At 41.0% G+C, this 57,671-nt stretch carries 55 protein-coding genes and 1 pseudogene (2 of these 56 cut by a window edge); 51 read left to right on the top strand and 5 right to left on the bottom strand.

Annotated elements, in window-relative coordinates:
* The 17 genes from CYK18_RS00295 to CYK18_RS00395 form a co-directional block, all read left to right on the top strand.
* Window positions 1-1,538, top strand: the 3' portion of a protein-coding gene (locus tag CYK18_RS00295) for a S8 family peptidase (protein ID WP_001004235.1). It extends 688 nt beyond the left edge of the window; only the last 1,538 of its 2,226 coding nucleotides appear in the window; its start codon lies beyond the left edge, outside the window; its stop codon occupies window positions 1,536-1,538.
* Between the two features lie 38 nt (window positions 1,539-1,576).
* On the top strand, window positions 1,577-2,665 hold the full coding sequence (locus CYK18_RS00300; RefSeq protein ID WP_049524647.1) for a restriction endonuclease subunit S: 1,089 nt from the start codon (window positions 1,577-1,579) through the stop codon (window positions 2,663-2,665).
* A 30-nt stretch (window positions 2,666-2,695) separates the two neighbouring features.
* On the top strand, window positions 2,696-3,892 hold the full coding sequence (locus CYK18_RS00305; RefSeq protein WP_049524648.1) for an HAD family hydrolase: 1,197 nt from the start codon (window positions 2,696-2,698) through the stop codon (window positions 3,890-3,892).
* A 28-nt stretch (window positions 3,893-3,920) separates the two neighbouring features.
* Window positions 3,921-5,702, top strand: coding sequence for a P-loop NTPase fold protein (locus tag CYK18_RS00310; RefSeq protein WP_049524649.1), 1,782 nt, complete (start codon window positions 3,921-3,923; stop codon window positions 5,700-5,702).
* A gap of 18 nt (window positions 5,703-5,720) precedes the next feature.
* Window positions 5,721-6,476: a hypothetical protein gene (locus tag CYK18_RS00315; protein WP_049524650.1), complete on the top strand. Its 756-nt coding sequence runs from the start codon at window positions 5,721-5,723 to the stop codon at window positions 6,474-6,476.
* A 44-nt stretch (window positions 6,477-6,520) separates the two neighbouring features.
* Window positions 6,521-8,122, top strand: coding sequence for a type I restriction-modification system subunit M (locus CYK18_RS00320; RefSeq protein WP_101784432.1), 1,602 nt, complete (start codon window positions 6,521-6,523; stop codon window positions 8,120-8,122).
* Between the two features lie 193 nt (window positions 8,123-8,315).
* Entirely contained in the window at window positions 8,316-9,086 is a 771-nt protein-coding gene (locus tag CYK18_RS00325; RefSeq protein WP_101784434.1) for a Fic family protein, read from the top strand.
* 309 nt (window positions 9,087-9,395) lie between these two features.
* Window positions 9,396-9,689 carry a helix-turn-helix domain-containing protein gene (locus tag CYK18_RS00335; RefSeq protein WP_101784437.1) on the top strand — a complete coding sequence of 98 codons (294 nt, stop codon included), beginning with the start codon at window positions 9,396-9,398 and terminating at the stop codon, window positions 9,687-9,689.
* Between the two features lie 352 nt (window positions 9,690-10,041).
* On the top strand, window positions 10,042-12,291 hold the full coding sequence (gene metE, locus CYK18_RS00340) for a 5-methyltetrahydropteroyltriglutamate--homocysteine S-methyltransferase (protein ID WP_101784439.1): 2,250 nt from the start codon (window positions 10,042-10,044) through the stop codon (window positions 12,289-12,291).
* Window positions 12,292-12,392: 101 nt separating this feature from the next.
* Complete coding sequence (metF, locus tag CYK18_RS00345; protein ID WP_101784442.1) at window positions 12,393-13,259, top strand: methylenetetrahydrofolate reductase [NAD(P)H]; 867 nt, start codon at window positions 12,393-12,395, stop codon at window positions 13,257-13,259.
* A 633-nt stretch (window positions 13,260-13,892) separates the two neighbouring features.
* Window positions 13,893-16,106 carry a polyribonucleotide nucleotidyltransferase gene (gene pnp, locus CYK18_RS00360; protein WP_101784445.1) on the top strand — a complete coding sequence of 738 codons (2,214 nt, stop codon included), beginning with the start codon at window positions 13,893-13,895 and terminating at the stop codon, window positions 16,104-16,106.
* Window positions 16,107-16,120: 14 nt separating this feature from the next.
* The gene (gene cysE / locus CYK18_RS00365; protein WP_101784448.1) at window positions 16,121-16,738 is read left to right on the top strand and encodes a serine O-acetyltransferase; all 618 of its coding nucleotides are present in this window, start codon (window positions 16,121-16,123) and stop codon (window positions 16,736-16,738) included.
* 11 nt (window positions 16,739-16,749) lie between these two features.
* Entirely contained in the window at window positions 16,750-17,634 is an 885-nt protein-coding gene (locus CYK18_RS00370; RefSeq protein WP_101784450.1) for a GNAT family N-acetyltransferase, read from the top strand.
* Between the two features lie 82 nt (window positions 17,635-17,716).
* On the top strand, window positions 17,717-19,060 hold the full coding sequence (gene cysS / locus CYK18_RS00380) for a cysteine--tRNA ligase (RefSeq protein ID WP_101784454.1): 1,344 nt from the start codon (window positions 17,717-17,719) through the stop codon (window positions 19,058-19,060).
* Window positions 19,053-19,439: a Mini-ribonuclease 3 gene (locus CYK18_RS00385; RefSeq protein WP_000567913.1), complete on the top strand. Its 387-nt coding sequence runs from the start codon at window positions 19,053-19,055 to the stop codon at window positions 19,437-19,439. The genes cysS and CYK18_RS00385 overlap by 8 nt, the downstream gene beginning before the upstream one ends.
* A 3-nt stretch (window positions 19,440-19,442) precedes the next feature.
* Window positions 19,443-20,312 carry a helix-turn-helix domain-containing protein gene (locus CYK18_RS00390; protein WP_101784456.1) on the top strand — a complete coding sequence of 290 codons (870 nt, stop codon included), beginning with the start codon at window positions 19,443-19,445 and terminating at the stop codon, window positions 20,310-20,312.
* 112 nt (window positions 20,313-20,424) lie between these two features.
* Window positions 20,425-21,555 carry an ABC transporter ATP-binding protein gene (locus CYK18_RS00395; protein WP_000229952.1) on the top strand — a complete coding sequence of 377 codons (1,131 nt, stop codon included), beginning with the start codon at window positions 20,425-20,427 and terminating at the stop codon, window positions 21,553-21,555.
* Window positions 21,556-21,647: 92 nt separating this feature from the next.
* Here the strand turns inward: CYK18_RS00395 and CYK18_RS00400 are convergent, their stop codons facing one another.
* Genes CYK18_RS00400 through CYK18_RS00415 form a run of 4 tightly spaced genes read right to left on the bottom strand, consistent with a single transcriptional unit; the run spans window position 21,648 to window position 24,570 of the window.
* Entirely contained in the window at window positions 21,648-22,307 is a 660-nt protein-coding gene (locus CYK18_RS00400) for an amino acid ABC transporter permease (RefSeq protein WP_000443883.1), read from the bottom strand.
* A 9-nt stretch (window positions 22,308-22,316) separates the two neighbouring features.
* A complete protein-coding gene (locus tag CYK18_RS00405; protein WP_101781489.1) occupies window positions 22,317-22,994 on the bottom strand; it encodes an amino acid ABC transporter permease in 678 nt (225 codons plus the stop codon).
* A gap of 12 nt (window positions 22,995-23,006) precedes the next feature.
* Window positions 23,007-23,801 carry a transporter substrate-binding domain-containing protein gene (locus CYK18_RS00410; protein WP_101781488.1) on the bottom strand — a complete coding sequence of 265 codons (795 nt, stop codon included), beginning with the start codon at window positions 23,799-23,801 and terminating at the stop codon, window positions 23,007-23,009.
* 10 nt (window positions 23,802-23,811) lie between these two features.
* The gene (locus CYK18_RS00415; protein ID WP_001229569.1) at window positions 23,812-24,570 is read right to left on the bottom strand and encodes an amino acid ABC transporter ATP-binding protein; all 759 of its coding nucleotides are present in this window, start codon (window positions 24,568-24,570) and stop codon (window positions 23,812-23,814) included.
* A 176-nt stretch (window positions 24,571-24,746) separates the two neighbouring features.
* Between CYK18_RS00415 and recJ the strand changes: the two genes are divergently transcribed.
* The 8 genes from recJ (at window position 24,747) to CYK18_RS00455 (ending at window position 35,708) form a co-directional block, all read left to right on the top strand.
* Window positions 24,747-26,969, top strand: a complete 2,223-nt coding sequence (recJ, locus tag CYK18_RS00420) for a single-stranded-DNA-specific exonuclease RecJ (RefSeq protein WP_180947917.1) — start codon at window positions 24,747-24,749, stop codon at window positions 26,967-26,969.
* Window positions 26,970-27,139: 170 nt separating this feature from the next.
* Window positions 27,140-28,801, top strand: coding sequence for a ribonuclease J (locus CYK18_RS00425; protein ID WP_101784458.1), 1,662 nt, complete (start codon window positions 27,140-27,142; stop codon window positions 28,799-28,801).
* A 68-nt stretch (window positions 28,802-28,869) separates the two neighbouring features.
* Window positions 28,870-29,649, top strand: a complete 780-nt coding sequence (locus tag CYK18_RS00430) for an alpha/beta hydrolase (protein WP_101784460.1) — start codon at window positions 28,870-28,872, stop codon at window positions 29,647-29,649.
* A gap of 111 nt (window positions 29,650-29,760) precedes the next feature.
* Window positions 29,761-30,981 (top strand): peptidoglycan bridge formation alanyltransferase MurM, encoded by a 1,221-nt coding sequence (locus CYK18_RS00435; RefSeq protein ID WP_101784462.1) that lies wholly within the window; start codon window positions 29,761-29,763, stop codon window positions 30,979-30,981.
* 4 nt (window positions 30,982-30,985) lie between these two features.
* The gene (murN, locus tag CYK18_RS00440; RefSeq protein WP_101784464.1) at window positions 30,986-32,218 is read left to right on the top strand and encodes a peptidoglycan bridge formation alanyltransferase MurN; all 1,233 of its coding nucleotides are present in this window, start codon (window positions 30,986-30,988) and stop codon (window positions 32,216-32,218) included.
* A 78-nt stretch (window positions 32,219-32,296) separates the two neighbouring features.
* The gene (locus CYK18_RS00445) at window positions 32,297-32,998 is read left to right on the top strand and encodes a M57 family metalloprotease (RefSeq protein WP_101784466.1); all 702 of its coding nucleotides are present in this window, start codon (window positions 32,297-32,299) and stop codon (window positions 32,996-32,998) included.
* 39 nt (window positions 32,999-33,037) lie between these two features.
* Window positions 33,038-34,885 (top strand): excinuclease ABC subunit UvrC, encoded by a 1,848-nt coding sequence (gene uvrC, locus CYK18_RS00450; protein ID WP_101784468.1) that lies wholly within the window; start codon window positions 33,038-33,040, stop codon window positions 34,883-34,885.
* Window positions 34,875-35,708 (top strand): metallophosphoesterase family protein, encoded by an 834-nt coding sequence (locus CYK18_RS00455; protein WP_101784470.1) that lies wholly within the window; start codon window positions 34,875-34,877, stop codon window positions 35,706-35,708. Before uvrC ends, CYK18_RS00455 begins: the two co-directional genes overlap by 11 nt.
* Window positions 35,709-35,889: 181 nt before the next feature.
* Here CYK18_RS00455 and CYK18_RS00460 read toward each other — a convergent pair whose 3' ends face one another.
* Window positions 35,890-36,690, bottom strand: coding sequence for an amino acid ABC transporter substrate-binding protein (locus tag CYK18_RS00460; RefSeq protein WP_042750461.1), 801 nt, complete (start codon window positions 36,688-36,690; stop codon window positions 35,890-35,892).
* 171 nt (window positions 36,691-36,861) lie between these two features.
* Between CYK18_RS00460 and CYK18_RS00465 the strand changes: the two genes are divergently transcribed.
* From CYK18_RS00465 to CYK18_RS00590, 26 genes and pseudogenes are all read left to right on the top strand, one after another.
* Complete coding sequence (locus tag CYK18_RS00465) at window positions 36,862-37,467, top strand: nitroreductase family protein (protein WP_000670164.1); 606 nt, start codon at window positions 36,862-36,864, stop codon at window positions 37,465-37,467.
* Between the two features lie 12 nt (window positions 37,468-37,479).
* Window positions 37,480-38,880, top strand: coding sequence for a dipeptidase PepV (pepV, locus tag CYK18_RS00470; protein WP_101784472.1), 1,401 nt, complete (start codon window positions 37,480-37,482; stop codon window positions 38,878-38,880).
* A 53-nt stretch (window positions 38,881-38,933) separates the two neighbouring features.
* Window positions 38,934-39,512, top strand: a complete 579-nt coding sequence (locus CYK18_RS00475) for a uracil-DNA glycosylase family protein (RefSeq protein ID WP_101784474.1) — start codon at window positions 38,934-38,936, stop codon at window positions 39,510-39,512.
* Between the two features lie 3 nt (window positions 39,513-39,515).
* On the top strand, window positions 39,516-39,707 hold the full coding sequence (locus tag CYK18_RS10965; protein ID WP_101784476.1) for a hypothetical protein: 192 nt from the start codon (window positions 39,516-39,518) through the stop codon (window positions 39,705-39,707).
* A 10-nt stretch (window positions 39,708-39,717) separates the two neighbouring features.
* Window positions 39,718-40,005 carry a rhodanese-like domain-containing protein gene (locus tag CYK18_RS00485; RefSeq protein ID WP_101784478.1) on the top strand — a complete coding sequence of 96 codons (288 nt, stop codon included), beginning with the start codon at window positions 39,718-39,720 and terminating at the stop codon, window positions 40,003-40,005.
* Window positions 40,006-40,176: 171 nt separating this feature from the next.
* The gene (gene brnQ, locus CYK18_RS00490) at window positions 40,177-41,502 is read left to right on the top strand and encodes a branched-chain amino acid transport system II carrier protein (RefSeq protein WP_180947986.1); all 1,326 of its coding nucleotides are present in this window, start codon (window positions 40,177-40,179) and stop codon (window positions 41,500-41,502) included.
* A gap of 203 nt (window positions 41,503-41,705) precedes the next feature.
* The gene (locus CYK18_RS00495; protein WP_101784482.1) at window positions 41,706-42,743 is read left to right on the top strand and encodes a M42 family metallopeptidase; all 1,038 of its coding nucleotides are present in this window, start codon (window positions 41,706-41,708) and stop codon (window positions 42,741-42,743) included.
* A 1-nt stretch (window position 42,744) separates the two neighbouring features.
* Window positions 42,745-43,215: an HIT family protein gene (locus tag CYK18_RS00500; protein WP_101784484.1), complete on the top strand. Its 471-nt coding sequence runs from the start codon at window positions 42,745-42,747 to the stop codon at window positions 43,213-43,215.
* 2 nt (window positions 43,216-43,217) lie between these two features.
* Window positions 43,218-43,934: an LD-carboxypeptidase LdcB/DacB gene (gene ldcB, locus CYK18_RS00505; protein WP_101784486.1), complete on the top strand. Its 717-nt coding sequence runs from the start codon at window positions 43,218-43,220 to the stop codon at window positions 43,932-43,934.
* Window positions 43,935-44,210: 276 nt separating this feature from the next.
* Window positions 44,211-44,636, top strand: coding sequence for a 50S ribosomal protein L11 (rplK, locus tag CYK18_RS00510; RefSeq protein ID WP_001085807.1), 426 nt, complete (start codon window positions 44,211-44,213; stop codon window positions 44,634-44,636).
* 207 nt (window positions 44,637-44,843) lie between these two features.
* Window positions 44,844-45,533: a 50S ribosomal protein L1 gene (gene rplA, locus CYK18_RS00515; RefSeq protein ID WP_001085675.1), complete on the top strand. Its 690-nt coding sequence runs from the start codon at window positions 44,844-44,846 to the stop codon at window positions 45,531-45,533.
* A gap of 426 nt (window positions 45,534-45,959) precedes the next feature.
* Complete coding sequence (locus CYK18_RS00520) at window positions 45,960-46,718, top strand: class I SAM-dependent methyltransferase (protein ID WP_101784488.1); 759 nt, start codon at window positions 45,960-45,962, stop codon at window positions 46,716-46,718.
* 86 nt (window positions 46,719-46,804) lie between these two features.
* Complete coding sequence (locus CYK18_RS00525; protein ID WP_001049318.1) at window positions 46,805-47,317, top strand: adenine phosphoribosyltransferase; 513 nt, start codon at window positions 46,805-46,807, stop codon at window positions 47,315-47,317.
* 144 nt (window positions 47,318-47,461) lie between these two features.
* Window positions 47,462-47,620 (top strand): hypothetical protein, encoded by a 159-nt coding sequence (locus CYK18_RS10970; RefSeq protein WP_235202160.1) that lies wholly within the window; start codon window positions 47,462-47,464, stop codon window positions 47,618-47,620.
* A 75-nt stretch (window positions 47,621-47,695) separates the two neighbouring features.
* Window positions 47,696-48,640, top strand: a complete 945-nt coding sequence (gene metA / locus CYK18_RS00530; protein ID WP_084930455.1) for a homoserine O-acetyltransferase MetA — start codon at window positions 47,696-47,698, stop codon at window positions 48,638-48,640.
* A gap of 8 nt (window positions 48,641-48,648) precedes the next feature.
* A complete protein-coding gene (locus CYK18_RS00535; protein ID WP_060805865.1) occupies window positions 48,649-49,326 on the top strand; it encodes a DnaD domain-containing protein in 678 nt (225 codons plus the stop codon).
* 97 nt (window positions 49,327-49,423) lie between these two features.
* Window positions 49,424-50,182, top strand: coding sequence for a triose-phosphate isomerase (tpiA, locus tag CYK18_RS00540; RefSeq protein ID WP_000087891.1), 759 nt, complete (start codon window positions 49,424-49,426; stop codon window positions 50,180-50,182).
* A gap of 33 nt (window positions 50,183-50,215) precedes the next feature.
* Window positions 50,216-51,883: pseudogene (gene lytC / locus CYK18_RS00545) on the top strand (choline binding-anchored murein hydrolase LytC).
* 341 nt (window positions 51,884-52,224) lie between these two features.
* Complete coding sequence (locus tag CYK18_RS00555; RefSeq protein ID WP_180947987.1) at window positions 52,225-52,743, top strand: Dps family protein; 519 nt, start codon at window positions 52,225-52,227, stop codon at window positions 52,741-52,743.
* A 131-nt stretch (window positions 52,744-52,874) separates the two neighbouring features.
* Window positions 52,875-53,381 carry a dihydrofolate reductase gene (locus CYK18_RS00560; RefSeq protein WP_101784492.1) on the top strand — a complete coding sequence of 169 codons (507 nt, stop codon included), beginning with the start codon at window positions 52,875-52,877 and terminating at the stop codon, window positions 53,379-53,381.
* Window positions 53,381-53,551 (top strand): hypothetical protein, encoded by a 171-nt coding sequence (locus CYK18_RS00565; protein WP_000442260.1) that lies wholly within the window; start codon window positions 53,381-53,383, stop codon window positions 53,549-53,551. Before CYK18_RS00560 ends, CYK18_RS00565 begins: the two co-directional genes overlap by 1 nt.
* A gap of 36 nt (window positions 53,552-53,587) precedes the next feature.
* Complete coding sequence (gene clpX / locus CYK18_RS00570; RefSeq protein ID WP_025169664.1) at window positions 53,588-54,820, top strand: ATP-dependent Clp protease ATP-binding subunit ClpX; 1,233 nt, start codon at window positions 53,588-53,590, stop codon at window positions 54,818-54,820.
* 8 nt (window positions 54,821-54,828) lie between these two features.
* Window positions 54,829-55,416, top strand: a complete 588-nt coding sequence (gene yihA, locus CYK18_RS00575) for a ribosome biogenesis GTP-binding protein YihA/YsxC (protein WP_000422605.1) — start codon at window positions 54,829-54,831, stop codon at window positions 55,414-55,416.
* A gap of 10 nt (window positions 55,417-55,426) precedes the next feature.
* Window positions 55,427-55,807, top strand: coding sequence for a RidA family protein (locus CYK18_RS00580; RefSeq protein WP_001140420.1), 381 nt, complete (start codon window positions 55,427-55,429; stop codon window positions 55,805-55,807).
* Between the two features lie 51 nt (window positions 55,808-55,858).
* Window positions 55,859-56,749, top strand: coding sequence for an RNase adapter RapZ (rapZ, locus tag CYK18_RS00585; RefSeq protein WP_101781448.1), 891 nt, complete (start codon window positions 55,859-55,861; stop codon window positions 56,747-56,749).
* Window positions 56,746-57,671: the 5' portion of a YvcK family protein gene (locus CYK18_RS00590; protein ID WP_101781447.1), read on the top strand. Its footprint extends 52 nt past the window's final position; only the first 926 of its 978 coding nucleotides appear in the window; its start codon is at window positions 56,746-56,748; its stop codon lies off the right edge, out of view. The genes rapZ and CYK18_RS00590 overlap by 4 nt, the downstream gene beginning before the upstream one ends.

The following is a 57,671-nucleotide window of genomic DNA, read 5'->3' on the forward strand; positions in this document are numbered from 1 at the left end:
TAGAAATCTTAAATGAAAAGGCTCCTTATCTGATTTCTATGGCTACTACAGATTTATCGAAATTGGATACTCAGAATTTTGAAATTTTTGATAGCGGGCATAGAATGACAATTCCTTCACCTGCAGATGAACCGGTAGTCGGAGTTATTGATACTATGTTTGATAGTAGTGTTTATTTTTCTGAATGGGTGACATTTCAAGATAAGGTAAATGCCGATATTCCAATTAATCCAACTGATTATGAACACGGTACAGCTGTATCTTCGTTAATTGTTGACGGTGCTTCAATTAATCCAGAATTAGATGATGGTTGTGGTCGTTTTAGAGTTAAACATTTTGGAGTTGCAAGGGGTAGCAAGTTTAGTTCATTTTCTATACTTAAGTCAATTAAAGAAATAGTAGCAGAGAATAGAGATATTAAGGTATGGAATTTATCATTAGGGTCAGCATTAGAAATTCAAAAAAATTTCATTTCTCCAGAAGCTGCTTTGTTAGATAAAATACAATATGAATTTGATGTTATATTTGTGATAGCAGGAACAAATAAAAGAGTGAGTGATAAAGCTAGAATGAAAATAGGGGCACCAGCAGATTCGATAAATTCTCTAGTTGTGAATGCCGTTGATAAGGATAATAAACCAGCGACATACTCTAGAGAAGGTAAAGTGTTGTCCTTCTTTAATAAACCTGATATTTCTTATTTTGGAGGGGATGGGAAAAACAAAATAAGAGTTTGTATGCCTACAGGAGAATATTTTGTAGCAGGAACATCTTTTGCAGCACCTTGGATTACTAGAAAAATAGCATATTTAATCCATAAGATAGGGTTAAGTAGGGAGGTAGCGAAAGCTTTAATTATTGATTCTGCAATATCATGGTCAAAAGCAAATAGTTCTATGAATTTAATCGGGTATGGTGTAGTACCTCAAAAAATCGAAAATGTGCTTAACTCCCAAGATGATGAGATTAAGTTTGTTATATCTGGAGAATCAATCATGTTTGATACATACAATTATAATCTTCCAGTGCCTGTTGTTGATGATAAGCACCCTTACATTGCTAAAGCAACGTTGTGTTATTTTCCCAAGTGTTCTAGGAATCAAGGAGTTGATTATACAAATACAGAATTAGATATTTATTTTGGTAGACTTAATGGACAGAAAATAATTACTGTGAATGATAATAAACAAAATGATAATGTGTCTCTTTCTGAAACAGATGCTAGAGGATTGTATAGAAAATGGGATAATATCAAATCAATTATAGAGTACGTTAAACCAAATGGGCGAGCTAAGAAGGCATATGGTGATGGTTTGTGGGGGTTTAGTCTTAAAACTAAGGAACGACTTAACAATGGTGATGGTAGAGAACTTAGGTTTGGAATAGTTGTAACACTTAAAGAAATGAAAGGGATAAATAGGATTTCTGATTTCATTAGTCAATGTTCTATGCGTGGTTGGCTTGTGAATAGAATTGACGTTCAGGAAATGATTGATATTTATAATGTTGCTGAGGGAGAAATTCATTTTGAAGATTAATTTTATTAAAAAAAGCTTGATGAAGGTTAGATAAAAATATGATAAAGCAAGATATTCCTAAAATAAGATTCTATTCCTATCAAGGTTCTTGGACAGAAAATAGAATTGCAGATATAGTCAAAATATCTGCTGGTGGTGATGTAGATAAAGTAAAATTGAAGGAAAGTGGAAAATATCCTGTTATTGCAAATGCTTTGACAAACAAAGGAATCGTTGGATTTTATGAAGATTATAAAGTGAAAGCTCCTGCAGTGACTGTTACGGGTCGTGGAGATGTTGGATATGCAGTAGCAAGACATGAAAATTTTACTCCAATTGTTAGACTCTTGACTCTTCAATCGGAAAAAATTGATGTTGATTATCTTGAAAATCAGATTAATTCTATGAGAATTTTAAATGAATCTACGGGTGTTCCTCAATTGACAGCTCCACAACTTGGGAACTATAAAGTGTATTATCCTGAAATTGAAGAACAATCCGCCATCGGCTCCCTATTCCGCACCCTCGACGACCTTCTGGCTAGCTACAAGGACAATCTCGCCAACTACCAATCTCTCAAGGCGACCATGCTCTCTAAGATGTTTCCAAAAGATGGACAGACAGTTCCTGAGATTCGTTTGGATGGATTTGAAGGTGAGTGGAAAAGGAAGAATTTGTCAGAGGTTTGTAATATTAATTCTGGTAGAGATTATAAACATTTAAAGGATGGGGACATTCCTGTATATGGCACGGGTGGTTACATGCTTTCTGTAAATGATAAATTATCTGATGAGGATGCTATAGGTATTGGAAGAAAAGGAACTATAGATAAACCATATTTATTATCAGCACCTTTTTGGACTGTAGATACTTTATTTTATGTGACATGTAAAGTAGGCTATGATTTATATTATCTTTTCTTAATTTTTCAAAAAGTTCGTTGGAAAAAGTTTGATGAATCTACTGGTGTACCAAGTTTATCAAAGAAAACCATTGAAAAAGTTGTTTCAAAATTTCCATCACTTCCTGAACAGCAAGCCATCGGTGCCTATTTCTATAATCTCGATAACCTCATCAATTCTTACCAAGAAAAACTTTCTCAATTGGAAACACTCAAAAAGAAACTCTTGCAGGATATGTTTATTTAATATTTTTTATTTAACTGAAAGGAGCGAATTATGCCAGATACAACTTTTAACCGTGAAAAGAAAACAGATAGACCTGTTATTGCGCTATGCTATGATTTTGATAAGACACTTTCTCCAGATGATATGCAGGCTCAAGGATATATCCAAACAGTACAACCAGAAGGTAGCGATATGATTGGTGATTTCTGGAAGGAATCAAATAGTCGTGCCGCAGCAAACAATATGGATAAAAACCTTGCTTATATGTATACAATGAAGAAAAAAGCACGTGGGCAAATTGTTTTTACAAAAGAGAAGTTAGCTGAGTATGGATCTCAGGTTGCACTTTTTCCAGGAGTAGAGGATTGGTTTAAACGCATAAGAGACTACGGAGCTGATAAAGGAATCATTGTCGAGCATTATATTATATCTTCAGGTTTAAAAGAGATGATAGAAGGAACTTCAATTGCAAAAGAGTTTAAAGAATTGTACGCAACTTCTTTCTATTTTGATGATGATGGAGTTGCTGTCTGGCCTGCTCAAGTAGTGAATTATACTAATAAAACACAGTTTCTTTTTCGTATCTCAAAGGGTGTCCTTGATGTTAATGATGAAGCGGTTAATGATTCTTTCGCACCTGACGAAATCAGAGTTCCATTTCGGAATATGGTTTATCTAGGGGACAGCGATACGGATATTCCTTGTATGAAATTGGTAAATTCTCAAGGCGGATATTCTATAGGTGTTTTTAATCCAGATGAAAAAGATAAAGTGAAGGCGAAAAATAAAGTCTATAAAATGATGAGGGATAATCGTATTTCTTATTTTGCCCCTGCAGATTATTCGGAAGGTAGCGAGCTTGATGAACTTGTGAAATTGATCATTGATAAAACTGTGTACAACGAAAAATTGTACAAGAAAAAATATATTAATCAGAAGGAAGCTATCGAACAAGAAAAACCAAGAGAAGAACAGGAGAAAATAGACTTGATTAACTCTTTGGAAAGTAGTGCTAGTTTCAAAAGTACTCATGCTATTATCGAGAAATTATCAAAATATACTAGTTGGAAACCAGAAGAAATAGAAGATCTCTTAGAAATTGCAGTGGAAAATACACAGGTATTACATATTTTGAATGACCAAGATATTAAAAAGTTTTACCAGTATATAATTGAACAACTCGGTAGCAATACTGATGAGTTAATTAGAGACAAAGTTGAAAATATTCAACAAAAATTTGAATCATAAATTGTAGATGAGAAGATTTAGGTGAGATATGGCGGAGAAAAATTTTATAGAACTAGATAAAATTGAAATTTTAACTGCTGCGCAAAATTTTGCAAATTTGTTAAACGAGAATAAGACTTATTTTCTAAATGGTACTTGGGGGTCAGGTAAGTCTACTTTTCTTAAAGAAGTTGACGATACGAAACAAGTTAAATTAGTAACCATTGATTTTTGGAGATTAAATGATAGTCGGTCAACTCTAGAGACAGTTTTTGCTAAGTTACATCCATATGTTTATTGGGGACTTAGATTAGTTGTGATTCTATGCATTGCATTATCAATCCTAATGACTAATGTAGTTGATTTGGGTCTAAGTGTTCTTGTACCTAATTGGGTTGTTTTGTTTGCAGGAGTAATTGCTTTAATAGTTGCAATCCATCAGTTTTTGAAAATAAAATCAGATGGAATTTATAGTTGGTTGTTGACTAAAAATTATCTTTCATGTAGGAAGAAAGTCTTAGTTGTTGATGATTTTGATAGAATGACTGAAGAACAGCAGGAAGCTAGTTATAAACTTTTCAGCTTACTTAATGGAAAACTTCCGATTATTTTCGTTGGAGATATCGATATAATTCATCGAAATAATAGTAATTATCTCTCAAAAATTATAGATCGACGAATTGAACTTCCATTTGTTCTCCATCCCACAAAAATATGGAGTGATTATTTCGAGCAATTGGAAAATAGATTAGAAATAAAGCTTTCTGATGTGTTTAAAGATGTGTTCATAAAAGATGGAAAAAATTTACGAGACAGAGAACGCTTTAATGATTATGTTAATCTGGAATTGATTGGACGTAATAAAGTGAAATATGTTCAAATTGAGCAACAACTAGTTGTTTTGTATCTTTTTCTATATTATCCAAAATTTTATGAAAGTCTAAAGACAGGTAAAGGTTCTATTGAAATAGATTCGAATAAACAATTATTAATTGAAGAACTTCATAATATTTTATTTAAAAAAAATGATTTATATCCTAGTTGTTATGTTTCAAATAGGGAAGGATACCTTATAAATGAAGTACCATCAAATAGACGCACTGATGAATTGATTAAGATTATTAATGATGGACAACAACTTTCTAATGAAATTTTACTTTCACAGAATGATTTCCTAGATTTTATCAATGGAGAATACGAAAAACTAACTAATCAACAACAAGATTTATTGTTTTCAAATGCTTTAAAATTATCTACTCACAGTGAAGATAACTTGTTAATAAATCTTATTTTACAGAAGAAGGTTAAGACTAAAATTCCTGAGTATAGGATAGGGACTCAAGATGTTAATACAGAATTAGTTGAAAATACTTATTTATTTTTAATGAAAGTTTTAGGTAAAACAGATGTAAGCGAGATATTCTATTTTATTTTCAAACATAAAATTTTTAGGTATCAAGATATGGTAGGTCTTGATATAGGATTAAGTCCTTACAATAAAGAATTCTCGTCATACAGGTGGAAATATATAATAATAATGATGCACTTGTATGAACTAGATAAAGTACTTCAATTTTTGGATTGGAGCAATACTATCTGGGAAGCTATAAATAAACTAAGTACAGAAGAGTTCCTCCGTTTTTGGCTAGAATTTGGATTTATAAGTAATAAAGATCCGAATAAACCTGGGTATGATTCTAAAAATAAAGAATATATTTTTGTAAAAGATTTTGACACTTATGCTGACGAAGCAGATATGATTTTCTTAAAAGAAAGTAATAAGAACAGATTAAACAAACTTAAAGAAGAAGGGTTCAAATTCGAAGATTAAAAGCTAAAAGGAGTTGCCATGGTATCTGTAACACAACGTATAAAAGAAATTAATCAACCTCGAGGTGGCTACTTGCCCATCAAGTTATTTTCAGCAGAGCGGTTCGAAGATCACAGAGTTCTGAATCCTGTAGAGTCTGTATCTCCTAGTTTAGTGGGGATTTGTGTGGACTACTTGACCCGTTTTATGAAAGGGGCAGAAGCCAGTGATGCTTTCAGAATATCTCTCTTGGGAGCTCAGATGGTGGGCATGGGAGACCTAGCAGAAGCACTGCTCGATTTGGTGACAGGATTGGACGATTTATCAATAGAAAGTGCGTGTCGTTTGGTTTCTTTTGATGTCGTTTTTCGTGCGGGGATTAAGTATTATAAGCCATTTGAGGAAATTTCAGTGGACGCCGAAACGATAGAGAATATTTGTATCATGGTGGAGCGAAGTCTTTGTTTCTTTAATCTCTATGGTCCTTTGGTAAAAGATGGCTTTCATTTTCTTGGAGGATATACAGATACGATTGATAAGGGTGATGGAGATTTTCTGACCAAGGATACACTGTGGGATTTTAAGGTGACTAAAACAGCTCCTAATAAAGACCATACACTACAAGTCCTTGTATACTATATCATGGGCTTACATTCCTTTGATCCTGACTTCCTTTCTATCGAAAATCTTGGATTTTATAACCCTCGAAAAAATATTGTTTATCAACTTCCAGTCTCTTCTATTCCTTTAGATTTGATTCGAACGATTGAAAATGAAGTGATTTGTTATAAATGATTGCTTGTTTAAAAAAATAATTGTAAAACTTAGAAAGAAACATTATGGAAACAACACAAACTTCCCAGTCGCTCTACCAAGCCCTGTGGAACTCAGCGGATGTTCTCCGCTCTAAGATGGATGCTAATGACTACAAGTCCTATCTCTTGGGTATGGTCTTTTACAAGTATCTGTCAGATAAGATGCTCTTTTTCGTGGCGGAGACTATGGAGGAGGGGAGTGAGAGTCTAGAGGCTGCCCTTGAGGTCTATCGTGACTACTATGAGGATGCGGACACCCACGAGGATCTTCTTGCAGTGATGAAGGACGAACTCAACTATAGTATCAAGCCTGAGTTGACATTTACGGCTCTTGTAGCACGTGTCAATGAGGGGACTTTCCAGTTGGAAGATTTGGCTCAAGGTTTTCGTGATATTGAGCAGAGTGATGAACTCTATGAAAATCTCTTTGAAGATATTGACCTCTATTCTAAAAAGTTAGGGGCGACTCCGCAAAAGCAAAACCAAACGGTGGCGGCAGTCATGAAGGAGTTGGCTGTGCTAGATGTGGCTGGTCATGCTGGTGATATGCTGGGGGATGCTTATGAGTATCTAATCGGTCAGTTTGCGACTGACTCGGGTAAGAAGGCTGGTGAGTTCTATACACCTCAGCCTGTTGCCAAACTCATGACTCAGATTGCCTTTTTGGGTCGTGAGGATCAGCTAGGTTTTACCATCTATGATGCGACTATGGGGTCTGGCTCTCTCTTGCTCAATGCCAAGAAATACTCTCATAAACCGCAGACAGTGGTCTACTTTGGTCAGGAACTCAATACCTCAACCTATAATTTGGCTCGGATGAACATGATTCTACACGGTGTTCCTGTTGAGAATCAATTCCTCCATAATGCTGATACACTAGATGAAGACTGGCCGACTCAAGAACCGACTAACTTTGACGGTGTTCTCATGAACCCACCTTACTCTGCCAAGTGGTCAGCAAGCTCTGGCTTCCTGAATGATCCTCGTTTCTCTCCTTTTGGAAAACTTGCTCCTCAGTCCAAGGCTGACTTTGCCTTTCTCTTGCATGGTTACTACCACCTCAAGCAGGATAATGGGGTTATGGCTATCGTCCTTCCTCACGGTGTTCTTTTCCGTGGAAATGCGGAAGGAACCATTCGCAAGGCCTTGTTAGAAGAAGGTGCCATTGATACGGTTATCGGTCTACCTGCTAATATCTTCTTTAACACCAGCATTCCGACTACGGTCATCATTCTCAAAAAGAACCGCACCAACCGTGATGTCTACTTTATCGATGCCTCTAAGGAGTTTGATAAGGGGAAAAACCAGAATATCATGACGGATGCTCATATCGAGAAGATTTTGGAAGCCTACAAGTCACATGAGGAGATTGACAAGTTTGCCCATCTGGCAAGCTATGAAGAAATCGTCGAAAATGACTATAACCTCAATATCCCTCGCTATGTAGATACCTTTGAGGAAGAAGAAGTCGAGCCACTGACAGACATCGTTAGCAAGATTAACACGACAAATGAGGCAATCCAAAACCAAACAGCTTCCCTACTCGAAATGCTCGGTCAACTACACGGAACCACACCAGAAGCCGATGCTGAACTCAAAAAGTTTTTGAAAGAGTTTAAAGGGTGATGTAAAAGTAGCAGAGATTGTAAAGAAAAAATGAGCTTGTCTAAGACTCCGAGTAATAAATTCCTGATACAGTCTTTTATTTAAAAACCAAGAGCTAGTTTTGTAAGAAACGACAAATTACAGGAAAATCTAACTAGTCTAATGTGGTAGAATATAAAGAGTCTACTTGAAGCTTTGTTTAGAAAGGAAAACCATGACACCGACTTATGAAATTGATAATCCCAGACTCTCTTATCAGACCAAATTAGACCTATGGGAAACGGGATTTGGTTTACAAAAGGTAGATAATCTAGAGCCATCGTCGTATATGAGAGAGCTCGCACAGCAAAATTCTCAAGGAAAGTTGACTTATCAAGAAGTTTATGATCAAGTAACGGCTTATCACCAAGAGACGGATGATAGCACAAGAGAAGCAGACCTTGTTGCCATGAGAATTGTGGAACTCTTGTCCTCTAATGCCTTTAAATTTGCTCCAACAACATTGAAATTGATTCATAGAGAGCTTTTCTTTAGTCTCTTACCACATGGCATTCCCTTGGGAGAATACCGCTCTTACAACATTACAAAAAGTGAGGCTGTTTTAAATGGAGACAGTGTCATTTATGATGATTTTCGCACGATAGCAGATAGTTTGATCTATGATTTTCAGCAGGAAAGTCAATTTGACTATCGAGGAAAATCCGATATCGAAGTAGTAAAACATATCAAGACTTTCATTTCAGGTATTTGGCAAATTCATCCTTTTGGAGAAGGAAATACTCGAACCATAACAGTATTTTTAATTAAGTATCTTAGAACTATGGGATTTCAAGTAGACAATAAACCCTTCCAAGAAAATGCAAAGTATTTTCGAGATGCTCTTGTTCTAGATAATGCGAAGCTACTCCAGAAAAAAACAGAATATTTGGAGCGATTTTTTGAAAATCTCTTATTAGCTGGGCAACATGATTTAGAAATAGACTAAAGAGATGAACGGTTTATTGTACATTTTGAGTTAGAAATTATTCCCCCTTTTGGGGATGGAAATGTTCGTGTGGGGCGGATGGGTTAGAGTCTTATCTTGTAGAGAATTATCAGATAACAACTGCAGTTGCACAAGAACTAACAGGTTTGAGTGCGGCAACCATGCGTCGTTATCTCCAAATATTCGTAAATCAAGGTTTATTAGAAAAATCAGGAACTGCAAAAAACACTATTTATTCGCTCATATTCCGCTCATAATTCGCTCATTTTTTCAAAAAATATATAGCTCTAAAAGAAAGAGGGGTAAGTGATGAAGAATAGTGCTATTGGGAGTAATTGGAAAGATATCAGAACTGAGCTCTTTAGCAAGGAGGAAATCCTTGAAAGTGATATGCGAGTGGCTATTATGAGTGAGCTGATTGAGGCTATGCATGAGCAAGGCATCAGTCAGAAAAAGCTGGAAGAACTTAGTGGAGTAAGACAGCCTGTCATAGCTAGGATGGAAACAGGCAAGACAAGCCCTCAGTTGGACACAGTCTTAAAAGTCTTAGAAAGTCTAGGAAAGACACTAGCAGTTGTCCCACTTGAACAGAGAAAGAGTTGATAGGGATGAAATTACTTGGTTGGCTAAAATCATCCACTGGATAATTTTACCTCCCATCCGCACTTTTCAGGGAAATATCAGAATTACAAAAGAAAAATCAACCTATAGTCTTTTCTAATAACAAGCCATAGTCACTTATAAGAATTACTAATAACGCGTTTGAGTATTCTAACTGAAATTGAGCTATAAAACAAGCTACACAAAGGATTTGAGGCATTTGTCTCAGGTCTTTTTCCTTTGTTTAAAACAGAGATATAGTTTCAAACTATATCAAAGCCTAATTTTTTACAATTATACAGATGATTTCTTTTCTGTTAAGATAGTTTCAACAACAAATTTTGGAGGACACATCATGTCAACTACAATCATCGGTTTCCCTCGTTTGGGCGAATTCCGCGAATTAAAATTTACAACTGAAAAATACTTTAGAAAAGAAATCTCAGAAGAAGAACTCCTTGCAGCCGCAAAAGACTTGCGTGCTAAACACTGGAACATTGTCAAAGAAAAAGGCATCACTGAAATCCCATCAAATGACTTTTCTCACTATGACAACTTCCTAGATGCAGCTTTCCTTTTCAACGTGGTACCTGCTTCAGTTCAAAACTTGGACTTGTCTGACCTTGAGCGCTACTTCGCTTTGGGTCGTGGTTACCAAGGAGAAAAAGGAGACGTTCGCGCCCTTCCAATGAAGAAATGGTTCAACACCAACTACCACTACATCGTTCCTAAATTTGAAAAAGACACTCAAGTCAAACTTGCAGGTCACAAAATCTTTGATGAGTTCCAAGAAGCCAAAGAACTTGGATTGAACACTCGTCCAGTTCTTGTAGGTCCATTCACTTTCCTTCAATTGTCAGACTTTGAAGAAGGCGTGAAAGCAGAAGACTTCGTAGACAGCTTAGTGGCTGCTTACCAAGACGTTTTTGCTAAATTGGCTGAACTTGGTGCGACTCGTATCCAACTCGACGAAGCTGCTCTTGTAAAAGATTTGACATCTGAAGAAAAAGCTCTCTTCTTGAACCTCTACAACAAGCTTTTGGCTGACAAAAAAGGTCTTGAAGTCTTGCTTCAAACTTACTTCGGAGATGTTCGTGACGTTTACGCTGACCTTGTAAACTTGCCAGTAGATGCTATCGGTCTTGACTTCGTTGAAGGTAAGAAAACTCTTGAATTGGTTAAAGGTGGTTTCCCAGCTGACAAGACTCTTTATGCAGGTATTGTCAATGGTAAAAACATCTGGCGCAACAACTACGAAAAGAGCTTGGCCGTTCTTGAGCAAATCCCAGCTGAAAACATTGTTTTGACAAGCTCATGCTCACTTCTTCATGTGCCATTTACAACTGCTAATGAAGAATTTGAACCAGCTATCTTGAACCACTTTGCCTTTGCAGTTGAAAAATTGGATGAGATTCGTGATTTGGATGCTATCCGCAATGGTCAAGGTGAAGAAGCACTTGCAGCTAACAAAGAACTCTTTGCGACTGAGCGTGTGGGTGAAAATGGGGAACTTCGTGCGCGTATCGCTGGCTTGACAGACGCAGACTACACTCGTTTGCCAGCCTTTGCAGAACGTGAAGCTATCCAAGAAGAAGCTTTCAAACTTCCAGCTCTTCCAACAACAACTATCGGTTCATTCCCTCAAACAAAAGAAGTTCGTGCGAAACGTTTGGCTTACCGTAAAGGTGAATTGTCTCAAGAAGAGTACGATGCTTTCCTTGCTGAAACAATTGACGAATGGATCAAATGGCAAGAAGATATCGACTTTGATGTCCTTGTTCACGGTGAATTTGAGCGTAATGACATGGTTGAGTACTTCGGACAAAACTTGTCAGGATACCTCTTCTCTAAAAATGGTTGGGTACAATCATACGGTATGCGTGGGGTGAAACCACCAATCATCTGGGGTGATGTAACTCGTCTTAACCCTATCACTGTTAAATGGTCTAGCTATGCACAAAGCCGTACAAACAAACCTGTTAAAGGTATGTTGACTGGACCTGTTACCATCCTCAACTGGTCATTCCCACGTGAAGACATCTCTATCAAGGATTCTACTCTTCAAATCGCCCTTGCCATCAAGGATGAAGTGCTTGACCTTGAAGCTGCTGGTGTGAAAATCATCCAAATCGACGAGGCTGCTCTTCGTGAGAAATTGCCACTCCGTCGTAGCGACTGGTACGAAGACTACCTTGACTGGGCAATTCCTGCCTTCCGCTTGGTACACTCAACAGTAGCGCCAGACACACAAATCCACACTCACATGTGTTACTCAGAATTTACAGATATCATCCCAGCTATCGATAACTTGGATGCGGACGTTATCTCATTTGAGGCTAGCCGTTCAAACCTTGAAATCTTGGACGAACTCAAAGCGAAAAACTTCCAAACAGAAGTGGGACCTGGGGTTTACGATATCCACTCACCTCGTGTGCCAAATGAAGGCGAAATCGACCACACAATCGAAGCCATCCTTGCTAAAGTGCCAAGCAAGAAAGTTTGGATCAACCCTGACTGTGGTTTGAAAACACGTGGTATCCCAGAAACAAAAGAAAGCTTGATCCGCCTTGTTGAAGCAGCGAAAGCTGCGCGTGAGAAATTGTAAGATAGGATTTCTCTAGAAGCGCTGTTTGGTCAATCTGCCTGTTTCACTCGGATTCTAGGAGTCCAGCTAACGAAAAAATCAACTAGAAAAGGATAAAGACTATGTCACGCCAAACACCGTCACTCTCATTTGAAGTGTTCCCTCCCAACCCAGCCGTGGGTAATGATAAAATTATTTCTGCTCTTCAAGATATGCAGGAGTTGGCTCCCCACTTTATCAGTGTGACTGCCAGCAATAATAAATTTAATATCAAGGAAACAACGGTCCGTTTGGCCGACTTTATCCAAAATGACTTGGCGATTCCGACTATTGCCCACTTGCCAGCTATCTATTTGACTAAGGATAAGGTTGCTGAAACGATTGCTGACTTGGACAAGGTTGGGGTGCAGAAAATCTTGGCTCTTCGTGGGGATATTATTCCAGATGTGGAGCCGCAAAAGGATTTCCGCTACGCAACTGACTTGATCGAGTTCATCAAGGAACAAGCCCCTCACTTTGATATTGTTGGTGCTTGTTATCCAGAAGGCCATCCAGATTCACCAAATCAGATTACAGATATTCAAAATCTTAAGAAGAAAGTAGATGCAGGTTGTTCGAGCCTTGTAACTCAGCTTTTCTTTGACAATGAGCGCTTCTATGATTTCCAAGACAAGTGCATCTTGGCTGGGATTGATGTTCCCATTCATGCAGGGATTATGCCAATTCTGAATCGGAATCAGGCTCTCCGCCTCTTGAAGACTTGTGAGAATATCCATCTTCCACGCAAATTTAAAGCCATCTTAGACAAGTATGAGCATGACCCTGAGTCGCTCAGAGCAGCAGGACTTGCCTATGCAGTGGACCAAATCGTGGACTTGGTAACTCAGGATGTTGCCGGTGTGCATCTCTACACTATGAACAATGCAGAAACAGCAAAATACATCCACCAAGCAACACATGCCTTGTTTAATCACCAGTTTCTAGGATAATAAAAAGCAAACCATTCTTCTCAGGTGAGGGGAATGGTTCCTTTTTAATGGTAAAGGCCGCACTTTTTAAGAAAAATATGATAAAATAGACTCTGTACGTACTTGATACAAAGATGAGGGTATTAAAGTTTTAAAGGCTTTGTCGATTCTCAATTTTATGATAGAAATTTTTTCATAATTTGTTCTTTTCAGTATTTAGTTTGAGCGATACGAACGAGTCAAATCGATGTTATTTGACGAGAGAGTTAGTAAAGCATTTAGCTAATTGCCTGATAGCGATTAGCGTGAAAGGATTAGATGCTTTAGTATCAAATCTTTCTAATAACTAACGGTAGGAAAGAGCGACACGAACGAGTCAAATCGATATTATTTGACGAGAGAGTTAGTAAAGCATTTAGCTAATCGCCTGATAGCGATTAGCGTGAAAGGATTAGATGCTTTAGTATCAAACCTTTCTAATGATTTGTATCTTGAGAATTGAACACGCCTACAACTCTGTGGAAAAAGATAAATCTGCCTAGGAGCAGTCGCTCCGTCGTTCGATTTCCTATTTTCCTTTGAGTTGCTTGACGGCTTAGTATCTTGATTTTTGTAGGCAAGGCGTATAATTTCATCAATCCAAAGGGGATTAAAATGACAAAACAAGTGTTTCAAACGACTTTTGCGGGTCGTGAGTTAATTGTAGAGACTGGTCAGGTTGCTAAGCAAGCAAATGGCGCAGTTGTCGTGCGTTATGGTGAGTCAACTGTCTTGACTGCTGCCGTGATGTCTAAGAAAATGGCAACTGGGGATTTCTTCCCTCTTCAAGTCAACTACGAAGAAAAAATGTATGCAGCTGGGAAATTTCCTGGTGGCTTTATGAAACGTGAAGGACGTCCTTCAACAGATGCGACCTTGACAGCACGTTTGATTGACCGTCCAATCCGCCCTATGTTTGCGGAAGGTTTCCGTAATGAAGTCCAAGTTATCAACACCGTGCTTTCTTATGATGAAAATGCATCTGCTCCAATGGCAGCAATGTTTGGTTCATCCTTGGCGCTTTCTATTTCAGATATTCCATTTGACGGACCAATCGCTGGGGTACACGTGGGCTATGTAGATGGCCAAATCATCATTAACCCTAGTCAAGAACAAGCAGAGCAATCGCTCCTTGAATTGACAGTAGCTGGTACCAAACACGCCATCAACATGGTAGAGTCTGGTGCTAAAGAATTGTCAGAAGAAATCATGTTGGAGGCTCTCCTTAAAGGGCATGAAGCAGTCAAAGAATTGATTGCCTTCCAAGAAGAAATCGTTGCTGCTGTCGGGAAAGAAAAAGCAGAAGTAGAATTGCTTCATGTGGACGCTGAATTGCAGGCTGAAATCATTGCAGCCTACAACAGCGACCTCCAAAAAGCGGTTCAAGTAGAAGAGAAATTGGCTCGTGAAGCTGCAACTCAAGCAGTTAAGGACCAAGTTACTGCCGTTTACGAAGAAAAATATGCAGACTACGAAGAATTTGACCGTATCATGCGTGATGTGGCTGAAATCCTGGAACAAATGGAACATGCTGAAGTGCGCCGCTTGATCACAGAAGATAAGGTACGTCCTGATGGTCGTAAGGTCGATGAAATCCGTCCTTTGGATGCGGTTGTTGACTTCCTTCCTCGTGTTCACGGTTCAGGCCTCTTCACTCGTGGACAAACTCAGGCTCTTTCAGTCTTGACCTTGGCTCCGATGGGGGAAACTCAAATCATCGATGGTTTGGATCCAGAGTACAAGAAACGCTTTATGCACCACTATAACTTCCCACAATACTCTGTAGGGGAAACTGGTCGTTATGGTGCACCAGGTCGTCGTGAAATCGGTCACGGTGCTCTTGGTGAACGTGCCCTTGCTCAAGTCTTGCCAAGTTTGGAAGAATTCCCATATGCTATCCGCTTGGTGGCTGAGGTCTTGGAATCAAATGGTTCTTCATCTCAAGCTTCTATCTGTGCGGGAACGCTTGCCCTTATGGCTGGTGGGGTGCCAATCAAGGCGCCAGTAGCAGGGATTGCCATGGGTCTCATCTCAGATGGAAACAACTATACAGTCTTGACAGATATTCAAGGTTTGGAAGACCACTTTGGAGACATGGACTTTAAGGTTGCTGGTACTCGTGACGGGATTACAGCCCTTCAAATGGATATCAAGATCCAAGGGATTACTGCAGAAATCTTGACTGAGGCTCTTGCTCAAGCCAAGAAAGCGCGTTTTGAAATCCTTGATGTGATTGAAGCAACCATTCCAGAAGTTCGTCCAGAATTGGCTCCAACTGCACCGAAAATTGATACCATCAAGATTGATGTCGACAAGATCAAGATTGTCATCGGTAAGGGTGGAGAAACCATCGACAAGATTATCGCCGAAACAGGCGTTAAGATTGATATCGACGAAGAAGGAAATGTGTCTATCTACTCTAGCGACCAAGATGCCATCAACCGTGCCAAAGAAATCATTGCTGGTTTGGTTCGTGAGGCTAAGGTGGATGAAGTTTACCGTGCTAAAGTCGTTCGTATCGAGAAATTTGGTGCCTTTGTTAACCTCTTTGATAAGACAGATGCCCTTGTTCATATCTCTGAGATGGCTTGGACTCGTACCAATAATGTCGAAGACTTGGTAGCAATCGGGGATGAAGTTGATGTTAAGGTTATCAAGATTGATGAAAAAGGACGTGTGGATGCTTCTATGAAGGCTCTTCTACCTCGTCCGCCAAAACCTGAACGTGATGAAAAAGGTGAAAAATCAGAGCGTCTTCATCGCCCACGTCATCACAAGGACCACAAACCTAAGAAAGAATTTACAGAAACACCAAAAGATTCAGAATAAGAGAGGAGAAATGTATGGGATGGTGGCGCGAAACCATTGATATCGTAAAAGAAAATGATCCAGCGGCCCGCACCACTTTGGAGGTTTTGCTGACTTATCCAGGTGTCAAGGCCTTGGCGGCCCACCGTCTCTCACATTTTCTATGGAAGCATGACTTTAAGCTCTTAGCTCGTATGCACAGTCAGTTTTGGCGCTTTTGGACTCAGATTGAGATTCATCCAGGTGCTCAGATAGACTCAGGTGTTTTTATCGACCACGGTTCAGGCTTGGTGATTGGAGAAACGGCGATTGTTGAAAAAGGCGTTCTTCTCTATCACGGAGTGACTCTCGGTGGGACTGGAAAGGATGTTGGCAAACGTCATCCAACCGTGCGTAAAGGTGCTCTCATATCAGCCCATGCCCAAGTTATCGGGCCTGTGGAAATTGGTGAAAATGCCAAGGTCGGTGCAGCAGCAGTTGTCGTTGCAGACGTACCTAGTGATGTGACGGTTGTTGGTATTCCTGCCAAGATTGTTCGTGTTCATGGAAAGAAAGATGAACCTGTCATTCACGAAGTCGAAGAAAAACGAGAGTATTACGTCAATAAACTCGAGCAGGCTAAAGAAGCCAGTCACAGATCGTCTGGGCTGTAGAGGATACTTATATGATTCAAGCAAGAAACAAGTTAAGCCAAGAGGAGTTATCTGAGGCGAAAAACCTAATTAACTGTTGCCAAGGCTATGATGGAACTTATCGTGATCCCTATCTCTCTAACATGCTTAATTTTGACCCAAACATGCCCGCCTTTTTCCTTTATTATGAAAAAGGCGAACTTGTTGGTTTCTTAACTGTCTATGCTGATGACCAAGATGTGGAAGTGACGATACTGGTTCATCCAGATTATCGTCGTCAGGGAATTGCGCGTGCTTTGTTTACTAGTTTTGAGAAAGAAACGGATGCTTTTCCTATTCATTCAGTCACTTTTCAGACAGAACGTATTTTTCTAGAGCGTCATCCTGATTTTGTCAGTAACTGGGGATTGGTCGAGGATGAAGAGACAGAAACTTGGTTGGGTAAGGATAGAAGACCATATCCGTTAGTAAAGCTTTCCAATCTTGAAGTTTTGTTAGCAGATAGTTCGTATCAGGATCAAATTAGCCAATTAAAATTTCAGGCATTCTCAGAAGAGCATGAATCGAGACAAGTTGTGGATAGATATGTCGCTGAAGCTCTGAAGGATCCAGAAAGTCGCTTATATATTTTATTAAAAGACGGTCAGGTTATTGGGACTTGCACGGTAGATTTATCGACTAATACGAATTACTTCTATGGTTTAGCAATATCGGAACCTGAACGTGGAAAAGGCTATGGAAGCTATTTAGCAAAATATCTAGTCAACCAACTGATTGAGCAAAATGATAAGGAATTTCAGATTGCAGTAGAGGATAGCAACGTAGGTGCCAAACATTTGTATGAAAAAATCGGCTTTGTCAAACAGACGCAGGTGGTTTATCTGAATGAGAAAGGAGCAAGGGATTCCGAAGTCTAGAGATATTCGGACTGAAATTTAATTGAACTCTTAGTAATGAAACTAACTGTTCTTGGATTTTAGCTTTCCTGACTATTATTTTATGATTAAAATCTATGACACCATGTCTCGTGATTTGCGAGAATTTGTTCCAATCGAGGACGGTAAGGTGAAGATGTATGTCTGTGGGCCAACTGTGTACAACTATATCCACGTGGGGAATGCCCGTTCGACGGTAGCTTTTGATACCATTCGTCGTTATTTCGAATACCGTGGCTACGAGGTTGCCTATATTTCCAATTTTACGGATGTGGATGATAAGATTATCAACCGTGCCAAGGAAGAAGGGATCACGCCTCAGGAGGTTGCGGACAAGTACATCGCTGCCTTTCGTGAGGATGTGACGGCCTTGGGTGTCAAACCTGCGACTCGCCATCCGCGTGTGGTGGAGTTTATGACTGACATTATCCGCTTTGTGGAAGACTTGATTGGAAAAGGCTTTGCCTACGAGAGTCAAGGAGATGTCTATTTCCGTGTGGAAAAATCTCACAACTATGCCAAGTTGGCCAATAAAACCTTGGAAGACTTGGAGCTAGGTGCTTCAGGTCGTACCGATGAAGAAACGGCTCGCAAGGAAAATCCGGTAGACTTTGCCCTATGGAAAACTGCCAAATCAGGCGAGATTTCTTGGGACAGTCCTTGGGGACCTGGTCGTCCAGGCTGGCATATCGAGTGTTCAGTCATGTCGACAGAAATTTTAGGCGATACTATTGATATCCACGGTGGTGGAGCCGACCTTGAGTTTCCGCACCATACCAATGAAATTGCCCAGTCAGAAGCCAAAACAGGCAAGACTTTTGCCAATTACTGGATGCATAATGGTTTTGTCAATATCGACAATGTCAAAATGTCTAAGTCTTTGGGGAATTTTATCACCGTACACGATGCCCTTAAAACTCTTGATGGGCAAGTACTTCGTTTCTTCTTTGCCACTCAACATTATCGTAAGCCTATCAACTTTACGGAAAAGGCAGTGCGAGACGCTGAGACAAATCTCAAGTATCTGAAAAACACCTATGAGCAACCATTTACTGAAACTGTAGATGTTCAAGAGTTACAGGACTTTAAAGACAAGTTTGTAGCAGCTATGGATGAGGATTTTAACTCAGCTAACGGTATCACAGTAGTCTTTCAAATGGCCAAGTGGATCAACTCTGGCAACTATGATGCAAGTGCTAAGGAAGCTCTTGCGGATATGTTAGAAGTCTTTGGAATTGTCTTTGTTGAGGAAGTTTTGGATGCAGAAATCGAAGCCTTGATTCAAAAACGACAAGAGGCGCGTGCCAATCGTGACTTCGCGACAGCAGACCAAATCCGTGGCCAATTGGCGGCTCAAGGAATTAAGCTCCTTGACACCAAAGATGGAGTGAGGTGGACACGTGATTGATGTCAATCTCATTAACGGGATTGCGCTAGCCTTTGAAGGAGATGCGGTGTATTCTATGTATATTCGTCGTCACCTCATTCTTAAAGGCATGACCAAACCCAATAAACTCCACCAAGAAGCGACCAAGTATGTGTCTGCCAAGGCTCAGGCTCGCCTGATTGCCCTCATGTTGGAGGAGCAAGTTCTGACGGAAAAAGAAGAGGAAATCTACAAACGTGGTCGCAATACCAATAGCCACACAAAGGCTAAAAATGCTGATGTGGTGACTTACCGTATGTCCACAGGTTTTGAAGCCGTGATGGGCTATCTCCATATGACTGAAAATCTGGAACGTCTTGAGAGCTTGATTTCTTGGTGCATCCAAAAAGTGGAGGGCTAGGATATGATTGCAAAGGAATTACAAGACTGGTTTCCTGAGGCTCAGATTTTAGACCAACCTGTTGAGAAAGAGGGATATCTTACTCTTCCTTTAGCTTCTCAGCAGTGGATTTTGCTGGAGGAAGCTGGTCTCAGTGAGCGTGAAAAGCAGTTGGTTGCCCTTTTGACCCAGCAGGAGCAGGCTCGTTCGCTCAATCCTTGGTATTCTTTTTTGATTGAGGGGAAGGGACAGGCGCCGAAAACTTTTAAAAAGATTCAGTTGGTTTATTGTCATCTTTCCTATTTTCAGCAGGAAAATCTAGCTTCTTGGCTGGATATGATGCGGACTCTATTTCCTAACTGTCAGACAGTGCTTCAGGTCGGAGCTCAGGATTATGTTTTTGTGCTTCAACAAGATAAGTATTCCTCTGTTCGTTCAATCTTATCTGATACGATTGAAGCAGTTGAGTATGACTTTGGTCTTCGTCTGTCAATCATGTTAGGTCAGGTTTGGTCTCAGACAGGCCATCAAGCCCTATCAGACTTGATTAAAACGGAGCGGGATTTATTTAAGATTTGGTGGCGTCAGGGTCACCAAGGTGTTCATGCTTTTTCTCAGCTCTATCTTTGGAGTATGGGAGAAAGACTCGTGGACTTGAAGGCAATCAAGGAATGTCTACACCAGATGATTTTGGATCAAGATCAGATTCAGGAAATCATTCTTTCTCTTTGGGAAAATAGTGCTGTTCTAACAAAAACAGCCCAGCAACTCTATCTGCACCGCAATTCTCTCCAATACAAGATTGATAAATGGGAAGAATTGACAGGGCTACAATTGAAGGAATTGACAGATCTTACCCTGTGTTATCAATTGATTTTACCAGATATTCTCTAAAGTTTTGTGCAAGTTGCACAGAACTTTATTATTTTTTTGGTCACCTTGCCATAGAAATGTAAAGCGTTTTCATCTATAATAAAACTATCAAAAGACAAAAGGAGTTCACCTCATGGTAGAATTGAATCTTAAAAATATTTACAAAAAATATCCAAACAGCGAACATTATTCAGTTGAAGACTTCAACTTGGACATCAAAGACAAAGAATTTATCGTTTTCGTAGGTCCTTCAGGATGTGGTAAATCAACTACTCTTCGTATGATTGCCGGTCTTGAAGACATCACAGAAGGTACTGCATCTATCGATGGCGTGGTTGTCAACGACGTAGCCCCAAAAGACCGTGACATCGCCATGGTATTCCAAAACTACGCTCTTTACCCACACATGACTGTTTATGACAACATGGCTTTCGGTTTGAAATTGCGTAAATACAGCAAGGAAGATATCGATAAACGTGTGCAAGAAGCAGCTGAAATCCTTGGATTGAAAGAATTCTTGGAACGTAAACCAGCTGACCTTTCAGGTGGTCAACGTCAACGTGTTGCCATGGGTCGTGCCATTGTCCGTGATGCAAAAGTGTTCTTGATGGATGAACCTTTGTCAAACTTGGATGCAAAACTTCGTGTATCAATGCGTGCTGAAATTGCGAAAATCCACCGCCGTATCGGAGCTACAACTATCTATGTAACTCACGACCAAACAGAAGCGATGACACTTGCAGACCGTATCGTTATCATGTCAGCAACTAAGAACCCTGCTGGTACAGGTACTATCGGACGTGTGGAACAAATCGGTACTCCTCAAGAAGTTTACAAAAACCCAGTTAACAAATTCGTAGCAGGATTCATCGGAAGCCCAGCTATGAACTTCATCAACGTGAAATTGGTTGGTAGCGAAATTGTTTCTGACGGTTTCCGTTTGAAAGTTCCAGAAGGTGCTTTGAAAGTTCTTCGTGAAAAAGGCTACGAAGGTAAAGAATTGATCTTCGGTATCCGTCCAGAAGACGTGAATGCAGAACCTGCTTTCCTTGAAACATTCCCAGAATCAGTTGTCAAAGCTACTATCTCTGTATCAGAATTGCTTGGTTCAGAATCTCACCTTTACTGCCAAGTTGGTAAAGATGAATTTGTTGCCAAAGTTGATGCTCGTGACTACTTGCAAACAGGTGCAACAGTTGAACTTGGATTTGACTTGAACAAAGCACACTTCTTCGATGTAGAAACTGAAAAAACAGTCTACTAAGATAAATGAAACTCAAAACACTGCTAGAAATCTGGCAGTGTTTTTTGAGATTGCGTAGAAAAAACTCTCCATGTACTTGGAGAGCTAATTTATTATTCTGCAGCTTGTTGCCAACGTTTTGCTAGCATATGAGATAGGCTAGAAATGGCTAGGTTAAAGCTGAAGTAGATGAGGGCAATCAGGATATAAAGACTGAAGACCTGCTCTGGTTCGAAATAACGGCCCATGAGAATTTGGCTGGCTCCAAAGAGCTCTTGTAGGGCGATAACAGAGTAGAGAAGACTGGTATCCTTAATCACGGTTACAAACTGAGAAATGATGGCTGGCAACATTTTACGAATAGCTTGTGGAAGAATGATGTGGTAGAGGATTTGGGCTGAGGTGAATCCTTGTGACATTCCTGCTTCGTACTGCCCCTTATCCACAGCATTGAGACCGCCTCGGATAATCTCAGCCAAGGCCGCTGAGGTAAAGAGGGTAAAGGCTGTAATACCTGCTGGAGTGGACTTCATCTTGAACACTAAAAAGATAGTGAAAATCCAGAGGAGGTTGGGAACGTTACGCACAAATTCGATGTAAATGCTGGAAATGATGCGCAAGATAGGATTTTTCCCATTTCTCATGACGGCTAGCACCGTTCCGATAAGGGTAGAGAGGACGATGGCAATCAGAGAAATATAGAGGGTCAAGCCAAATCCTTTAAAGATAAAGACTAGATTATCTGGGGTCAAAACTTCTAAAATGGATTCCATAGTAACCTCCTAAAGTGAATAGGCTTTTTTGTTGGCTTGCTCCATCTTGCGACCAAACTGGGCAACAGGGAAGCAAAGGGCAAAGTAGAGTAGGGCAGCACCTAAAAAGGCTGGGATGTAATTTCCGTTAAGTGCTGACCAAGACTTGGTCACAAACATCAAGTCCACTCCAGAGATGATAGCAACTGTAGAGGTATTCTTGATGAGGTTGACGATTTGGTTGGTCAAAGGAGGGAGAATGATTCGGAAAGCCTGAGGCAAGATAATCAAGCGCATGGCACTGATATAGGTAAAACCTTGCGACAAGGCGGCCTCCATCTGACCACTAGGAATCGACTGAATACCTGAGCGAATCACCTCAGCGATATAGGCGCCGTGATAAAGTCCGACGCAGAGAACAGCTGTCCAATAAATCGGAATCATGATGATATGATCACTGATAAGAGGTAGGCCATAAAAAACGATAACAAACTGCACCAAGAGGGGAGTGTTTTGGTAAAATTCCACAAATATGCGAGCTAAGATTCGCAAAATTGGACGTTTGCTGGTTGACATGGCTCCAAAGAAGATGCCCAAAACCATGGCTAGGATAAAGGATCCAATCGCTAGGGCAAGGGTGAAGAGGAAACCATTGAAAATTTGTCCAAAATCCTGAAAATAGGCTGTCCAAGATGATAAATCTGTCATGGGGTGTCCTCCTTAATCTGCGGTATGGCTAGATGGTTTCAGCTTGTAACGGTCATAAAGTTTTTGCAAACTGCCATCCTTGCTCCATTTGGTGACCAAGTTATCAAGATAGTCGTTGAGCTCGGTATTTGATTTTTTGGTGACGATACCGTAGTCAGATGGCTTGAAACTATCATCTAGTAGAGCTGTCCGTTTACTAGTGTAGCCAGATAGAATCGAGCGGTCAACGGAAAAGGCATCGATACGATGAGCATGCAGGGAAGTAATCAATTCTGGGTAGGAACCAAGTTCGACGAATTTAAACTTCAGACCTTTCTTTTTACCCAGTTCGGTAATTAGGCGTTGGGTAATGGAACCTTGGGCAACCCCGATGGTTTTACCATTTAGATCCTCAATCTTTTTGATTTTGGCAGATTTATTGACCAAAAAGCCAGATGCGTCTGTGTAGTAGGGACTGGTAAAGTTGTAGAGTTTTTTGCGTTCGTCTGTGATGGTAAAGGTCGCGATATCCATATCGACTTGTTCATTGTCTAGAAGGGGTCCACGAGTTTGCGCTGTAACAGGTACATAGCGAACCTTGACCTTGAGCTCATCAGCTACCATCTTGGCCAGGTCAGTTTCGATACCAGAATAGGTCCCTGTCTTGGGATCCTTGTAGCCAAAATTGGGAACGTCTTGTTTGACACCGACAACCAGCTCGCCTCTCTTTTGAATGTCTGCAACACTGGTATCAGCCTGAACTGGTTTTGTAGCAGCAAGGCCGAAAAGGCTAATCAATAATGCTGATAAAAAGAATTTCTTTTTCATAGGCGCCTCCTTATTTGACTTTGTCACTTTCATGGTTGATGATTTTGCTGAGAAATTGTTGGGCACGAGGTTCGCTTGGATTGTCGAAAAAGTCATCGACATCGGTTGTATCTACCAAAACTTCTCCGTCAGCCATAAAGATGATGCGGTCAGCAACTTCACGGGCGAAGCCCATTTCATGGGTCACGACAATCATATTCATACCATCGTGGGCCAATTTTTGCATAACTGCCAGAACATCGCCGATGGTTTCAGGATCAAGAGCAGATGTTGGCTCATCAAAGAGGAGGAGTTCCGGATGCATAGCGAGTCCACGTGCGATGGCAATTCGTTGTTTTTGTCCACCGGATAGCATGGCTGGATAAGAATCTTTTTTGTCCCACATATTTACAAATTCTAGATATTTTTGGGCTGTTTTTTCAGCTTCTTTTTTATCAATTCCTAGAACTTTTATGGGTGCGAGTGTTACGTTTTCTAACACTGTTTTGTGAGGGTAAAGGTTAAAATGCTGGAAAACCATGCCGACTTCCTTGCGAAGAGGAACCAAATCTTTCTGGCTGGCACCAGCAACTTGGTGGCCATTGACTAGAAGACTTCCCTTGTCGACAGCCTCCAAACCATTGATGGTACGGATAAGAGTGGATTTCCCAGAACCAGATGGTCCGAGTAGGACAACGACTTGTCCTTTTTCAAAACGGAGATTGATGTCGCGGAGTGCGTGGTAGTCTCCGTAATATTTTTCGACGTGTTCAAATTCTACTAAAGCCATATGGAATCTCCTTTGTGTTAGATTTTATAACACGATTCTACACCAAAAGAATGGCCTTGTCAAATCATATCTGAAAAAATTCACTAAAATTTTATAAAAAAGCAATCTGGATAGAGAAAAAGCCTAAATCATGTTATAATGAAGCAATAGAATTCTTAGAAAGAGTGGATGTCTTTTTGATAACACCTACTTATGAATGGCAGTTTGCCCCGCAGGTTGAAGATGCGGATTTTACAAAGATAGCCAAGAAGGCTGGACTGGGTCCTGAGGTGGCTCGCTTATTATTTGAGAGGGGGATTCAGGACCAAGAAAGCCTGAAGAAGTTTTTAGAACCTTCTTTGGAGGACTTGCATGACCCTTATCTGCTCCATGATATGGACAAGGCAGTGGCTCGGATTCGTCAGGCCATCGAAGAAGGGGAAAATATTCTCGTTTATGGAGACTACGATGCGGATGGTATGACCTCGGCTTCGATTGTGAAGGAAAGTTTGGAACAGCTTGGTGCCGAGTGCCGTGTTTACCTGCCCAATCGTTTCACTGATGGCTATGGACCTAATGCTAGTGTTTATAAATACTTTATCGAGCAAGAGGGAATTTCCTTGATAGTGACAGTGGATAATGGGGTTGCTGGTCATGAGGCCATCGAATTGGCCCAGTCTATGGGAGTAGATGTCATTGTGACTGACCACCATTCCATGCCTGAAACCCTGCCCGATGCCTATGCTATCGTTCATCCTGAGCATCCAGATGCGGACTATCCTTTCAAATATTTGGCTGGTTGCGGAGTGGCCTTCAAGCTGGCTTGCGCCCTTTTAGAGGAAGTTCAAGTGGAACTGCTTGACTTGGTCGCTATCGGTACCATTGCAGATATGGTGAGTCTGACGGATGAAAATCGTATCTTGGTTCAATATGGTCTGGAAATGTTGGGGCACACTCAGCGCATTGGTCTACAAGAAATGCTGGGCATGGCTGGCATTGCTGCTAACGAGGTGACAGAAGAGACAGTTGGTTTCCAGATTGCCCCTCGTTTGAATGCCTTGGGCCGCTTGGATGATCCCAATCCTGCCATTGATTTGTTGACTGGATTTGACGACGAGGAAGCGCATGAGATTGCCCTTATGATTCATCAGAAAAACGAAGAGCGCAAGGAAATCGTCCAGTCAATCTATGAAGAAGCCAAGAACATGGTGGATCCTGAGAAGAAGGTTCAGGTCTTGGCCAAGGAAGGCTGGAATCCTGGGGTTCTAGGTATCGTGGCTGGTCGTTTGTTGGAAGAATTGGGACAGACAGTCATCGTTCTTAATATAGAAGACGGTCGTGCCAAGGGTAGTGCTCGTAGTGTGGAAGCGGTCGATATTTTTGAAGCCCTGGATCCCCATCGTGACCTCTTTATAGCCTTTGGCGGCCATGCTGGTGCAGCGGGTATGACGCTGGAAGTTGAGAAACTTTCAGATTTATCTCAGGTCTTGGAAGATTATGTCCGTGAAAAAGGTGCAGATGTTAGTGGCAAGAATAAGTTAAACTTAGATGAAGAGCTGGATTTGGAGACTTTGAGTCTTGAAACAGTCAAGAATTTTGAACGTTTAGCTCCCTTTGGAATGGACAATCAGAAACCAGTCTTTTATATTAAGGATTTTCAGGTTGAAAGTGCCCGTACCATGGGGGCAGGCAATGCCCATCTCAAGCTGAAAATCTCTAAGGGGGAAGCGAGTTTTGAAGTGGTAGCCTTCGGTCAAGGCAGATGGGCGACAGAGTTTTCTCAAACCAAGAATCTAGAGCTGGCAGTCAAATTGTCTGTCAATCAATGGAATGGTCAAACTGCCCTCCAGTTGATGATGGTGGATGCACGTGTGGAGGGTGTTCAACTTTTTAACATTCGTGGAAAAAATGCAGTCTTGCCAGAAGGGGTTCCAGTCTTGGATTTTGCTGGGGAATTGCCAAATCTGGCGGATAGTGAAGCTGTTGTCGTACAAACCATTCCTGAAGATATTACTCAGCTGAAGACCATTTTTCAGGAACAGAATTTCTCTGCTGTCTATTTCAAAAATGACATTTACAAGGCCTATTATCTAACAGGCTATGGGACTAGAGAGCAGTTTGCTAAATTGTACAAGACCATCTACCAGTTTCCAGAGTTTGATATTCGCTATAAGCTCAAGGATTTAGCGACTTATCTCAATATCCAACAAATCTTGCTGGTCAAGATGATTCAAGTGTTTGAAGAACTAGGCTTTGTGATGATCAAAGATGGTGTCATGACGGTCAATAAAGAGGCGCCAAAGCGGGAAATCGGAGAAAGTCAAATTTACCAAAATCTCAAACAAACCGTCAAAGACCAAGAAATGATGGCGCTGGGTACTGTGCAAGAAATTTATGACTTTTTAATGGAAAAAGAATAGCAGATAGGAAAGAGTTGGGAAACCAGCTCTTTTTTGAAAACAAATCTTCATTTTGAAAATCATCAAAAAAATGGTATAATGGTAGGAAAAGATTCGGCTAAAAGTAGTGCTTTTAGAATAAAAGGGCAAGTAACCCTATAATCAAAATAAATTAAGCTTTCGGAGGAAAAATGAGTAATATCAGTTTAACAACACTTGGTGGTGTACGTGAAAATGGGAAAAATATGTATATCGCTGAAATCGATGGGTCTATTTTCGTTTTGGATGCAGGTCTAAAATATCCTGAAAATGAACAACTAGGGGTGGATGTGGTCATTCCCAATATGGACTACCTTTTTGAAAATAGCGACCGTATCGCTGGGGTTTTCTTGACCCACGGACATGCCGATGCCATCGGCGCGCTGCCTTATCTCTTGGCTGAAGCTAAGGTACCTGTATTTGGTTCTGAGTTGACTATTGAGTTGGCCAAGCTCTTTGTCAAAGGAAATGACGCAGTTAAGAAATTCAATGATTTTCATGTCATTGATGAGGATACGGAGATTGATTTTGGAGGGACTGTAGTTTCCTTCTTCCGTACGACCCACTCTATCCCAGAAAGTTTGGGTGTTGTCTTGAAGACAGCTGAAGGTAGTATCGTTTATACAGGTGACTTCAAATTTGACCAGACAGCTAGTGAATCCTATGCGACAGACTTCGCTCGTTTGGCAGAAATCGGTCGTGATGGAGTTCTGGCTCTTCTTAGCGATTCAGCCAATGCGGACAGTAATATCCAAGTGGCTAGCGAAAGTGAGGTTGGGGACGAAATCACTCAAACCATTTCTGATTGGGATGGACGTATTATCGTTGCAGCAGTAGCTAGCAACCTCTCTCGTATTCAGCAGGTGTTTGACGCTGCGGATGCAACAGGCCGTCGTGTGGTCTTGACAGGATTTGATATTGAAAATATCGTCCGCACTGCTATTCGCCTCAAGAAATTGTCTTTAGCTAACGAAAGTCTTTTGATTAAGCCAAAGGATATGTCTCGCTTTGAAGACCATGAGTTGATTATCCTTGAGACAGGTCGTATGGGTGAGCCTATCAATGGTCTTCGCAAGATGTCGATTGGTCGCCACCGTTATGTGGAAATCAAGGACGGTGATTTGGTCTATATCGTAACCACTCCGTCTATCGCCAAGGAAGCGGTCGTTGCGCGTGTGGAAAACATGATTTACCAAGCTGGTGGGGTTGTCAAACTGATCACTCAAAGCTTGCGTGTGTCAGGGCACGGAAATGCGCGTGATTTGCAGTTGATGATCAATCTCTTGCAACCCAAGTATCTCTTCCCAATTCAAGGGGAATATCGTGAGTTGGATGCTCATGCTAAGGCTGCTATGGCAGTTGGAATGTTGCCAGAACGCATTTTCATCCCTAAAAAGGGAACAAGCATGGCTTATGAGAATGGAGACTTTGTCCCAGCTGGAGCGGTTTCAGCAGGCGATGTCTTGATTGACGGGAATGCCATCGGTGATGTTGGAAATGTGGTTCTTCGTGACCGTAAGGTCTTGTCAGAAGATGGCATTTTCATCGTAGCAATTACCGTTAACCGTCGTGAGAAGAAAATTGTGGCCAAGGCTCGTGTTCATACGCGCGGATTTGTTTATCTCAAGAAGAGCCGTGATATTCTCCGTGAAAGTTCAGAATTGATTAACCAGACGGTAGAAGACTATCTTCAAGGAGATGACTTTGACTGGGCAGATCTCAAAGGGAAGGTTCGTGATAATCTGACCAAGTATCTCTTTGACCAGACTAAGCGTCGTCCAGCTATTTTACCAGTAGTCATGGAAGCAAAATAATCGTTGAAATAAACAGAGAGAAAGTCGAATTTCGGCTTTTTCTTATCGGAAAATAGAAGGAGCAAATCATGGCAGTAATGAAAATTGAGTATTACTCACAAGTCTTGGATATGGAGTGGGGAGTGAATGTCCTCTATCCCGATGCCAATCGAGTGGAAGAACCAGAGTGTAAAGATGTTCCCGTCTTGTACCTCTTGCACGGGATGTCTGGTAATCATAATAGTTGGCTCAAGCGGACCAATGTAGAACGCTTGCTTCGGGGGACTAATCTCATAGTCGTCATGCCCAATACCAGCAACGGTTGGTACACTGATACCCAGTATGGTTTTGACTATTACACAGCTCTAGCAGAGGAATTGCCACAGGTTTTGAAACGCTTTTTCCCTAACATGACTAGCAAGCGTGAAAAGACCTTTCTCGCTGGTCTCTCTATGGGAGGTTACGGCTGTTTTAAACTGGCTCTTGCTACAAATCGTTTCTCTCGTGCAGCTAGCTTTTCAGGCGCCCTTAGTTTTCAAGATTTTTCTCCTGAAAGCCAAAATCTGGGAACACCAGCTTATTGGAGAGGTGTGTTTGGGGAGATTAAAGATTGGACAGCTAGCCCCTATTCTCTTGAAAGTCTGGCTAAAAAATCGGATAAAAATACCAAGCTTTGGGCTTGGTGTGGCGAGCAGGATTTCTTGTACGAAGCCAATAATCTCGCAGTGAAAAATCTCAAAAAACTTGGATTTGATGTGACCTATAGTCATAGCGCTGGAACACACGAATGGTATTACTGGGAAAAACAATTGGAACGGTTCTTAGCAACCCTACCGATTGATTTTAAATTAGAAGAGAGATTGACTTAGTTTGAATTTCAGCATAGGGGGAGTAGAATTAAAATAAAATATGTTTTCACTAGACTTTTCAAACGAAAGTAGTAGAATAGTAATAAGATACTGGAGGAAAGAGAGTAGGAAATGTACCGTTATCAAATTGGCATTCCCGCATTAGAATATGATCAGTTTGTCAAAGACCATGAATTAGCTAATGTATTACAAAGTAGTGCTTGGGAAAAAGTGAAATCTGATTGGAATCATGAGAGGCTTGGTGTCTATGAAGAGGGGAAGTTACTGGCTGTGGCTAGTATTCTCATAAAGTCTCTACCTTTGGGGTATAAAATGTTTTATATTCCAAGAGGTCCTATATTGGATTACAGGGATGCAGAACTTTTAAAGTTTGTCCTGCAGTCTATTAAGTCTTATGCTCGCAGTAAGAGAGCTATTTTTGTGACTTTTGATCCAAGTATTTGCCTGTCTCAAAGTTTAATTAATCAGGAAAAAACAGAATTTCCTGAAAATCTGGCTATTATTGATAGCTTGCAACAAATGGGAGTAAGGTGGTCAGGAAAAACAGAGGAAATGGGAGACACCATTCAACCTCGTATTCAGGCGAAAATATACAAGGAAAATTTTGAAGAAGATAAACTCTCCAAGTCAACAAAACAGGCTATTCGAACAGCACGGAATAAGGGGGTAGAGATTCAATTTGGTGGAACTGAATTATTGGAGTCTTTTTCCTTTTTGATGAAAAAAACCGAGAAGCGGAAAGAGATTCATTTGAGGAATGAAGCCTATTATAAAAAGTTATTAGATAATTTTAAGGACAAGGCCTATATCACCTTGGCAACCTTGGATGTTTCTAAACGTTCGCAAGAATTAGAAGAACAGTTAGCGAAAAACAGAGCCTTGGAAGAGACCTTTACTGAGTCGACTCGAACTTCAAAAGTAGAAGCGCAGAAGAAGGAAAAAGAACGTTTGTTAGAGGAATTGACTTTCCTGCAGGAATATATGGATGCAGGTCAAGCAAGAGTTCCTTTAGCGGCTACCTTGACTTTAGAATTCGGACAAACTTCTGTCAATCTATACGCAGGAATGGATGAAGATTTTAGACGTTATAAAGCTCCTATTTTGACTTGGTATGAGACAGCTCGATATTCCTTTGAACGTGGCATTTTATGGCAAAATTTAGGAGGCGTCGAGAATGCTTTAGATGGTGGACTCTATCGTTTTAAAGCTAATTTTAATCCAACGATCGAAGAATACTTGGGTGAATTTACAATGCCTACCCATCCTCTCTATCCTCTGTTAAGACTTGCTCTTGATTTCCGTAAAACATTAAGAAAAAAACATAGAAAGTAAGTATATGGCACTAATTACACTCACGAAAGAAGAGTTTCAGGATTATTCTGATCAGGTTTCTTCTCGTTCTTTTATGCAATCGGTCCAGATGGGGGACTTGTTAGAAAAAAGAGGAGCTCGAATTGTTTATCTTGCTTTGAAACAAGCAGAAGAAATTCAAGTTGCAGCTCTGGTTTATAGCTTGCCCATGCTGGGTGGTCTGCATATGGAGATCAATTCGGGGCCGATTTATACCCAACACGATGCTCTTCCAGTTTTTTATGCGGAGTTAAAAGAATATGCCAAGCAAAATGGTGTATTAGAGTTGCTTGTAAAACCTTATGAAACTTATCAAACTTTTGATAGCCAAGGTAATCCAATAGATGCTGAGAAAAAAAGTACCATTCAAGGTTTAACTGATTTAGGTTATCAATTTGATGGCTTGACAAGAGGTTATCCAGGTGGAGAACCAGATTGGTTATACTATAAAGATTTGACTGAATTAACTGAAAAGAATTTGCTTAAAAGTTTTAGTAAAAAGGGTAAACCCTTGGTGAAAAAGGCTGAAACGTTTGGCATTCGGTTGAAAAAGTTACAACGTGAAGAACTATCGATTTTTAAGAATATAACAAAAGAAACCTCTGAACGTAGAGAATACAGTGATAAAAGTTTAGAATATTATGAGCACTTTTATGATTCATTTGGAGAACAAGCGGAGTTTCTCATAGCAACCTTGAATGTTTCGGACTATATGAGCAAATTGCAAGGTGAACAAAGTAAACTAGAAGAAATCTTGGACAAGTTGCGACTTGATTTGAGTAAAAATCCTCATTCTGAGAAAAAACAAAATCAACTGAGAGAATATTCTAGTCAATTTGAAACGTTTGAAGTTCGAAAAGCAGAAGCGCGAGACTTGATTGAAAAATATGGAGAAGAAGATATTGTTTTAGCCGGGAGTTTATTTGTTTATATGCCTCAGGAAACGACTTATCTCTTTAGTGGTTCTTACACTGAGTTTAATAAGTTTTATGCCCCTGCACTGCTTCAAAAATATGTTATGTTGGAAAGCATAAAACGTGGAATACCTAAATACAACTTCCTAGGCATTCAAGGGATTTTTGATGGTAGTGATGGTGTTTTGCGTTTTAAACAAAATTTTAATGGCTATATTGTACGTAAAGCAGGAACTTTCCGTTATCATCCATCGCCTTTAAAATACAAAGCTATTCAGTTATTCAAAAAAATAGTAGGACGTTAAGATGAAAAAGCCAGTATTTAGCTTTCTTTCAGCTTGTTTTAGTAAAATAGACTGTATTTGCTAGAAAGGTGGAGAGATATGCGTTGGCTTTTTCGTTTGATAGGGGCTTTCTTTTATTTTATTTGGCGTTTGTTTTGGCGTCTGGTTTGGATTGTTTTGCTTTTATGTACTCTTGCTTTTGGATTTCTCTGGTATCTGAACGGGGATTTTCAAGGGGCGCTGAAGCAAGCAGAACGGTCAGTAAAAATTGGTCAACAAAGTATCGACCAATGGGAAAGAACAGGGCAACTGCCTAAGTTAAGCCAGACAGATAGTCATCAACACTCTGAAGGAAGGTGGCCACAGGCCTCTTCTCGTATTTACTTGGATCCCCAGATGGATTCACGCTTTCAAGAAGCTTATTTAGAAGCAATCCAGAATTGGAATCAAACAGGTGCTTTTAACTTTGAACTCGTGACGGAGTCCAGTAAGGCGGATATTATGGCTACGGAGATGAATGACGGAAACACTCCTGTGGCAGGAGAGGCGGAAAGTCAGACCAATCTCTTAACAGGGCAATTCTTGTCTGTAACGGTGCGCCTGAATCATTATTATTTGTCCAATCCTAACTATGGCTATTCCTATGAGCGCCTTGTCCATACGGCAGAACATGAGTTGGGGCATGCAATTGGCTTGGACCATACAGATGAGAAGTCTGTGATGCAACCTGCAGGTTCCTTTTATGGTATCCAGGAAGAGGATGTTGAAAGACTTCGGAAATTATATGAGACCAATGAGTAGGGAGGTTATCTTTCCCTACTTTTTTGCTATAATGGAACTATGAATAACTTGATTAAATCAAAACTAGAGCTCTTGCCGACCAGCCCTGGTTGCTACATTCACAAGGATAAAAACGGCACCATTATCTATGTAGGAAAGGCTAAAAATCTGCGTAACCGCGTGAGATCTTATTTCCGTGGAAGTCATGATACCAAGACAGAGGCATTGGTGTCTGAAATTGTGGATTTTGAATTTATCGTTACGGAGTCCAATATTGAGGCACTTCTCCTTGAAATCAATCTGATTAAGGAAAACAAGCCCAAGTACAATATCATGCTCAAGGATGATAAGTCCTATCCTTTCATCAAAATCACCAATGAACGCTATCCTCGTTTGGTTATCACCCGACAGGTCAAAAAGGACGGAGGTCTCTACTTTGGACCTTATCCAGATGTGGGGGCAGCCAATGAAATCAAGCGACTACTGGATCGGATTTTCCCTTTTCGTAAGTGTACCAATCCGCCGTCTAAGGTCTGTTTTTACTACCATATCGGCCAATGTATGGCCCACACGATCTGTAAGAAGGATGAGGACTATTTCAAGTCTATGGCTCAGGAGGTTTCTGATTTTCTGAAAGGGCAAGATGACAAAATCATTGATGACCTAAAGGACAAAATGGCAGCGGCAACCCAGACTATGGAATTTGAACGTGCAGCGGAATACCGTGACCTGATTCAGGCTATTGGAACGCTTCGAACCAAGCAACGGGTCATGGCTAAGGATCTCCAAAATCGTGACGTTTTTGGCTATTATGTGGATAAGGGCTGGATGTGTGTTCAGGTTTTCTTTGTTCGTCAGGGCAAGCTTATCGAGCGCGATGTCAATCTTTTTCCCTACTACAACGATCCGGATGAGGACTTCTTGACCTATGTAGGACAATTCTATCAAGAAAAATCTCATCTAGTTCCCAATGAGGTACTGATTCCGCAGGATATTGACGAAGAAGCTGTCAAGGCTTTGGTAGACACCAAGATTCTTAAGCCTCAGCGTGGAGAGAAAAAGCAACTGGTCAATTTGGCTATAAAGAATGCTCGAGTCAGCCTAGAGCAGAAATTCAACCTGCTGGAGAAATCTGTTGAAAAGACCCAGGGGGCTATTGAAAATCTAGGACGCTTGCTCCAAATTCCCACCCCAGTTCGCATCGAGTCCTTCGATAACTCCAACATCATGGGAACTAGTCCTGTTTCAGCCATGGTGGTCTTTGTCAACGGAAAACCTAGTAAGAAGGATTACCGTAAGTATAAAATCAAGACTGTCGTCGGGCCAGACGACTATGCCAGTATGCGAGAAGTCATTCGCAGGCGCTATGGTCGAGTACAGCGTGACGGTTTGACTCCTCCAGATTTGATTGTCATCGATGGGGGACAAGGTCAAGTCAATATCGCCAAGCAGGTCATCCAAGAAGAACTGGGCTTGGATATCCCCATTGCAGGTCTGCAAAAGAATGACAAGCACCAAACCCATGAATTGCTCTTTGGAGATCCGCTTGAGGTGGTGGGGTTATCTCGCAATTCTCAGGAATTTTTCCTGCTCCAACGTATCCAAGATGAGGTCCACCGCTTTGCTATTACGTTCCACCGTCAACTGCGCTCCAAAAATTCTTTTTCATCACAACTGGATGGAATTGACGGTCTGGGACCTAAACGCAAGCAGAATCTCATGAAGCATTTCAAGTCTTTGACCAAAATCAAGGAAGCCAGTGTGGATGAGATTGTCGAAGTTGGAGTACCTAGAGCGGTTGCAGAGGCTGTGCAGAGAAAGTTGAACCCGCAGGAGGCAGAAGCCTTGCCTCAAGTGGCGGAAAAGAGAGTAGATTACCAAACAGAAGGAGACCATCATGAACCATAAAATCGCAATTTTATCAGATATTCATGGCAATGCGACGGCGCTAGAAGCAGTGATTGCAGATGCTAAAAATCAAGGAGTCAGTGAATACTGGCTTCTGGGAGATATTTTTCTTCCCGGTCCCGGCGCAAATGACTTGGTCGCCCTGCTAAAGGACCTTCCTATCACAGCTAGTGTTCGAGGCAATTGGGATGATCGTGTCCTTGAGGCATTGGATGGCGAATATGGTTTGGAACATCCGAAAGAAATCCAGTCAATGCGCATGACCCAGTTTTTGATGGAGCAAATGGATCCTGCAACGATTGTCTGGCTACGAAGCTTGCCTTTGCTGGAAAAGAAAGAAATTGACGGATTGCGCTTTTCTATCTCTCATAATTTGCCAAATAAGAACTATGGTGGGGACCTACTGGTTGGGAATGATACAGATAAATTTGACCAACTGCTAGATGCGGAAACGGACGTGGCAGTTTATGGTCATGTTCACAAGCAGTTGCTTCGTTATGGAAGTCAAGGGCAACAAATCATCAATCCAGGGTCGATTGGCATGCCCTATTTTAATTGGGAGGCGTTAAAAAATCACCGTGCCCAGTATGCCGTGATAGAAGTTGAAGATGGGGAATTGGTAAATATCCTATTTCGTAAAGTCGCTTATGATTATGAAGCGGAGTTAGAACTGGCCAAGTCCAAGGGACTTCCCTTTATCGAAATGTATGAAGAGCTACGAAGAGAAGACAACTATCAGGGGCACAATCTGGAACTCTTAGCCAGCTTAATAGAAAAGCATGGGTATGTAGAGGATGTGAAGAATTTTTTTGATTTTTTGTAAGAGTTTCCTAAAATAACCAATGCAAACTAAAAAAGCGATTGGCTGGTCCAATCGCTTTTAGTATATCTTATACTCAATGAAAATCAAAGAGCAAACTAGGAAGCTAGCCGTAGGTTGCTCAAAGCACAGCTTTGAGGTTGCAGATAAAGCTGACGTGGTTTGAAGAGATTTTCGAAGAGTATTATTGTAATTGAGATTTATCTGGAAGGTAAGAACCACCTAGATAAGTATTGCTAAGTTTTTCAAGTGTTCCGTCTTGATAGAGTTCTTTGAGCGCTTTATCAAATTTTTCTTTAAACTCCTTTTGGTCGCTTGAGAAAACGATATAGTTGTTGGGGCTATCGGCAGAAGGTAAGTCAACGACTGAGAGATCTAAGCCACGGTCCTTGATAATCTTTTGGACGGATACCTTGTCAAAGACTAGGAAATCAAACTCTCCGTTAGAGAGGTCTAGGATTCGTTTACCGATATCCTCTCCAGAAAAATCGATAGTAGCGGGATTGTCAGTGTGTTTTTGATTCCAGTTATTGATGAATTGAGCGTTTGAAGTTCCAGTATCCTCCTGTGTTGTTTTGCCAGCGATTTGGTCAAGTGAAGTCAGAGGATTTTTCTTGTTGCTGACAAGGACGAGGGGATTGTTCGAAATTGGGAGGGAGTAAAGGTATTTTTCAGCACGCTCTTTTGTGTAACTCAAGTTATTGGCTGCGGCTTGATAGTGACCAGAATCAAGTCCTGGGAAGATACTCTCCCAGGCAGTTCTTTGGAATTGAATCTCGTAGTCGCTGAGTTTTTCATCCACTGCTTTTAGAACTTCGATATCGAAGCCTGTCAGATTGCCCTTGTCTTCGTAGTCAAATGGCGGCACATCACCAGCTGTAGCAACGACAATTGTCTTTTGAGAGCTGGTTTCTTTAGGTGTAGTTTGATTTCCACAGGCAACTAAAAATGGTAGGATGGCTAGTAATAGGCTAAATTTTTTCATAATGTCTCCATTCAAATGTAAAGTTATCTGCTAGTTTATCAGAAATGTTCCTGATGAACCAATATATATTTTTTATGGCTGTAATAAAAAATCTTAATCATGAAAAATCCCTGCAAGCTCTTTCAAAATATGATAGAATGGAAGCAGTAGAATTAGAAAAGGAAATCGATTATGAAATTTCTTGAATTAAATAAAAAGCGTCATGCGACCAAGCATTTCACTGATAAGCCAGTGGATCCAAAAGATGTACGTACGGCTATCGAAATTGCAACCTTGGCGCCAAGCGCCCACAACAGTCAGCCTTGGAAATTTGTGGTGGTACGTGAGAAAAATGCCGAACTAGCAAAATTGGCATACGGTTCAAACTTTGAACAGGTATCATCAGCACCTGTAACCATTGCCCTCTTTACAGATACGGACCTTGCCAAACGTGCCCGTAAAATTGCTCGAGTTGGTGGTGCTAACAATTTCTCAGAAGAACAACTACAATACTTCATGAAAAATTTGCCAGCTGAATTTGCACGCTACAATGAACAACAAGTCAGCGACTACCTAGCCCTCAATGCAGGTTTGGTTGCTATGAACTTGGTTCTCGCTCTTACAGATCAAGGAATCGGATCAAATCTTATCCTTGGTTTTGACAAATCAAAAGTCAACGAAGTTTTGGATATCGAAGATCGTTTCCGTCCAGAACTCTTAATTACAGTGGGTTACACAGATGAAAAATTGGAACCAAGCTACCGCTTGCCAGTAGATGAAATCATCGAGAAAAGATAGAAGGAAGATAATATGACAGCAATTGATTTTACAGCAGAAGTAGAAAAACGCAAAGAAGACCTCTTGGCTGACTTGTTTAGCCTTTTGGAAATCAACTCAGAACGTGATGACAGCAAGGCTGATGCCCAGCATCCATTTGGACCTGGTCCAGTAAAAGCTTTGGAGAAATTCCTTGAAATCGCAGACCGCGATGGCTATCCAACTAAAAATGTTGATAACTATGCAGGACATTTTGAGTTTGGTGATGGAGAAGAAGTTCTCGGAATCTTTGCCCATATGGACGTGGTGCCAGCTGGTAGCGGTTGGGACACAGACCCTTACACACCAACTATTAAAGATGGTCGCCTTTATGCGCGTGGAGCTTCAGATGACAAGGGTCCTACAACAGCTTGTTACTATGGCTTGAAAATCATCAAAGAATTGGGTCTTCCAACTTCTAAGACGGTTCGCTTCATCGTCGGAACAGACGAAGAATCAGGCTGGGCAGACATGGACTACTACTTTGAGCACGTAGGACTTGCAAAACCAGATTTCGGTTTTTCACCAGATGCAGAATTCCCAATCATCAATGGTGAAAAGGGAAATATCACGGAATACCTCCACTTTGCAGGTGAAAATGCAGGTATTGCCCGTCTTCACAGTTTTACAGGTGGTTTGCGTGAAAATATGGTGCCTGAATCAGCAACAGCGGTTGTTTCAGGAGATTTGACTGACTTGCAAGCTAAACTAGATGCTTTTGTTGCAGAACACAAACTTAGAGGAGAACTCCAAGAAGAAAACGGCCAATACAAGGTGACGATCATTGGTAAATCAGCTCACGGTGCTATGCCTGCTTCAGGTGTCAATGGTGCAACCTACCTAGCTCTCTTCCTCAGCCAGTTTGACTTTGCTGGTCCAGCCAAAGACTACCTTGACATCGCTGGTAAGATTCTCTTGAACGACCATGAGGGTGAAAATCTCAAGATTGCCCATGTGGATGAAAAGATGGGTGCTCTTTCTATGAATGCGGGTGTCTTCCGCTTCGATGAAACAAGTGCTGATAATACCATTGCCCTTAATATCCGCTATCCAAAAGGAACAAGTCCAGAGCAAATCAAGTCAATCCTTGAAAACTTGCCAGTTGCTTCTGTTAGCCTTTCTGAACATGGACATACGCCTCACTACGTGCCAATGGAAGATCCACTTGTGCAAACCTTGTTGAATGTCTATGAAAAACAAACTGGACTTAAGGGTCACGAGCAAGTCATCGGTGGTGGAACCTTTGGTCGCTTGCTCGAACGCGGAGTTGCCTACGGTGCTATGTTCCCAGACTCGATTGATACCATGCACCAAGCCAATGAATTTATCGCCTTGGATGATCTCTTCCGAGCAGCAGCAATTTATGCCGAAGCTATTTATGAATTGATCAAATAAAACGATAGAAGTCTGAGATCTTATGCTTAGACTTCTTTTTGGAGGGAAAGTAGATGTCTCAAATTGAAAGAATCAAGCAGGCTATTATGGCGGATCCACAGAATGTCGACTATACAAAGCGTGGCATTGAGCCTCTCTTTGCGGCGCCAAAAACTGCTCGCATCAATATCATCGGTCAAGCGCCTGGTCTTAAAACCCAAGAAGCAGGCCTTTACTGGAAGGACAAAAGTGGTGACCGCTTGCGCAACTGGCTCGGTGTGGATGAAGATACCTTTTACAATTCAGGTTATTTTGCTGTTCTGCCTATGGATTTTTACTTTCCAGGGCATGGCAAGTCAGGTGACCTGCCACCGAGAACTGGCTTTGCAGAAAAATGGCATCCGCAACTCTTGCGAGAATTGCCCGATATTCAGTTGACCCTCTTGATTGGGCAATATGCCCAAGCCTACTATTTACAGGAGAAAGTCAGTGGCAAGGTAACAGAACGGGTAAAACATTACCAGAACTACTTGCCAACCTATTTTCCACTAGTTCACCCTTCACCACGAAATCAAATCTGGATGACCAAAAATCCTTGGTTTGAGTCAGAAGTGGTGCCAGATTTGAAAAAAAGAATTAAAACCATTTTATAGTCAATGAAAATCAAAGAGCAAACTAGGAAGCTAGCTGCAGGCTGCTCAAAGTACAGCTTTGAGGTTGCAGATAAAACTGACGAAGTCAGCTCAAAACACTGTTTTGAGGTTGTGGATAGAACTGACGAAGTCAGTAACCATACCTACGGTAAGGCGACGCTGACGTGGTTTGAAGAGATTTTCGAAGAGTATTAGGAGAAAAAGAATGAAAGAAATTACCTTTGACGCATTTTACCAGCTTTATCAAAACGGTCAACTTTCTCTAGTGGACGTGAGAGAAGTGGACGAATTTGAAACTCTTCATTTAGAAGGTGCCCACAACCTGCCGCTTAGTCAATTGGCTGATAGCTATGATCAGTTGGACAAGGACCCGTTGCATTATGTCATTTGCAAATCTGGGATGAGATCGGCGCGTGCTTGTCAATTTTTAGCTGAACAAGGTTATAATGTTATCAATGTTCAAGGTGGTATGACTGCCTTTGAAGAACTCTAAACGTAAGAATTTCTCCTACTTGGTGTGGTCTGGGTAGGAGAGTTTTATTTTTAGATAATTCATACTTTTTAGAATCTTAAAAACATTTAACATTTTGCTTCGTGATACTTTTTTCATACTTCTATTCATGATATACTAGGTCAGTATTTTATAAATATGAAGGAGATTTTCATGGCTAAAAAAGGTGCCTTAACAGGTTTACTCCTGTTTGGAATATTTTTTGGTGCGGGGAACTTGATTTTTCCGCCTTCTCTAGGTGCTCTATCTGGAGAACATTTTCTTCCTGCCATCGCAGGTTTTGTCTTTTCAGGTGTCGGTATCGCCGTCTTGACCCTTATTATTGGAACGCTAAATCCTAAAGGATATATTTACGAGATTTCAACAAAGATAGCGCCTTGGTTTGCGACTCTTTATCTCTCAGTTCTTTACTTGTCAATCGGTCCATTCTTTGCTATCCCACGTACAGCTACAACAGCTTACGAAGTAGGGATTAGCCCCCTTTTATCGGATGCAAATAAAGGACTTGGCTTGATTGTCTTTACGGTTCTTTACTTTGCGGCAGCTTATTTGATTTCGCTTAATCCATCAAAAATTTTGGACCGCATTGGACGTATTTTAACGCCGGTTTTTGCGATTTTGATTGTTATCTTGGTTGTTCTAGGAGCTTTCAAATACGGTGGAACAAGTCCTCAAGCTGCTTCAACTGCTTATCAAGCTTCTGCCTTTGGTACAGGTTTCCTAGAAGGTTACAATACTTTGGATGCCCTTGCCTCAGTTGCCTTTAGCGTAATCGCAGTTCAAACCTTGAAACAACTTGGATTTTCAAGTAAGAAAGAATACATTTCAACTATTTGGGTGGTTGGTATCGTTGTTGCCCTTGCCTTCAGCGCTCTTTACATCGGTTTAGGTTTCCTTGGAAATCATTTCCCAGTACCTGCTGAAGCGATGAAGGGTGGAACACCGGGTGTTTACATCTTGTCACAAGCCACTCAAGAAATCTTTGGCTCAACAGCTCAACTCTTCCTTGCAGCTATGGTTACCGTAACCTGCTTCACAACAACAGTTGGTTTGATTGTGTCAACAGCTGAGTTCTTTAATGAGCGTTTCCCACAAATCAGCTACAAGGTTTATGCGACAGCCTTTACCTTGATTGGATTTGCTATTGCCAACTTGGGACTTGATGCGATTATCAAGTACTCAATCCCTGTACTGGTTATCTTGTACCCAATCACCATTGCCATCGTCATGATCGTCATTGTCAACAAATTCGTGGCTCTTTCAAAACCAGGTATGCAGTTGACAATTGCTGTGGTTACAGCTATTGCCATTGCAAGCGTACTAGGAAGCTCGTTTAAGGTTGAGTTTCTTGCAAATCTTGTCAACGCTCTTCCTTTTGCCAAGGCATCTCTCCCATGGTTGGTGCCTGCCATCGTTGGAATCTTGCTCTCATTGGTTCTACCAAACAAGCAAGAAAGTGATGTTTTTGAAATGGAATAATCACTAATACTCTTCGAAAATCAAATTCAAACCGCGTCAACGTCGCCTTGTCGTACTCAAGTACAGCCTGCGGCTAGTTTCCTAGTTCGCTCTTTGATTTTCATTGAGTATACAATCACTTTTGTAGCCAAGTCTACAGGAGTGATTTTCTTTTTTTATCCGATGATAAATGTGTTATAATAGGTAGCAAAAGAGGTGAAGAAATGAATCAAACAGTAGAATATATCAAAGAACTGACAGCTATTGCATCGCCAACAGGCTTCACTCGTGAGATTTCGGACTATTTAGTCAAGACTTTAGAAGATTTTGGTTATCAGCCAGTTCGCACAGCCAAGGGCGGTGTCAATGTGACCATTAAAGGTCAAAAAGATGAACAACACCGCTATGTGACTGCCCATGTAGATACGCTGGGTGCTATTGTCCGTGCTGTCAAACCAGACGGTCGTCTCAAAATGGACCGTATCGGTGGTTTTCCTTGGAATATGATTGAAGGAGAAAACTGTACCGTTCATGTGGCTAGCACAGGTCAAAAGGTATCTGGAACCATCCTTATCCACCAAACTTCTTGCCATGTCTATAAGGATGCAGGAACTGCAGAACGCACGCAGGACAATATGGAAGTGCGTTTGGATGCAAAAGTAACCAATGAAAAAGAAACTCGTGCCTTGGGGATTGAGGTCGGTGATTTTATCAGCTTTGATCCCCGAACTGTCGTGACAGAGACCGGTTTTATCAAGTCTCGTCATTTGGACGATAAGGTCAGTGCAGCGATTTTGCTTAACCTACTTCGTATTTATAAGGAAGAGAAGATTGAATTGCCAGTAACAACCCATTTTGCTTTTTCAGTTTTTGAAGAAGTAGGCCACGGTGCTAACTCTAATATCCCTGCTCAAGTAGTCGAATATCTGGCTGTGGATATGGGAGCTATGGGGGATGATCAGCAAACAGATGAGTACACAGTGTCCATCTGTGTCAAGGATGCTTCAGGTCCTTATCACTATGACTTCCGTCAACATTTGGTTGCCTTGGCGAAAGAGCAAGATATTCCATTTAAGTTGGATATCTATCCATTTTATGGTTCGGACGCTTCGGCGGCCATGTCTGCAGGTGCAGAGGTCAAGCATGCCCTTCTTGGTGCTGGTATCGAGTCTAGTCATTCTTATGAGCGTACTCATATTGACTCGGTGGTCGCAACGGAACGTATGGTTGATACTTATCTTAAGAGCGCATTGGTAGACTAATATGTGCCTGATTTGCCAGAGAATTGCCCTCATCAAAGCTGGGAAAAATCCTTACTTTGTAAGAGAGTTGGAAACAGGATACCTTGTAATCGGAGATCACCAGTATTTTGCAGGCTATAGTCTCTTTCTAGCCAAGGAACATGTCACCGAATTGCATCACTTGAAAAAGGAAACGAGACTCCGTTTTCTAGAAGAAATGAGTGTGGTTCAAGAGGCAGTTGCTATTGCCTTTGCTGCTGAGAAAATGAATATCGAACTTCTAGGAAATGGCGATGCCCATCTTCATTGGCATCTGTTTCCTAGACGGACAGGTGATATGAATGGTCACGGTCTAAAGGGTCGTGGACCAGTCTGGTGGGTTCCCTTTGAAGAAATGACAGCAGAAACCTGCAAAGCAAAACCGGAAGAGATTAAAAGATTAGTCGAATGTTTATCGTCAGAAGTAGATAAACTATTAGAAATAAAGGAGTAGAAATGAAAAAAAGATACCTTATCTTGACAGCTTTGCTAGCCTTGAGTCTAGCAGCTTGTTCACAAGAAAAAGTAAAAAATGAAGATGGCGCAGCTAAGACAGAACAAACAGCTAAAGATGATGGAACAGTCGATAGTAAATCTCAAGGAGCTGCCCAGAAAAAAGCAGAAGTGGTTAACAAAGGAGACTACTACAGCATCCAAGGCAAATACGATGAAATCATCGTAGCCAACAAACACTATCCATTGTCAAAAGACTATAATCCAGGGGAAAATCCAACAGCCAAGGCTGAGTTGGTCAAGCTCATCAAAGCTATGCAAGAGGCAGGTTTCCCAATCAGTGATCATTACAGTGGCTTTAGAAGTTATGAAACTCAGACCAAACTCTATCAAGATTATGTCAATCAAGATGGGAAAGAAGCTGCCGACCGTTATTCTGCTCGACCTGGCTATAGCGAACACCAGACAGGTTTAGCCTTTGATGTGATTGGGACAAATGGTGATTTGGTGACAGAAGAAAAAGCGGCCCAATGGCTCTTGGACCATGCGGCTGATTATGGTTTTGTTGTTCGTTATCTCAAAGGAAAGGAAAAGGAAACAGGCTATATGGCTGAAGAATGGCACCTTCGTTATGTCGGAAAAGAAGCAAAAGAAATAGCTGCAAGTGGTCTCAGTTTGGAAGAATACTATGGATTTGAAGGCGGAGATTACGTCGATTAATACTCTTCGAAAATCAAATTCAAACCACGTCAGCGTCGCCTTGCCGTATGTGTAGGATACTGACTACGTCAGTTCCATCTACAACCTCAAAACAGTGTTTTGAGCAACCTGCGGCTAGCTTCCTAGTTTGCTCTTTGATTTTTATTGAGTATAAAAAATAAACTTTTCTCTTGCAATTCTAGATAAATAGTGTATAATAGATGGGTATGTGAAAAGCATACTTGTGGGAGGTAAAAATCTTTAATTACCGCAAAAACCACAAAGGAGGATTTAAAAATGGCTAAAAAAGTCGAAAAACTTGTAAAATTGCAAATCCCTGCTGGTAAAGCTACACCAGCTCCACCGGTTGGACCTGCTCTTGGTCAAGCTGGTATCAACATCATGGGATTCACAAAAGAGTTCAACGCTCGTACAGCTGACCAAGCTGGTATGATCATTCCAGTTGTTATCTCAGTTTACGAAGATAAATCATTTACTTTCATCACTAAAACACCACCAGCTGCTGTTCTTTTGAAAAAAGCTGCAGGTGTTGAAAAAGGATCAGGTACACCTAACAAAACTAAAGTTGCTACAGTTACTCGTGCACAAGTACAAGAAATTGCAGAAACTAAGATGCCAGATTTGAACGCAGCAAACGTAGAGTCTGCAATGCGTATGATCGAAGGTACTGCTCGTTCTATGGGATTCACTGTTGTTGACTAATCAATAACACAGTAGAAAATCTCACAGCAGTCTATTAGTTGCTTTTCATACTAGGCAAGTGACTGATGCTTGTACTTGGGTACAGCAAGGGAATTTAACGACGTAGGAAAAGAAAAATAATAGACTGATAACCCGCAAGACTTCATCATTTCGAGGAGTGACGTGGGAGATGAAAATCGATTGAACCACTTACAAGGAGAATAGAAAATGGCTAAAAAAAGCAAACAACTTCGTGCTGCTCTTGAGAAAATCGACAGCACAAAAGCATACAGCGTAGAAGAAGCTGTAGCACTTGCAAAAGAAACTAACTTTGCAAAATTTGACGCAACTGTAGAAGTTGCTTACAACTTGAACATCGACGTTAAAAAAGCTGACCAACAGATCCGTGGAGCAATGGTATTGCCAAACGGTACTGGTAAAACTTCACGCGTTCTTGTTTTCGCACGCGGTGCAAAAGCTGAAGAAGCAAAAGCTGCTGGTGCAGACTTTGTTGGTGAAGATGACCTTGTTGCTAAAATCAACGACGGTTGGTTGGACTTCGACGTAGTTATCGCTACACCTGACATGATGGCTCTTGTTGGACGTCTTGGACGTGTCCTTGGACCACGTAACTTGATGCCAAACCCTAAAACTGGTACTGTAACAATGGATGTTGCAAAAGCGGTTGAAGAGTCTAAAGGTGGTAAAATCACTTACCGTGCTGACCGTGCAGGTAACGTTCAAGCAATCATCGGTAAAGTATCATTTGAAGCTGAAAAATTGGTTGAAAACTTCAAAGCTTTCAACGAAACAATCCAAAAAGCAAAACCAGCTACAGCTAAAGGAACTTACGTAACAAACTTGACTATTACAACTACTCAAGGTGTTGGTATCAAAGTTGACGTAAACTCACTTTAATCAGTAGTTTATATCAGATAACGAGTACGAAAGTGCTCGTTTTTTTAGGTACGACGGGCTGTCGTATATCTGAGGTGTAATTCCTCCGTAGGCACCCGCTACCGGTGAACCCAATAGCGATTCCCAAGCCTGACTATCGTGAGGTAGCGGGGATAGGAAGGGATAGAGAAATCGTGGCTCTACGAACAGGAAGGTGGAGGTTCGTATAGCGGATGAAGAAGAGAGCAATTCCAAAGTACAAAAATAGTCGTAACCTGAATGTGTAAATGATGGGAGGAATTGAATTCGAACTAGAGAGGTAATAATAAATTTATGCTATAGTCATGGTGGTTTGTATGCGTTTGATTATAGTTCATCAAATAATAGATTAGAATTGTTAGATAATATCATTTTATGTTATAATGAAGAAAAAATAGAGGTGTTCAAATGTCAGAAGCAGGTCATAAGTTTTTAGCAAAACTAGGGAAAAAACGCTTACGTCCAGGTGGAAAACGTGCTACAGATTGGTTAATTGCGGAAGGAGGATTTTCAAAAGAAAAGAGAATACTAGAAGTTGCGTGTAATAGGGGAACTACAGCAATTGAGTTGGCACAGCGTTTTGGTTGTAAGATAACTGCTGTTGATATGGATGCTCAAGCTTTAGAAGTGGCTAAAAAATCTGCTGAAACGGCAGGTGTTGCTCATTTAATCAGTTTTGAAAGAGCTAATGCAATGAAACTTCCTTATGAAGATACTAGTTTTGATATTGTTATAAATGAAGCTATGCTGACTATGCAAGCCGATCAAGCTAAGAAAAAATGTGTAATGGAATATCTAAGGGTTTTAAAACCTGAGGGTCTTCTCTTGACACATGATGTGCTTCTTAAGGAAGCTAAAGAGTCTGTCAGACAGGAACTGTCACAAGCAATTCATGTAAATGTGGGTCCTTTAACTCAAGATGGTTGGGAAGAGGTGATGATAGAATCAGGTTATTGTGATGTGAAAGTATTGACTGGTGAAATGACATTAATGAAATTATCGGGTATGATTTATGACGAAGGTTGGCTAGGAACCTTGAAAATTTGTGTAAATGCTTGTAAAAAGGAGAATAGAAAGCAGTTTTTAACTATGTATAAAATGTTTGATAAGAATAAACAGAACTTGGGCTTTATTGCTATGGCTAGTCATAAATCGTCAAATCGTTAGATAATCATTGAAGTTAACTTTTCCTTTTTTCTTTCTTAAAAAATATGCTATAATAGAGAGTAAAAAACTTTGAAAGAAAGAAAAAGATGAATTTAAAAGATTACATTGCAACAATTGAAAATTATCCGAAGGAAGGTATTACTTTCCGTGATATTAGTCCTTTGATGGCTGATGGAAATGCTTATAGCTACGCTGTTCGTGAAATCGTTCAGTATGCTACTGACAAGAAAATTGACATGATCGTGGGACCTGAGGCTCGTGGTTTTATCGTGGGCTGTCCAGTTGCCTTTGAGTTGGGAATTGGTTTTGCGCCTGTTCGTAAGCCAGGTAAATTGCCACGCGAAGTTATTTCCGCTGACTATGAAAAAGAGTACGGTGTTGATACCTTGACTATGCATGCTGACGCCATTAAGCCAGGTCAACGTGTTCTTATCGTAGATGACCTCTTAGCAACAGGTGGAACTGTTAAGGCAACCATCGAGATGATTGAAAAACTTGGTGGTGTTGTAGCAGGCTGTGCCTTCCTTGTTGAATTGGATGAATTGAACGGCCGTGAAAAAATCGGTGACTACGATTACAAGGTTCTTATGCATTATTAATCAAAAACAGTCCCTAGGGCTGTTTTCTCTACATTAGGATATAAAAATAGACTATAGCTAGTTAGAGAAAAACTATAATTGAAAACTATATCTTCTTGCAGTATAATAAAAGGACTAAGTGTTTGAGATTTAGTTTCATACTCAATGAAAATCAAAGAGCAAACTAGGAAACTAGCCGCAGGCTGCTCAAAGTACAGCTTTGAGGTTGCAGATAAAACTGACGAAGTCAGCTCAAAACACTGTTTTGAGGTTGTGGATAGAACTGACGAAGTCAGTAACATATCTACGGCAAGGCAACGTTGACGCGGTTTGAAGAGATTTTCGAAGAGTTTCAAACATATGCAATTATTCCTGAAAGAATACAGTTAGGAGAGGGTTATGCCGATTCGAATTGATAAAAAATTACCAGCTGTTGAGATTTTACGGACAGAGAACATCTTTGTCATGGATGATCAACGTGCTGCCCACCAAGATATCCGCCCTTTGAAGATTTTAATTTTAAATCTCATGCCACAAAAAATGGTCACAGAGACCCAGTTGTTACGCCATTTGGCTAATACACCCCTGCAACTGGATATAGATTTTCTCTATATGGAGAGCCATCGTTCTAAAACAACTCGTTCAGAGCACATGGAGACCTTCTATAAAACTTTTCCAGAGGTTAAGGATGAGTATTTTGATGGCATGATTATCACGGGTGCTCCAGTTGAGCATTTACCATTTGAGGAAGTGGACTATTGGGAGGAATTCAGTCAGGTAATCGAGTGGTCCAAGACCCATGTCTATTCGACCCTTCATATCTGTTGGGGGGCTCAGGCTGGTCTTTATCTGCGTTATGGAGTGGAAAAATACCAGATGGACAGTAAGTTATCGGGTATCTATCCTCAGGACACCCTAAAAGAGGGTCACCTTCTCTTTAGAGGCTTTGACGATAGCTACGTAGCTCCTCATTCTCGGCATACGGAGATTTCTAAGGAAGAGATTCTGAATAAGACCAATCTCGAAATTTTATCAGAAGGACCTCAGGTTGGGGTTTCGATTTTGGCCAGTCGGGATTTACGAGAAATTTATAGTTTTGGGCATTTGGAGTATGATCGTGATACCCTGGCAAAAGAGTATTTCCGAGATCGTAATGCAGGTTTGGATCCTCATATTCCAGAAAATTACTTTAAGGATGATGATGTCAACCAGACACCTTGTCTTTGTTGGTCTTCATCAGCAGCCCTCTTTTTCAGTAACTGGGTAAACTATGCTGTCTATCAGGAGACGCCTTTTGACTGGAGAAAGATAGAAGATGATGCATCTGCATATGGGTATTTATAAGAGGAATTATGACATATTTAGACGCTTTTAAATCAGGGAACTTGGTTTTACCGAGTGCCCTGCTCTTGCATTTTAAGGAACTCTTTCCTTCAAGCGATGATTTTTTAGTCTGGCAATTTTTCTATTTGCAAAATACGACAGGTTTGGAAGAAATGTCGCCAAGTCAGATTGCTGAAAGGATTGGCAAGGAAATTTCGGATGTCAACCAGTCCATTTCCAACTTGACAGAGAGGGGACTGCTCCAGTATCGTACTATCGAATTAAATGGCGAAATTGAATTGCTCTTTGATGCTAGTTTGGCTTTGGAACGTTTAGATAACTTGCTTGGAGCTCCTACTTCGAGTTCAGACCAGTTGACACCTCAAAACCAGCTCAAGGATTTGGTAGAAACCTTTCAACAGGAGTTGGGACGTTTGTTGACGCCTTTTGAAATTGAGGATTTGACCAAGACCCTAAAAGAAGATGGGACCAGTGCTGACTTGATTAAGGAAGCTCTTCGTGAAGCTGTTTTGAATGGAAAACCAAACTGGAAGTACATTCAGGCGATTTTGAGAAATTGGCGCCATGAAGGAATCAAGAGTGTGGCTCAAATTGAGGCTAAGCGGGCAGAAAGAGAAGCAAGCAATCCTCAGATGACACAGGTATCGGCAGATTTCAGAAATGCCATGGATCTCTGGAAGGATTAATCCGTGTAAGCAGGCTTGAAATCCGAGTAAGATTTGCAAGCTGTGTCTAATTGTGATAAAATAAATAGAAAATAAATTGAAAAAAGAGGTATGTGAAATGTCACGTAAACCATTTATCGCTGGTAACTGGAAAATGAACAAAAATCCAGAAGAAGCTAAAGCATTCGTTGAAGCAGTTGCATCAAAACTTCCTTCATCAGATCTTGTTGAAGCAGGTATCGCTGCTCCAGCTCTTGATTTGACAGCTGTTCTTGCTGCTGCTAAAGGTTCAAACCTTAAAGTTGCTGCTCAAAACTGCTACTTTGAAAATGCAGGTGCTTTCACTGGTGAAACTAGCCCACAAGTTTTGAAAGAAATCGGTACTGACTACGTTGTTATCGGTCACTCAGAACGCCGTGACTACTTCCATGAAACTGACGAAGATATCAACAAAAAAGCAAAAGCAATCTTTGCAAACGGTATGCTTCCAATCATCTGTTGTGGTGAGTCACTTGAAACTTACGAAGCTGGTAAAGCTGCTGAGTTTGTAGGTGCTCAAGTATCTGCTGCATTAGCTGGATTGACTGCTGAACAAGTTGCTGCATCAGTTATCGCTTACGAGCCAATCTGGGCTATCGGTACTGGTAAATCAGCTTCACAAGACGATGCACAAAAAATGTGTAAAGTTGTTCGTGACGTTGTAGCTGCTGACTTCGGTCAAGAAGTTGCAGACAAAGTTCGTGTTCAATACGGTGGTTCTGTTAAACCTGAAAACGTTGCTTCATACATGGCTTGCCCAGACGTTGACGGTGCCCTTGTTGGTGGTGCGTCACTTGAAGCAGAAAGCTTCTTGGCTTTGCTTGACTTTGTAAAATAATCAGTAGCAAAAGCTAGGTGGAACAGCATTCAGATGTCTGTTCCATTTTTTATAGGAGAGGAAAGATTGAAAACAAAGATTGGAAAAATTGGATTAGCAAGCGCTTTTTTGATTGGACTAGTTGTCAATCAAGTGCCTGCCAATGAAACTGAAGTGAAAGCATCTTCAGAAGAAAGCAGTGTTCAAGCTTATTCTAGTAAGGTAGAAGAAAAGAAATCAGAAACGACTACAAGTCAAAAAGAAGAAGAGAAAAAGGTTGAGACTTCTTCTAGTCAGCGTCAAGAGAAAAAGGAAGAAGTCAAAGAGACGCGAGCTAGTAGTCAGAAAGAAGAAAGTAAGCCAAATTCAACATCAGCAAACTGGGAAGGTGACTTCTATGTAAAAGCAGATGGTTCAAAAGCTAAGAGTGAGTGGATCTTTGATACTAGCTACAAGGCTTGATTCTATATAAAAGCAGATAGTCGTTATGCTCAAAAAGAATGGCATGGAAACTACTACCTCAAAGCAGGTGGTTATATGGCTAAAAATGAATGGTTTTACGATAACAATTATAAGAGCTGGTTCTACCTCAAAGCAGATGGTTCTTATGCAGAACAAGAATGGCATGGGAACTACTACCTCAAAGTGGGTGGCTACATGGCCAAGAGTGAATGGTTTTATGATAGCAATTATAAGAGTTGGTTTTACCTGAAATCTGATAGTTCTTATGCGAATCAAGAGTGGTATGGTAAATATTACCTAAAAGCGGGTGGCTACATGGCCAAGAGTGAATGATTTTACGATAACAATTATAAGAGTTGGTTTTACCTGAAATCTGATGGCTCTTATGCAAATCAAGAGTGGCAAAAGGTAGACGGCAAGTGGTACTATTTCAAGAAGTGGGGTTACATGGCCAAAGATGAGTGGCAGGGTAACTACTATTTGACAGGAAGTGGTGCTATGGCTACTGGTGAATTAGTCATGGATGATGCTCGCTATATTTTTTCTGACTCAGGTGAGTTAAAAGAAAAGAAAGACTTGAATGTTGGCTGGGTTCACCGAAATGGCAGACGTTATTTCTTTAACCATCGTGAAGAACAAGTTGGGACTGATCAAGTTAAAAAAGTTATCGATGTCAGTGAGCACAATGGTCGTATCAGTGACTGGAAAAAAGTCATCGATGATAATGGAGTAGATGGAGTCATTGTTCGTTTGGGTTATAGTGGAACTGAAGACAAGGAATTGGCTCATAATATTAAGGAGTTAAACCGTCTTGGAATTCCTTACGGTGTTTACCTTTATACTTATGCTGAAAATGAGACCGATGCTGAGAATGATGCTAATCAAACCATTGAACTCTTGAAAAAATACAAGATGAACTTGTCTTACCCTATCTACTACGATGTTGAGAACTGGGAATATGGCAATAAGACCAAGAGAGCTCCAAGTGATACTGGAACCTGGGTCAAGATTATCAACAAGTATATGGCAACAATGAAACAGGCTGGTTATCAAAATGTAAATGTTTATAGCTACCGTCAACTTTTGCAAACTCGTTTGAATCATCCCGATATTTTACAACATGTCAATTGGGTTGCTGCTTATACTGATGCGCTTGATTGGACAAATCCTCATTATTCAGGTGAAAAAGGATGGCAATATACCTCATCTGAATACTTAAAAGGAATTCGTGGTCGTGTTGACGTCAGCGTTTGGTATTAAGATATAAGTTTGAGAAAGGAGTGTGCAAGAAAATTGCATCCCTTTTTTCTTTATTTTGTCGCAGTTAATACTCTTTGAAAATCAAATTCAAACCACGTCAACGTCACCTTGCCGTACTCAAGTACAGCCTGCGGCTAGTTTCCTAGTTTGCTCTTTGATTTTCATTGAGTATAAGAGAGGTGTAAGGGGACTGTGTTTTATTCTAAAAATTCTTAAATTATCAGTCTATTGCAACTTTTCTCATGTGAGTCATTTGGCTTGCTATTGGTTATTCTTAGTAGTATACTAAGATAGTAATCAGTAAGAAGTGGTTACAAATAATAATGAATGAGGTAAAAATAATGGTAGAATTGAAAAAAGAAGCAGTAAAAGACGTAACATCATTGACAAAAGCAGCGCCAGTAGCATTGGCAAAAACAAAGGAAGTCTTGAATCAAGCTGTTGCTGATTTGTACGTAGCTCATGTGGCTTTGCACCAAGTACACTGGTATATGCGTGGTCGTGGTTTCCTTGTATGGCATCCAAAAATGGATGAGTATATGGAAGCTCTTGACGGTCAATTGGATGAAATCAGCGAACGCTTGATTACACTTGGAGGTAGCCCATTCTCTACATTGACAGAATTCCTTCAACACAGTGAAATCGAAGAAGAAGCTGGTGAATACCGTAATGTTGAAGAAAGCTTGGAACGTGTCCTTGCTATCTACCGTTACTTGTCAGAACTTTTCCAAAAAGGTTTGGATGTCACTGATGAAGAGGGTGATGATGTGACAAACGGTATCTTCTCAGACGCTAAAACTGAAACTGATAAAACAATCTGGATGCTTGCAGCAGAACTTGGACAAGCACCTGGTTTGTAAGAAATAGAATAATCATATAAAAATCTGTAGGATTCCTCTTACGGATTTTTTTCTATTCTGTAAGCTATTCCAAACCAGTCTTTTTTTGAGTTTTTTGATAAAATAGTACTATCAGTAAAAAGGATGGAAGCATGACTAAGAAAATCGTAGCTATTTGGGCCCAGGATGAAGAGGGTGTGATTGGTAAGGACAATCGTTTGCCTTGGCATTTACCAGCAGAACTGCAACACTTCAAAGAAACAACTCTGAATCATGCTATCTTGATGGGGCGTGTGACCTTTGATGGAATGGGACGTCGACTGCTTCCAAAACGGGAGACCTTGATTTTGACACGTAACTCGGAAGAAAAGATAGATGGTGCGGCTACTTTTCAGGATGTCCAGTCTGTCTTGGACTGGTATCAGGCTCAAGAAAAGAATCTCTATATTATTGGTGGAAAGCAGATTTTTCAGGCTTTTGAGCCCTACCTTGACGAAGTGATTGTGACTCAAATTCATGCTCGGGTGGAAGGAGATACCTATTTTCCTGAGGAGTTTGATCTGTCCCTTTTTGAGACTGTTTCAAGCAAATCCTATACCAAGGATGAGAAAAATCCTTATGATTTTACCATCCAATACCGCAAGAGAAAGGAAGTCTAATGGAACGTAGTATATTTGGTTTTTTCACAGCCATGCTGTGTTTGGTCTGCTTGCTTGCTGGAGCACAGGCTTTTCGTAAAAAGCGTTATGGACTTTCTGTCCTGCTCTGGTTAAATGCCTTTACCAATTTGGTCAATAGTATCCATGCTTTTTATATGACCTTATTTTAGATAGAATGACAGTATAGAATAGAACGGAAGGAAATCATGCCTACAACTAGGAATAATGATATGATGGTTTATTGCTCATTTTGTGGCAAAAGCCAAGAAGAAGTACAAAAAATAATTGCTGGGAACAACGCCTTTATCTGCAATGAATGTGTGGAGTTAGCCCAGGAGATCATTCGGGAGGAGTTGGCGGAGGAAGTCTTGGCAGACTTGTCAGAAGTTCCAAAACCAATCGAACTCCTCCATATTTTGAACCACTATGTAATCGGTCAAGATCGTGCCAAGCGTGCCTTGGCAGTTGCAGTTTACAACCACTACAAACGCATCAATTTCCACGATACGCGTGAAGAGTCGGAAGATGTGGATTTGCAGAAGTCAAACATCTTGATGATTGGCCCTACTGGTTCAGGGAAAACTTTTCTTGCCCAGACCTTGGCTAAGAGCTTGAATGTGCCTTTTGCGATTGCGGATGCAACAGCTCTTACTGAGGCTGGTTATGTGGGTGAGGACGTGGAAAATATCCTCCTCAAACTATTGCAGGCTGCTGACTTTAACATTGAACGTGCAGAGCGTGGCATTATCTATGTGGATGAAATTGACAAGATTGCTAAGAAGAGCGAGAACGTATCGATCACACGTGACGTTTCTGGTGAAGGGGTGCAACAAGCCCTTCTTAAGATTATCGAGGGAACAGTTGCCAGCGTACCGCCTCAAGGTGGACGTAAACATCCACAACAAGAGATGATTCAAGTGGATACTAAAAATATCCTCTTCATCGTGGGTGGTGCCTTTGATGGTATTGAAGAAATCGTCAAACAACGTCTGGGTGAAAAGGTTATCGGATTTGGTCAAAACAATAAAGCGATTGATGAAAACAGCTCTTACATGCAAGAAATCATCGCAGAAGATATTCAAAAATTTGGTATTATCCCTGAGTTGATTGGACGTTTGCCTGTCTTTGCTGCTCTTGAGCAATTGACGGTTGATGACTTGGTTCGTATCTTGAAAGAGCCAAGAAATGCCTTGGTTAAACAATATCAAACCTTGCTTTCTTATGATGATGTCGAGTTGGAATTTGACGACGAAGCCCTTCAAGAAATCGCCAATAAGGCCATCGAACGGAAGACAGGTGCGCGTGGTCTTCGCTCGATTATCGAAGAAACCATGCTAGATGTCATGTTTGAAGTACCGAGTCAGGAAAATGTGAAATTGGTTCGCATCACAAAAGAAGCTGTCGATGGAACGGATAAACCGATCCTAGAAACAGCCTAGAGGTGACTATGGAACTTAATACACATAATGCTGAAATCTTGCTCAGTGCGGCTAACAAGTCCCACTACCCACAGGATGAACTGCCAGAAATCGCTCTTGCAGGGCGTTCAAATGTTGGCAAGTCTAGCTTTATCAACACCATGCTGAACCGCAAGAACCTAGCCCGAACATCAGGTAAACCTGGTAAAACCCAGTTACTCAACTTCTTTAACATTGATGACAAGATGCGCTTTGTGGATGTGCCTGGTTATGGCTATGCCCGTGTTTCCAAAAAGGAACGTGAAAAGTGGGGGCGCATGATTGAGGAGTACCTAACGACTCGGGAAAATCTCCGTGCGGTAGTCAGTCTAGTCGACCTTCGTCATGACCCGTCAGCAGATGATGTGCAGATGTACGAATTTCTCAAGTACTATGAGATTCCGGTTATTATCGTTGCGACCAAGGCGGACAAGATTCCTCGTGGTAAATGGAACAAGCACGAATCAGCAATCAAAAAGAAATTAAACTTTGACCCAAGTGACGACTTCATCCTCTTTTCATCTGTCAGCAAGGCAGGGATGGATGAGGCTTGGGATGCAATATTAGAAAAATTGTGAGGAAAAGAAAATGGCAAAAACAATTCATACAGACAAAGCTCCAAAGGCTATCGGACCATATGTTCAAGGAAAAATCGTTGGCAACCTTTTGTTTGCTAGTGGTCAAGTTCCTCTCTCTCCTGAAACTGGGGAAATCGTTGGAGAAACAATCCAAGAGCAAACAGAACAAGTCTTGAAAAACATCGGTGCTATTTTGGCAGAGGCAGGAACTGACTTTGACCATGTTGTCAAAACAACTTGCTTCTTGAGCGATATGAACGACTTTGTTCCTTTTAACGAGGTTTACCAAACGGCCTTTAAAGAGGAATTTCCAGCTCGTTCAGCAGTAGAGGTAGCTCGTCTTCCTCGTGATGTAAAAGTCGAAATCGAAGTCATCGCAGAGATTGGATAAGCTAGTTGAAGTTTGGTGTTGCCAAACTTCTTTTGATATAAGGAGAAAAAGATGACAAAGAAACAACTTCACTTGGTGATTGTGACAGGGATGAGTGGTGCAGGGAAAACTGTGGCCATTCAATCCTTTGAGGATTTAGGTTATTTTACTATTGATAATATGCCACCAGCTCTCTTGCCTAAGTTTTTGCAGTTGGTGGAAACAAAGGAAGACGACCATAAGTTGGCCTTGGTAGTAGATATGCGTAGCCGTTCTTTCTTCTCGGAGATTCAAGCTGTTTTGGATGAGCTGGAAAATAAGGAAGAACTGGACTTCAAAATTCTCTTTTTGGACGCAGCTGATAAGGAATTGGTCGCGCGCTACAAGGAAACCAGACGGAGTCACCCACTAGCAGCAGACGGACGAATTTTGGATGGAATTAAGCTGGAGCGTGAACTCTTGGCACCACTGAAAAACATGAGTCAAAATGTGGTGGATACGACTGAACTCACTCCACGTGAACTGCGTAAAACCATTGCAGAGCAGTTTTCAGATCAAGACCAAGCCCAGTCTTTCCGTATCGAAGTCATGTCTTTCGGCTTTAAATATGGAATCCCAATTGATGCGGACTTGGTCTTTGATGTCCGTTTCTTGCCCAATCCCTATTACCTTCCAGAACTGAGAAACCAAACGGGTGTGGATGAACCAGTGTATCACTATGTCATGAACCATCCTGAGTCAGAAGACTTTTATCAACATTTATTGGCCTTGATTGAGCCGATTTTACCAAGTTACCAAAAGGAAGGGAAGTCTGTTTTGACCATTGCCATGGGTTGTACGGGTGGGCAACACCGTAGTGTGGCCTTTGCTAAACGATTGGCGCAGGACTTATCCAAGAATTGGCCTGTCAATGAAGGGCATCGCGATAAAGACCGAAGAAAGGAAACGGTAAACCGTTCATGAGAAAACCAAAGATAACGGTGATTGGTGGAGGGACTGGAATCCCTGTCATTCTAAAAAGTCTGCGGGAAAAAGATGTGGAAATTGCTGCTATCGTAACGGTGGCAGATGATGGTGGTTCATCAGGTGAACTCCGAAAAAATATGCAACAATTGACACCGCCAGGTGATCTTCGTAATGTCCTTGTGGCCATGTCGGATATGCCTAAGTTTTATGAGAAGGTCTTTCAGTATCGCTTTTCTGAGGATGCTGGAGCCTTTGCTGGCCATCCATTGGGAAATCTCATCATTGCTGGCCTGTCAGAAATGCAGGGCTCGACCTATAATGCCATGCAGTTATTGAGCAAATTTTTCCATACTACTGGGAAGATTTATCCTTCCAGTGACCATCCTTTGACCTTGTATGCAGTCTTTCAGGATGGGACAGAGGTGGCTGGAGAGAGCCATATTGCAGACCATCCAGGTATGATTGACCACGTCTATGTGACCAATACCCTCAACGATGATACGCCTCTGGCTAGCCGTCGAGTAGTGCAGACTATTCTTGAAAGTGACATGATTGTCCTCGGACCTGGTTCTCTATTTACCTCTATTTTGCCCAATATCGTGATTAAGGAAATCGGGCAGGCGCTTTTGGAAACCAAGGCAGAAATCGCCTATGTCTGCAATATCATGACCCAACGTGGGGAGACGGAACACTTTACAGATAGTGACCACGTGGAGGTCTTGCATCGTCACCTTGGTCGCCCTTTTATCGACACTGTCTTGGTGAATATCGAAAAAGTGCCTCAGGAATACATGAATTCCAACCGGTTTGATGAATACTTGGTGCAGGTGGAACATGATTTTGCTGGTCTTTGTAAGCAGGTTCCGCGCGTGATTTCATCCAACTTCCTTCGTCTGGAAAATGGTGGTGCCTTCCACGA

The sequence above is a fragment of the Streptococcus mitis genome (assembly GCF_002860865.1).
Classification (GTDB): domain Bacteria; phylum Bacillota; class Bacilli; order Lactobacillales; family Streptococcaceae; genus Streptococcus; species Streptococcus mitis_AT.

What these genes read in the sequence shown, in the direction of transcription:
- cysE (WP_101784448.1), top strand. Translation starts at nt 16,121, where the DNA reads ATGGGATGGTGGCGCGAAACCATTGATATCGTAAAAGAAAATGATCCA.
- CYK18_RS00565 (WP_000442260.1), top strand. Translation starts at nt 53,381, where the DNA reads ATGGAACGTAGTATATTTGGTTTTTTCACAGCCATGCTGTGTTTGGTC.
- CYK18_RS00560 (WP_101784492.1), top strand. Translation starts at nt 52,875, where the DNA reads ATGACTAAGAAAATCGTAGCTATTTGGGCCCAGGATGAAGAGGGTGTG.
- CYK18_RS00325 (WP_101784434.1), top strand. Translation starts at nt 8,316, where the DNA reads ATGACACCGACTTATGAAATTGATAATCCCAGACTCTCTTATCAGACC.
- clpX (WP_025169664.1), top strand. Translation starts at nt 53,588, where the DNA reads ATGCCTACAACTAGGAATAATGATATGATGGTTTATTGCTCATTTTGT.
- cysS (WP_101784454.1), top strand. Translation starts at nt 17,717, where the DNA reads ATGATTAAAATCTATGACACCATGTCTCGTGATTTGCGAGAATTTGTT.
- CYK18_RS00435 (WP_101784462.1), top strand. Translation starts at nt 29,761, where the DNA reads ATGTACCGTTATCAAATTGGCATTCCCGCATTAGAATATGATCAGTTT.
- CYK18_RS00465 (WP_000670164.1), top strand. Translation starts at nt 36,862, where the DNA reads ATGAAATTTCTTGAATTAAATAAAAAGCGTCATGCGACCAAGCATTTC.
- CYK18_RS00445 (WP_101784466.1), top strand. Translation starts at nt 32,297, where the DNA reads ATGCGTTGGCTTTTTCGTTTGATAGGGGCTTTCTTTTATTTTATTTGG.
- CYK18_RS00370 (WP_101784450.1), top strand. Translation starts at nt 16,750, where the DNA reads ATGATTCAAGCAAGAAACAAGTTAAGCCAAGAGGAGTTATCTGAGGCG.
- CYK18_RS10970 (WP_235202160.1), top strand. Translation starts at nt 47,462, where the DNA reads ATGAAAATCAAAGAGCAAACTAGGAAACTAGCCGCAGGCTGCTCAAAG.
- CYK18_RS00525 (WP_001049318.1), top strand. Translation starts at nt 46,805, where the DNA reads ATGAATTTAAAAGATTACATTGCAACAATTGAAAATTATCCGAAGGAA.
- CYK18_RS00415 (WP_001229569.1), bottom strand. Translation starts at nt 24,570, where the DNA reads ATGGCTTTAGTAGAATTTGAACACGTCGAAAAATATTACGGAGACTAC.
- CYK18_RS00390 (WP_101784456.1), top strand. Translation starts at nt 19,443, where the DNA reads ATGATTGCAAAGGAATTACAAGACTGGTTTCCTGAGGCTCAGATTTTA.
- CYK18_RS00425 (WP_101784458.1), top strand. Translation starts at nt 27,140, where the DNA reads ATGAGTAATATCAGTTTAACAACACTTGGTGGTGTACGTGAAAATGGG.
- CYK18_RS00315 (WP_049524650.1), top strand. Translation starts at nt 5,721, where the DNA reads ATGGTATCTGTAACACAACGTATAAAAGAAATTAATCAACCTCGAGGT.
- brnQ (WP_180947986.1), top strand. Translation starts at nt 40,177, where the DNA reads ATGGCTAAAAAAGGTGCCTTAACAGGTTTACTCCTGTTTGGAATATTT.
- metF (WP_101784442.1), top strand. Translation starts at nt 12,393, where the DNA reads ATGTCACGCCAAACACCGTCACTCTCATTTGAAGTGTTCCCTCCCAAC.
- CYK18_RS00320 (WP_101784432.1), top strand. Translation starts at nt 6,521, where the DNA reads ATGGAAACAACACAAACTTCCCAGTCGCTCTACCAAGCCCTGTGGAAC.
- yihA (WP_000422605.1), top strand. Translation starts at nt 54,829, where the DNA reads ATGGAACTTAATACACATAATGCTGAAATCTTGCTCAGTGCGGCTAAC.
- CYK18_RS00400 (WP_000443883.1), bottom strand. Translation starts at nt 22,307, where the DNA reads ATGGAATCCATTTTAGAAGTTTTGACCCCAGATAATCTAGTCTTTATC.
- pnp (WP_101784445.1), top strand. Translation starts at nt 13,893, where the DNA reads ATGACAAAACAAGTGTTTCAAACGACTTTTGCGGGTCGTGAGTTAATT.
- CYK18_RS00455 (WP_101784470.1), top strand. Translation starts at nt 34,875, where the DNA reads ATGAACCATAAAATCGCAATTTTATCAGATATTCATGGCAATGCGACG.
- rplK (WP_001085807.1), top strand. Translation starts at nt 44,211, where the DNA reads ATGGCTAAAAAAGTCGAAAAACTTGTAAAATTGCAAATCCCTGCTGGT.
- CYK18_RS00335 (WP_101784437.1), top strand. Translation starts at nt 9,396, where the DNA reads ATGAAGAATAGTGCTATTGGGAGTAATTGGAAAGATATCAGAACTGAG.
- CYK18_RS00580 (WP_001140420.1), top strand. Translation starts at nt 55,427, where the DNA reads ATGGCAAAAACAATTCATACAGACAAAGCTCCAAAGGCTATCGGACCA.
- CYK18_RS00395 (WP_000229952.1), top strand. Translation starts at nt 20,425, where the DNA reads ATGGTAGAATTGAATCTTAAAAATATTTACAAAAAATATCCAAACAGC.
- CYK18_RS00500 (WP_101784484.1), top strand. Translation starts at nt 42,745, where the DNA reads ATGTGCCTGATTTGCCAGAGAATTGCCCTCATCAAAGCTGGGAAAAAT.
- CYK18_RS00310 (WP_049524649.1), top strand. Translation starts at nt 3,921, where the DNA reads ATGGCGGAGAAAAATTTTATAGAACTAGATAAAATTGAAATTTTAACT.
- CYK18_RS00410 (WP_101781488.1), bottom strand. Translation starts at nt 23,801, where the DNA reads ATGAAAAAGAAATTCTTTTTATCAGCATTATTGATTAGCCTTTTCGGC.
- CYK18_RS00300 (WP_049524647.1), top strand. Translation starts at nt 1,577, where the DNA reads ATGATAAAGCAAGATATTCCTAAAATAAGATTCTATTCCTATCAAGGT.
- metE (WP_101784439.1), top strand. Translation starts at nt 10,042, where the DNA reads ATGTCAACTACAATCATCGGTTTCCCTCGTTTGGGCGAATTCCGCGAA.
- pepV (WP_101784472.1), top strand. Translation starts at nt 37,480, where the DNA reads ATGACAGCAATTGATTTTACAGCAGAAGTAGAAAAACGCAAAGAAGAC.
- CYK18_RS00555 (WP_180947987.1), top strand. Translation starts at nt 52,225, where the DNA reads ATGGTAGAATTGAAAAAAGAAGCAGTAAAAGACGTAACATCATTGACA.
- CYK18_RS00305 (WP_049524648.1), top strand. Translation starts at nt 2,696, where the DNA reads ATGCCAGATACAACTTTTAACCGTGAAAAGAAAACAGATAGACCTGTT.
- rplA (WP_001085675.1), top strand. Translation starts at nt 44,844, where the DNA reads ATGGCTAAAAAAAGCAAACAACTTCGTGCTGCTCTTGAGAAAATCGAC.
- ldcB (WP_101784486.1), top strand. Translation starts at nt 43,218, where the DNA reads ATGAAAAAAAGATACCTTATCTTGACAGCTTTGCTAGCCTTGAGTCTA.
- CYK18_RS00485 (WP_101784478.1), top strand. Translation starts at nt 39,718, where the DNA reads ATGAAAGAAATTACCTTTGACGCATTTTACCAGCTTTATCAAAACGGT.
- CYK18_RS00495 (WP_101784482.1), top strand. Translation starts at nt 41,706, where the DNA reads ATGAATCAAACAGTAGAATATATCAAAGAACTGACAGCTATTGCATCG.
- CYK18_RS00475 (WP_101784474.1), top strand. Translation starts at nt 38,934, where the DNA reads ATGTCTCAAATTGAAAGAATCAAGCAGGCTATTATGGCGGATCCACAG.
- CYK18_RS00520 (WP_101784488.1), top strand. Translation starts at nt 45,960, where the DNA reads ATGTCAGAAGCAGGTCATAAGTTTTTAGCAAAACTAGGGAAAAAACGC.
- murN (WP_101784464.1), top strand. Translation starts at nt 30,986, where the DNA reads ATGGCACTAATTACACTCACGAAAGAAGAGTTTCAGGATTATTCTGAT.
- CYK18_RS00535 (WP_060805865.1), top strand. Translation starts at nt 48,649, where the DNA reads ATGACATATTTAGACGCTTTTAAATCAGGGAACTTGGTTTTACCGAGT.
- CYK18_RS00430 (WP_101784460.1), top strand. Translation starts at nt 28,870, where the DNA reads ATGGCAGTAATGAAAATTGAGTATTACTCACAAGTCTTGGATATGGAG.
- rapZ (WP_101781448.1), top strand. Translation starts at nt 55,859, where the DNA reads ATGACAAAGAAACAACTTCACTTGGTGATTGTGACAGGGATGAGTGGT.
- tpiA (WP_000087891.1), top strand. Translation starts at nt 49,424, where the DNA reads ATGTCACGTAAACCATTTATCGCTGGTAACTGGAAAATGAACAAAAAT.
- CYK18_RS10965 (WP_101784476.1), top strand. Translation starts at nt 39,516, where the DNA reads ATGAAAATCAAAGAGCAAACTAGGAAGCTAGCTGCAGGCTGCTCAAAG.
- CYK18_RS00405 (WP_101781489.1), bottom strand. Translation starts at nt 22,994, where the DNA reads ATGACAGATTTATCATCTTGGACAGCCTATTTTCAGGATTTTGGACAA.
- metA (WP_084930455.1), top strand. Translation starts at nt 47,696, where the DNA reads ATGCCGATTCGAATTGATAAAAAATTACCAGCTGTTGAGATTTTACGG.
- uvrC (WP_101784468.1), top strand. Translation starts at nt 33,038, where the DNA reads ATGAATAACTTGATTAAATCAAAACTAGAGCTCTTGCCGACCAGCCCT.
- CYK18_RS00460 (WP_042750461.1), bottom strand. Translation starts at nt 36,690, where the DNA reads ATGAAAAAATTTAGCCTATTACTAGCCATCCTACCATTTTTAGTTGCC.